Origin of the sequence: Comamonas sp. UBA7840, assembly GCF_002501455.1 — a bacterium.
GTDB classification, from domain to species: Bacteria; Pseudomonadota; Gammaproteobacteria; order Burkholderiales; family Burkholderiaceae_C; genus Comamonas; species Comamonas jiangduensis.
Window position 1 is genome coordinate 1 of record NZ_DLTI01000008.1, and the last position, 55,781, is coordinate 55,781.

Annotated in this window: 52 protein-coding genes, 3 tRNA genes and 1 riboswitch (1 of these 56 running past the window's edge); of the genes, 39 read left to right on the top strand and 16 right to left on the bottom strand. The window is 57.7% G+C overall.

All coding sequences use genetic code 11. From position 1 onward, the window contains the following. The first annotated feature begins 48 nt into the window (after positions 1 to 48). The 4 genes from B3R00_RS01545 to B3R00_RS01560 all read left to right on the top strand — a co-directional run bounded on the left by B3R00_RS01545 (position 49) and on the right by B3R00_RS01560 (position 1,200). Positions 49 to 122: transfer RNA gene (locus B3R00_RS01545), tRNA-Cys, on the top strand. A 4-nt stretch (positions 123 to 126) separates the two neighbouring features. Further along, positions 127 to 202, top strand: a tRNA-Gly gene (locus tag B3R00_RS01550). Between the two features lie 118 nt (positions 203 to 320). Then, positions 321 to 409, top strand: a tRNA-Leu gene (locus tag B3R00_RS01555). Positions 410 to 573: 164 nt separating this feature from the next. After that, the gene (locus B3R00_RS01560) at positions 574 to 1,200 is read left to right on the top strand and encodes a DUF6806 family protein (protein WP_286997040.1); all 627 of its coding nucleotides are present in this window, start codon (positions 574 to 576) and stop codon (positions 1,198 to 1,200) included. A 221-nt stretch (positions 1,201 to 1,421) separates the two neighbouring features. Here the strand turns inward: B3R00_RS01560 and B3R00_RS01565 are convergent, their stop codons facing one another. From B3R00_RS01565 to B3R00_RS01595, 7 genes are all read right to left on the bottom strand, one after another. Then, entirely contained in the window at positions 1,422 to 3,668 is a 2,247-nt protein-coding gene (locus B3R00_RS01565) for a sensor domain-containing protein (protein ID WP_286997041.1), read from the bottom strand. A gap of 198 nt (positions 3,669 to 3,866) precedes the next feature. After that, positions 3,867 to 4,568 carry a DUF3334 family protein gene (locus B3R00_RS01570; protein ID WP_286997042.1) on the bottom strand — a complete coding sequence of 234 codons (702 nt, stop codon included), beginning with the start codon at positions 4,566 to 4,568 and terminating at the stop codon, positions 3,867 to 3,869. Between the two features lie 193 nt (positions 4,569 to 4,761). Continuing rightward, positions 4,762 to 5,844, bottom strand: a complete 1,083-nt coding sequence (gene proX, locus B3R00_RS01575) for a glycine betaine/L-proline ABC transporter substrate-binding protein ProX (RefSeq protein ID WP_286997043.1) — start codon at positions 5,842 to 5,844, stop codon at positions 4,762 to 4,764. Between the two features lie 90 nt (positions 5,845 to 5,934). After that, the gene (gene proX, locus B3R00_RS01580; RefSeq protein ID WP_286997044.1) at positions 5,935 to 6,948 is read right to left on the bottom strand and encodes a glycine betaine/L-proline ABC transporter substrate-binding protein ProX; all 1,014 of its coding nucleotides are present in this window, start codon (positions 6,946 to 6,948) and stop codon (positions 5,935 to 5,937) included. Between the two features lie 73 nt (positions 6,949 to 7,021). Then, the gene (gene proW, locus B3R00_RS01585; protein WP_286997045.1) at positions 7,022 to 8,125 is read right to left on the bottom strand and encodes a glycine betaine/L-proline ABC transporter permease ProW; all 1,104 of its coding nucleotides are present in this window, start codon (positions 8,123 to 8,125) and stop codon (positions 7,022 to 7,024) included. Continuing rightward, positions 8,122 to 9,456, bottom strand: a complete 1,335-nt coding sequence (gene proV, locus B3R00_RS01590) for a glycine betaine/L-proline ABC transporter ATP-binding protein ProV (protein WP_286997047.1) — start codon at positions 9,454 to 9,456, stop codon at positions 8,122 to 8,124. Before proV ends, proW begins: the two co-directional genes overlap by 4 nt. A 530-nt stretch (positions 9,457 to 9,986) precedes the next feature. After that, entirely contained in the window at positions 9,987 to 10,556 is a 570-nt protein-coding gene (locus B3R00_RS01595; protein ID WP_257469230.1) for a TIGR00645 family protein, read from the bottom strand. A 257-nt stretch (positions 10,557 to 10,813) separates the two neighbouring features. Between B3R00_RS01595 and acs the strand changes: the two genes are divergently transcribed. Beyond that, complete coding sequence (acs, locus tag B3R00_RS01600) at positions 10,814 to 12,814, top strand: acetate--CoA ligase (RefSeq protein WP_284213209.1); 2,001 nt, start codon at positions 10,814 to 10,816, stop codon at positions 12,812 to 12,814. 262 nt (positions 12,815 to 13,076) lie between these two features. Beyond that, the gene (locus tag B3R00_RS01605; RefSeq protein WP_286997048.1) at positions 13,077 to 13,592 is read left to right on the top strand and encodes a LapA family protein; all 516 of its coding nucleotides are present in this window, start codon (positions 13,077 to 13,079) and stop codon (positions 13,590 to 13,592) included. Positions 13,593 to 13,889: 297 nt separating this feature from the next. Here the strand turns inward: B3R00_RS01605 and B3R00_RS01610 are convergent, their stop codons facing one another. Then, on the bottom strand, positions 13,890 to 14,195 hold the full coding sequence (locus tag B3R00_RS01610) for a c-type cytochrome (protein ID WP_286997049.1): 306 nt from the start codon (positions 14,193 to 14,195) through the stop codon (positions 13,890 to 13,892). A 107-nt stretch (positions 14,196 to 14,302) separates the two neighbouring features. Here B3R00_RS01610 and B3R00_RS01615 point away from each other — a divergent pair, with 107 nt between their 5' ends. The 4 genes from B3R00_RS01615 (at position 14,303) to B3R00_RS01630 (ending at position 19,441) form a co-directional block, all read left to right on the top strand. Beyond that, entirely contained in the window at positions 14,303 to 14,557 is a 255-nt protein-coding gene (locus B3R00_RS01615) for a TIGR04438 family Trp-rich protein (protein WP_286997051.1), read from the top strand. 150 nt (positions 14,558 to 14,707) lie between these two features. Then, positions 14,708 to 16,567, top strand: coding sequence for a dihydroxy-acid dehydratase (ilvD, locus tag B3R00_RS01620; RefSeq protein WP_286997052.1), 1,860 nt, complete (start codon positions 14,708 to 14,710; stop codon positions 16,565 to 16,567). 295 nt (positions 16,568 to 16,862) lie between these two features. Continuing rightward, positions 16,863 to 17,819: a Bug family tripartite tricarboxylate transporter substrate binding protein gene (locus B3R00_RS01625; RefSeq protein ID WP_286997053.1), complete on the top strand. Its 957-nt coding sequence runs from the start codon at positions 16,863 to 16,865 to the stop codon at positions 17,817 to 17,819. Positions 17,820 to 18,010: 191 nt separating this feature from the next. Further along, entirely contained in the window at positions 18,011 to 19,441 is a 1,431-nt protein-coding gene (locus B3R00_RS01630; RefSeq protein WP_286997054.1) for a malonyl-CoA decarboxylase, read from the top strand. Positions 19,442 to 19,521: 80 nt separating this feature from the next. Here B3R00_RS01630 and bfr read toward each other — a convergent pair whose 3' ends face one another. Further along, a complete protein-coding gene (gene bfr, locus B3R00_RS01635) occupies positions 19,522 to 19,998 on the bottom strand; it encodes a bacterioferritin (RefSeq protein ID WP_286997055.1) in 477 nt (158 codons plus the stop codon). A 202-nt stretch (positions 19,999 to 20,200) separates the two neighbouring features. On the opposite strand from bfr, the gene lgt reads away from it, so the two are divergent. The 3 genes from lgt to B3R00_RS01650 all read left to right on the top strand — a co-directional run bounded on the left by lgt (position 20,201) and on the right by B3R00_RS01650 (position 22,847). After that, positions 20,201 to 21,013, top strand: a complete 813-nt coding sequence (lgt, locus tag B3R00_RS01640) for a prolipoprotein diacylglyceryl transferase (RefSeq protein WP_286997056.1) — start codon at positions 20,201 to 20,203, stop codon at positions 21,011 to 21,013. Positions 21,014 to 21,088: 75 nt separating this feature from the next. After that, a complete protein-coding gene (locus B3R00_RS01645; protein ID WP_286997057.1) occupies positions 21,089 to 22,069 on the top strand; it encodes a Bug family tripartite tricarboxylate transporter substrate binding protein in 981 nt (326 codons plus the stop codon). Between the two features lie 31 nt (positions 22,070 to 22,100). Continuing rightward, positions 22,101 to 22,847 carry an enoyl-CoA hydratase/isomerase family protein gene (locus B3R00_RS01650; RefSeq protein WP_286997058.1) on the top strand — a complete coding sequence of 249 codons (747 nt, stop codon included), beginning with the start codon at positions 22,101 to 22,103 and terminating at the stop codon, positions 22,845 to 22,847. 504 nt (positions 22,848 to 23,351) lie between these two features. Here the strand turns inward: B3R00_RS01650 and B3R00_RS01655 are convergent. Beyond that, positions 23,352 to 23,795 carry a universal stress protein gene (locus B3R00_RS01655; protein ID WP_174863402.1) on the bottom strand — a complete coding sequence of 148 codons (444 nt, stop codon included), beginning with the start codon at positions 23,793 to 23,795 and terminating at the stop codon, positions 23,352 to 23,354. Between the two features lie 70 nt (positions 23,796 to 23,865). Between B3R00_RS01655 and B3R00_RS01660 the strand changes: the two genes are divergently transcribed. The 9 genes from B3R00_RS01660 (at position 23,866) to B3R00_RS01700 (ending at position 32,009) form a co-directional block, all read left to right on the top strand. Beyond that, positions 23,866 to 26,334, top strand: coding sequence for a heavy metal translocating P-type ATPase (locus B3R00_RS01660; RefSeq protein WP_286997059.1), 2,469 nt, complete (start codon positions 23,866 to 23,868; stop codon positions 26,332 to 26,334). 10 nt (positions 26,335 to 26,344) lie between these two features. Beyond that, positions 26,345 to 26,482: a cbb3-type cytochrome oxidase assembly protein CcoS gene (ccoS, locus tag B3R00_RS01665; protein WP_174863403.1), complete on the top strand. Its 138-nt coding sequence runs from the start codon at positions 26,345 to 26,347 to the stop codon at positions 26,480 to 26,482. 64 nt (positions 26,483 to 26,546) lie between these two features. Then, positions 26,547 to 27,986: a cytochrome-c oxidase, cbb3-type subunit I gene (gene ccoN / locus B3R00_RS01670; RefSeq protein WP_219164295.1), complete on the top strand. Its 1,440-nt coding sequence runs from the start codon at positions 26,547 to 26,549 to the stop codon at positions 27,984 to 27,986. A gap of 18 nt (positions 27,987 to 28,004) precedes the next feature. Further along, a complete protein-coding gene (gene ccoO, locus B3R00_RS01675; protein ID WP_286997061.1) occupies positions 28,005 to 28,628 on the top strand; it encodes a cytochrome-c oxidase, cbb3-type subunit II in 624 nt (207 codons plus the stop codon). 13 nt (positions 28,629 to 28,641) lie between these two features. Further along, complete coding sequence (locus B3R00_RS01680) at positions 28,642 to 28,779, top strand: cbb3-type cytochrome oxidase subunit 3 (RefSeq protein ID WP_174863406.1); 138 nt, start codon at positions 28,642 to 28,644, stop codon at positions 28,777 to 28,779. 26 nt (positions 28,780 to 28,805) lie between these two features. Next, positions 28,806 to 29,723: a cytochrome-c oxidase, cbb3-type subunit III gene (gene ccoP, locus B3R00_RS01685; RefSeq protein WP_286997062.1), complete on the top strand. Its 918-nt coding sequence runs from the start codon at positions 28,806 to 28,808 to the stop codon at positions 29,721 to 29,723. Positions 29,724 to 29,794: 71 nt separating this feature from the next. Continuing rightward, entirely contained in the window at positions 29,795 to 31,225 is a 1,431-nt protein-coding gene (ccoG, locus tag B3R00_RS01690) for a cytochrome c oxidase accessory protein CcoG (protein ID WP_286997063.1), read from the top strand. A gap of 68 nt (positions 31,226 to 31,293) precedes the next feature. Continuing rightward, complete coding sequence (locus B3R00_RS01695; RefSeq protein WP_286997064.1) at positions 31,294 to 31,581, top strand: FixH family protein; 288 nt, start codon at positions 31,294 to 31,296, stop codon at positions 31,579 to 31,581. 179 nt (positions 31,582 to 31,760) lie between these two features. Further along, positions 31,761 to 32,009, top strand: a complete 249-nt coding sequence (locus tag B3R00_RS01700; RefSeq protein ID WP_286997065.1) for a hypothetical protein — start codon at positions 31,761 to 31,763, stop codon at positions 32,007 to 32,009. A gap of 102 nt (positions 32,010 to 32,111) precedes the next feature. On the opposite strand, the gene fnr is transcribed toward B3R00_RS01700, so the two are convergent. Beyond that, the gene (gene fnr, locus B3R00_RS01705; protein WP_219164300.1) at positions 32,112 to 32,837 is read right to left on the bottom strand and encodes a fumarate/nitrate reduction transcriptional regulator Fnr; all 726 of its coding nucleotides are present in this window, start codon (positions 32,835 to 32,837) and stop codon (positions 32,112 to 32,114) included. A 203-nt stretch (positions 32,838 to 33,040) separates the two neighbouring features. Between fnr and hemN the strand changes: the two genes are divergently transcribed. Both hemN and B3R00_RS01715 read left to right on the top strand, forming a co-directional pair. Then, positions 33,041 to 34,420 carry an oxygen-independent coproporphyrinogen III oxidase gene (gene hemN / locus B3R00_RS01710; protein WP_286997066.1) on the top strand — a complete coding sequence of 460 codons (1,380 nt, stop codon included), beginning with the start codon at positions 33,041 to 33,043 and terminating at the stop codon, positions 34,418 to 34,420. Between the two features lie 5 nt (positions 34,421 to 34,425). Further along, the gene (locus B3R00_RS01715) at positions 34,426 to 35,139 is read left to right on the top strand and encodes a sulfite exporter TauE/SafE family protein (protein ID WP_286997067.1); all 714 of its coding nucleotides are present in this window, start codon (positions 34,426 to 34,428) and stop codon (positions 35,137 to 35,139) included. Between the two features lie 213 nt (positions 35,140 to 35,352). Here B3R00_RS01715 and B3R00_RS01720 read toward each other — a convergent pair whose 3' ends face one another. Then, on the bottom strand, positions 35,353 to 35,874 hold the full coding sequence (locus B3R00_RS01720) for a cell division protein ZapA (protein WP_286997068.1): 522 nt from the start codon (positions 35,872 to 35,874) through the stop codon (positions 35,353 to 35,355). Beyond that, a complete protein-coding gene (locus B3R00_RS01725; RefSeq protein WP_286997070.1) occupies positions 35,871 to 36,083 on the bottom strand; it encodes a DUF904 domain-containing protein in 213 nt (70 codons plus the stop codon). Before B3R00_RS01725 ends, B3R00_RS01720 begins: the two co-directional genes overlap by 4 nt. 172 nt (positions 36,084 to 36,255) lie before the next feature. Next, positions 36,256 to 36,498: riboswitch (cobalamin riboswitch) on the top strand. Between the two features lie 68 nt (positions 36,499 to 36,566). Here B3R00_RS01725 and B3R00_RS01730 point away from each other — a divergent pair. The 13 genes from B3R00_RS01730 (at position 36,567) to cobT (ending at position 50,315) form a co-directional block, all read left to right on the top strand. Continuing rightward, on the top strand, positions 36,567 to 38,414 hold the full coding sequence (locus B3R00_RS01730) for a TonB-dependent receptor domain-containing protein (RefSeq protein ID WP_286997071.1): 1,848 nt from the start codon (positions 36,567 to 36,569) through the stop codon (positions 38,412 to 38,414). A gap of 111 nt (positions 38,415 to 38,525) precedes the next feature. Beyond that, on the top strand, positions 38,526 to 39,914 hold the full coding sequence (locus tag B3R00_RS01735) for a cobyrinate a,c-diamide synthase (protein WP_286997072.1): 1,389 nt from the start codon (positions 38,526 to 38,528) through the stop codon (positions 39,912 to 39,914). Positions 39,915 to 39,926: 12 nt separating this feature from the next. Beyond that, the gene (locus B3R00_RS01740; RefSeq protein ID WP_376747624.1) at positions 39,927 to 40,538 is read left to right on the top strand and encodes a bifunctional adenosylcobinamide kinase/adenosylcobinamide-phosphate guanylyltransferase; all 612 of its coding nucleotides are present in this window, start codon (positions 39,927 to 39,929) and stop codon (positions 40,536 to 40,538) included. Next, positions 40,535 to 41,458 carry an ABC transporter substrate-binding protein gene (locus B3R00_RS01745; protein WP_286997073.1) on the top strand — a complete coding sequence of 308 codons (924 nt, stop codon included), beginning with the start codon at positions 40,535 to 40,537 and terminating at the stop codon, positions 41,456 to 41,458. Before B3R00_RS01740 ends, B3R00_RS01745 begins: the two co-directional genes overlap by 4 nt. Further along, positions 41,448 to 42,476, top strand: a complete 1,029-nt coding sequence (locus B3R00_RS01750) for a FecCD family ABC transporter permease (protein ID WP_286997075.1) — start codon at positions 41,448 to 41,450, stop codon at positions 42,474 to 42,476. The genes B3R00_RS01745 and B3R00_RS01750 overlap by 11 nt, the downstream gene beginning before the upstream one ends. Positions 42,477 to 42,478: 2 nt before the next feature. Then, a complete protein-coding gene (locus B3R00_RS01755) occupies positions 42,479 to 43,303 on the top strand; it encodes an ABC transporter ATP-binding protein (RefSeq protein ID WP_286997076.1) in 825 nt (274 codons plus the stop codon). 50 nt (positions 43,304 to 43,353) lie between these two features. Beyond that, positions 43,354 to 43,923 (top strand): cob(I)yrinic acid a,c-diamide adenosyltransferase, encoded by a 570-nt coding sequence (gene cobO, locus B3R00_RS01760; protein WP_219164307.1) that lies wholly within the window; start codon positions 43,354 to 43,356, stop codon positions 43,921 to 43,923. Positions 43,924 to 43,933: 10 nt separating this feature from the next. Next, positions 43,934 to 44,674, top strand: a complete 741-nt coding sequence (bluB, locus tag B3R00_RS01765) for a 5,6-dimethylbenzimidazole synthase (RefSeq protein WP_286997077.1) — start codon at positions 43,934 to 43,936, stop codon at positions 44,672 to 44,674. Continuing rightward, the gene (gene cbiB / locus B3R00_RS01770) at positions 44,671 to 45,756 is read left to right on the top strand and encodes an adenosylcobinamide-phosphate synthase CbiB (protein WP_286997078.1); all 1,086 of its coding nucleotides are present in this window, start codon (positions 44,671 to 44,673) and stop codon (positions 45,754 to 45,756) included. The genes bluB and cbiB overlap by 4 nt, the downstream gene beginning before the upstream one ends. Next, positions 45,746 to 46,777: an aminotransferase class I/II-fold pyridoxal phosphate-dependent enzyme gene (locus tag B3R00_RS01775; protein ID WP_286997079.1), complete on the top strand. Its 1,032-nt coding sequence runs from the start codon at positions 45,746 to 45,748 to the stop codon at positions 46,775 to 46,777. The genes cbiB and B3R00_RS01775 overlap by 11 nt, the downstream gene beginning before the upstream one ends. 186 nt (positions 46,778 to 46,963) lie before the next feature. Beyond that, positions 46,964 to 48,415: a cobyric acid synthase gene (locus B3R00_RS01780; RefSeq protein WP_286997080.1), complete on the top strand. Its 1,452-nt coding sequence runs from the start codon at positions 46,964 to 46,966 to the stop codon at positions 48,413 to 48,415. 117 nt (positions 48,416 to 48,532) lie between these two features. Continuing rightward, complete coding sequence (locus tag B3R00_RS01785) at positions 48,533 to 49,090, top strand: hypothetical protein (protein ID WP_286997081.1); 558 nt, start codon at positions 48,533 to 48,535, stop codon at positions 49,088 to 49,090. Positions 49,091 to 49,235: 145 nt separating this feature from the next. Further along, positions 49,236 to 50,315, top strand: coding sequence for a nicotinate-nucleotide--dimethylbenzimidazole phosphoribosyltransferase (gene cobT / locus B3R00_RS01790; protein ID WP_286997145.1), 1,080 nt, complete (start codon positions 49,236 to 49,238; stop codon positions 50,313 to 50,315). 210 nt (positions 50,316 to 50,525) lie between these two features. Here the strand turns inward: cobT and B3R00_RS01795 are convergent, their stop codons facing one another. From B3R00_RS01795 to B3R00_RS01805, 3 genes are all read right to left on the bottom strand, one after another. Then, positions 50,526 to 51,833 (bottom strand): NAD(P)/FAD-dependent oxidoreductase, encoded by a 1,308-nt coding sequence (locus B3R00_RS01795; RefSeq protein WP_286997082.1) that lies wholly within the window; start codon positions 51,831 to 51,833, stop codon positions 50,526 to 50,528. Positions 51,834 to 52,087: 254 nt separating this feature from the next. Then, entirely contained in the window at positions 52,088 to 53,557 is a 1,470-nt protein-coding gene (locus B3R00_RS01800) for a sensor histidine kinase (RefSeq protein ID WP_286997083.1), read from the bottom strand. Beyond that, complete coding sequence (locus tag B3R00_RS01805) at positions 53,554 to 54,255, bottom strand: response regulator transcription factor (RefSeq protein ID WP_286997084.1); 702 nt, start codon at positions 54,253 to 54,255, stop codon at positions 53,554 to 53,556. The genes B3R00_RS01800 and B3R00_RS01805 overlap by 4 nt, the downstream gene beginning before the upstream one ends. Before the next feature lie 174 nt (positions 54,256 to 54,429). On the opposite strand from B3R00_RS01805, the gene B3R00_RS01810 reads away from it, so the two are divergent. Together B3R00_RS01810 and B3R00_RS01815 are read left to right on the top strand one after the other, a co-directional pair. Next, positions 54,430 to 55,395 carry a Bug family tripartite tricarboxylate transporter substrate binding protein gene (locus tag B3R00_RS01810; RefSeq protein ID WP_286997085.1) on the top strand — a complete coding sequence of 322 codons (966 nt, stop codon included), beginning with the start codon at positions 54,430 to 54,432 and terminating at the stop codon, positions 55,393 to 55,395. 107 nt (positions 55,396 to 55,502) lie between these two features. After that, positions 55,503 to 55,781: the 5' portion of a tripartite tricarboxylate transporter TctB family protein gene (locus tag B3R00_RS01815; protein WP_286997086.1), read on the top strand. 276 nt of this gene lie beyond the right edge of the window; only the first 279 of its 555 coding nucleotides appear in the window; its start codon is at positions 55,503 to 55,505; its stop codon lies beyond the right edge, outside the window.

The window sequence follows — 55,781 nt, forward strand, 5'->3', positions numbered from 1 at the left end:
GAACCCGATTTCCCGCTCCAGTTTAGGTGCTGCAAAGCTCCTTGGGTTGGCGCGATAGCAAAGCGGTTATGCAACGGATTGCAAATCCGTCTAGTCCGGTTCGACTCCGGATCGCGCCTCCAAAATGCGGGAATAGCTCAGTTGGTAGAGCGATACCTTGCCAAGGTATAGGTCGTCGGTTCGAACCCGATTTCCCGCTCCAAACATAAAGGGAAGCTTATGCTTCCCTTTTTCATGAGGTGGCTAAGTTAGTGCATAGAATTTCTCTATATAAATTAGGTTATGCTCACTAGCATGGCAGCCTGATGATCAGGGTTGTAGCCTCGGTGGTGAAATTGGTAGACACATCAGACTTAAAATCTGCCGCCTATAAACAGGCGTGCCGGTTCGATTCCGGCCCGAGGCACCAAAATTTTCAATAAGCTTCTTCAGAGAAGCTTTTTTTATTTCGGAAGACACTTGGTTCGTTGGATGTTCTGGCAGACCTAAGTCGGCAATTCAAGATGCGTGTCAGAATGGGCACGAATATGCTTGTATGAAGCTCTTTGCTGCGATCTTTAACCAAACAAAACAATGTCTAGTTACAACGCTCCTTTTGAAATTCACGTTCACGGCCAAGTGCTGTTGCGCGCTGATGTGACCTTTGAGCAGTTGCAAGACGCTCTGCAACCTTTATGGGCTTACGCCGGAGCACGCTCTTTAGCGGCCGGTGCTGCCAGTGCGTATGAAGAGGAGCCTGGTATCCAGTTCAACGCCAAAGAACGCACGCTGCAAATCTGTTGGACGGTGTCTGGCGATCAGGATTTTCGCCAAGCATTAGATGACGTGTGCATGGGGCTCAATGAGCTCGCTGAAGAAGGTGCAGCCATTGAAGTCACTTTCTATGATGCGGAGTTCGACGAAGAGGAGGGCGACCGTTCTCAGGAAGCACGAGATGATTTCGTGATGTTGTTTGTGGGTCCTAATCCTGCTGCCATCATGAAGGTTCAGCGCGATATGCTGGTGCAAGATGTGATCCAGATGATGGAGCGTCACTTTGAGGCTTCTGAATTGGTAGGGGTGGTTTCTGAGGTTGACAAGTTGTTTATGCAGCGCTTTGACAGTCTTCTAAGCTCTCTGGAGATTGGTAAGTTGCCCCCCAGTGGTGGAGGCAGTGGCTCCAGAGGCGGAAGCGGTCATCGGCCGCGCCACTTGCATTGACTGACAGGATATTTATTTTTTGCCCGGCTTGTTAGCCGGGCTTTTTATTGGGGGTATGGGTTGTGGCGGTGATTGTGTGGCACTGTCTTAAGGCTTATCTGTAAACCATTACTCTCAGAAGTAGAGCTATGCGACCATTGCCAACCACTGTTTGGGATGCGTGTTTATTTGATGCGCCTAGATGCTGGCGGTGCAAGGCTTTGCAGTGCCCATCAGTCTTTTTATTTTGTCGATGCACTGGGTAGCCATGGCTTGTAGGAGGCCAGCAGTGCACTAATTTGTTCTGCGCTGACTGGTTTGCTGAACCAATAGCCTTGCGCTTCATCGCAGCCTTGGTCGCGCAAAAAATCAAGTTGTGCTTGGGTCTCAACGCCTTCTGCGGTAGTTTGTATGCCTAATGCTTGGGCCATACGAATAATGGCATTGACAATCGCACGGTCGTTGCTGTCATGATCCAAGTCGCGAATGAAAGACTGATCGATCTTGAGTTTGTAAATTTGAAAGCGCTTGAGCTGGCTGAGTGAGGAATAGCCTGTTCCAAAATCATCAATCGATAGCCAGATGCCGCTTTCTCTCAGCGCATCCATAGTCAGCGTAGCAGCCTTGGGGTCGTTGATTGCGACCCCTTCCGTAAGCTCTAGCTCCAAGGCATTGGGGGAAATTTCAGATTCCAAAAGAATGCGGCCAATTAGCTCAGGAAGCTGAGGCTGGTGAAATTGAATGGCCGAAAGGTTGACAGCCACTTTAAGCTTTTGGAAGCCTTCTTGGTGCCAGGCTTGTAGCTGGGCAATCGCTTTGCGTAACACCCATTCCCCAATTTGCAAAATCTGGCCGCTGTCTTCGGCAACGGGTATAAATTCTGCGGGAGAGATCTGTCCTAGCTCAGGTTGGTTCCAGCGCAGCAGCGCTTCAACGCTGCGAATCTCTCCAGTGTGCAAACAAATTTGCGGTTGATAGTGCAGAGTGAATTCATTGCGCTCTAAAGCGCGGCGCATGGCATTTTCAAGCTGCAGTGCACGTACTGATTTGGCATGCATCTGCGGCGTAAAAAATCGATAGGTATTGCGGCCATCAAGTTTGGCGTGGTACATGGCCACGTCTGCAGACTGGGTAAGGCTTTCAATGTTTTCACCATCTTGGGGAAATAAAGCGATGCCCATAGATGGCGCCATGCTCAGTTCATGGTGGCCAATTTGGTAAGGTCGCAGGGATGCTTCTTGCAATTTGCCTGCAACGCGCGCTGCACCTTGTGCATTCGCGCCGGGTAAAAGCAGAACGAATTCATCTCCTCCAAGGCGCGCCACGGTGTCTTTTTCGCGCACCACAGCCCGCAAACGCTTGGCAATTTCTTGCAGCAATTCATCTCCAACCTGATGGCCCAGAGAGTCATTGACGTGCTTGAAACGGTCTAAGTCTAAAAAAATGACAGCCAGCGGCGTTTGATTGGTGCGGGCTTGAACAATCGCCTCTTTGCTGCGTTCGGCCAAAAAAGTACGGTTAGGCAAGCCTGTCAGCGGGTCGTAATGGGCCATCCAATGGATGCGCTCTTGTACACGCTTTCGATCCTCCACTTCTTGGTGCAGGGTCTGAATCGTTTCACTAAGCTGGTTGGTGCGTTCAGAAACTTGGCGTTCCAGTTCAGCTTGTGCCTTGGTGAGCATGGACTGAATATGCTTTCGCTCCGTAATATCCATCAATATCCACACTTCTCCCTGAGTGCGATCCAAAGGATCAACCCAGCGACTGCGTGCTTCACACTCAATGTTGTGGCCCTGACGGTGCCGCAGCGTAATTTCTCCCTCGTAGTTGCCTGTGCTTCCCATGCTGATTTGTGCCAGCACACTCAAAGGTGACGTGCCGTAGGCGATGGATGCCGGAATGTTGGTGAGCGCCAAAAGACTTTCTGGCTCAAAGCCCAGCATGTTTCCAAGGTGGGGATTACAGCGAGTCAGCGTGCCTTGTTTGAAATAGGCGATACCTACGGCAGCTGTTTCAAACAGCAGTTGCTTTTCACGCAAAGCGTTGGACAGCAACGCTTTACGGCGCCGCTGCTCGTCGATGTCGTCGATGATCCAGATAGCGCCATCCAGGGGGGTGTCGGGATTGATCAAATGCCCGCTTAGGCTGGCCCAGAAAAGATGGCCGCTGCGACGGCGCATACGGCGCTCTGTTTTGAAGGTTTTGCCTTGCGCCATGCTGGGGTAGGCGGCGCGGCCTAAAGCTTTAAATTCTTCGCGCGAAGGGTGCAAGCTTGCACTGCGAATGCCAGCAATTTGTTCGTGGCTGGAAAAACCAAAGATCTTTGCAAAGTGAGGGTTGCAACGCACTACTGCACGGTTTCTGATGAAGGCAATTCCAACGCCAGCACTGTTTAACAATGCTTGTTGTTCGCGTAGCAGACGTTCAAGATCGACGTGAGCAGCTGCAAGCGAGAGCTCTTGCTCTGCGGTTCCAGGGGGCAGTGACATGGCAGTGCAATGCAGAGAATGTGAAGCGCGTCGAAGATCCCCTATGGGCCTCGATAGCGAGTGTGTGAATTATTGACCGCTCAATGGGTGCGATATTGCGTGGGTGCAAACACTGCTTAAACAGCCGCAATGTGTGGCGTGCGTGCCATCCAGCAATGCCAAGGCCTTTAGCAAAAGGCCCTCCCATACAGCGATGGATTACATGCCCAGAGATTTCAGCAGTGCTTCTGTCTCACTGTCGGCCGTTGTTTGCTGCGAGACAGCTGCGGTATTGGGGGATGCATGATTGGGGCCCGCTTGGGCGATGATGGCATCAGGGTCCACCACCTCATTGGCATCAAAGTCGTGCAGCTTAATGAACTCAGTGCTGTCTACCGCCAACTCCAAGTAAAAAATGTTGTTGCTGGCGGTGTAGAAGGTGACGCGGCGCGCTTCAGGATTGTCCAAGTTGGCGTCGACGCTCAGTTGCACCTGTTTGTTGAGCACCAGCATTTTGGGCTGGTTCTGTGTGATGTGGGTTTGCAATTCGCGGCGGATTTTGCCGGTGAAGTCGCCCACCACCTGGTTCATCAACTCGCCCATCACATTGCTGACTTCATCAGACGTATGGGAGCTGGCCAGATCGCTTTCCGACATGCCCATGTTGAGCAGGTAGCTGCGATAAAGCTCCATGGCCGAAGCGGCTGAAAAATTGATGATGACCAAGCCAGAAAAACCGCCATCAAACAAAACGAAGCAACCGATATCAGGCTTGAGATATGTTTTCTTGATACGTTGAACCATGCCTGAGTACTGCACGTTGCAGGTGCTGGCCACGTTAAGTACGCGGGTGACAGAGTTGCAGAGGCTGACCAGCAGGTCGTCGGTGCCTTGGACTGTGTGGGGGGCTTTGTCACTCATGGAGGGCAGTCGTAAAAAGAAACAGAATGTCTCCGATTATGGGTGCTTTCGGTGTGCAGGCACAGATCATCTGCAGCCTGGGTGCTGCTGTTGCCCGTGGCGTGACCTGGGACAGGGTGGCCGCCCTGCAAATGCAAAAACAGGAGGGCTATGCCTCCTGCAAATCCCATCGTCAGATGAAAGCGCGTTGCGTTTAGCGAGTGGCAGCAGCGCGCGCTTGAGTGAGCCACGCATCGAATGTGGTTTGGTGGGCTTTGATCCACCCGTTCACATGGCGCTCAATATCGGCGGGCTTGTTCTGGCCATCGTGGAGCAGCCGATTTTGCTGGCTGATGTCGTTCAGCGGAATCTGCATCACCTCAAACAGCTTGGCTGCGGCGGGGTGTTGCGCCGCCCACGCTTTGTTGGCCACGATGTACTGGTTGTTTAGCGGGAAGCCGTAATTCTTGCCGTTAGGAAGCTGGGTATCGGTATTGGCTTGCACACCCGGCATTGATGAGGACGGTACCTGCAGCCACACGACTTCGTGCCCTGGGCGCAGCACATTGCTGAGCCAGTAAGGGGTCCAAGCGTAGTACAGCACGGGTTTACCGGCTGTAAAGCGCACCAAGGTGTCGGCAATCAGCGCGGGGTAATTGCCTTGGGTGTAATTCACGGTGTTTTGCAAACCGAATGCGCGGATTTGGTGGGCCACCACGGCCTCGCCACCCCACCCAGCATTGGGGCCAATCAGGTCAGCTTTACCATCTCCGCTGGCATCAAACAATTGCGCCAGTTGGGGGTCCTTCAACTGATCCAGATGTGTGATGCCGTGGGCCTCGGCGGTTTTCTTGTCGATCATGTAACCCTGCACCGCTCCTGCCGCGTAGACCCCTTGGCGCGAGAGTTTGGCATCACCGCCTGCGCGCAGATAGAACTCGGCATGGTGCGGGTTCCAGTGGTTGGCCATGAAGGTCGCTTCACCATTGGCTACAGCGATATGTATCAAGGGATAGTCCAGCTCCTCCCAAGGCTTGACCGTGTAGCCCAACTGTTCCAAGGCTTTCATGACCAGCAGGGTTTGAAAGCTCTCTTCGGCCAACGCGCTTTTCAGGGGCTGCACGGTCACGCCTTGCCCTGGTAGCGCGTTGCTTGGCAAATTCTGACTTGTCGCCCATGCAGCAGGGGGCAGCAGGCTGAGTGTGGCCGCTGCAGTGGCACCCAGCAACCACTGGCGTTTTTGGTGGTTGCGTGCGGTGAGTGGGCGAGGGGTCATGGTTTGCAAAGTCTTGGTCATCCTTGGGGGTTCTCCTTGTAGATCAGTGGGCCAAAGCCCTATAAAAAACGGCGCCCGCCGGAGCGGACGCCGTGGTGCATCGCTGCGAAATCAGAATTTCTTGGCAGCAGCCAGGGCTTGCTGGATCCAGCTGTCAAAAGTCTTTTGGTGGGCTTTGATCCAGCCGTTCACATGGCGCTCAATGTCTGCAGATTTGCCTTGGCCTTGGCTCATCATGTAGTTCTGTGCATTAATGTCCGAAACGGGCAGTTGCATGATGGCAAACAGCTTGGCAGCGGCAGGGTTTTGGTCAGTCCATGCTTTGTTGGCCAGGATGTGCTGCTTGTTCACCACAAAGCCATAGTTTTTGCCGTTGGGCAGCTTGGTGTCGACACCCTTTTGTGCACCGGGCGAGGATGAAAAAGGAACCTCCAGCCACACCACATCCTTGCCTGGCTTGAGTTCATTACTCACCCAGTAAGGCGTCCATGTGTAGTACAGCACGGGCTTGCCCGATTTGTAGCGGGTGATGGTGTCTGCAATCAGGGCCGAGTAGGTGCCTTGCTGGTGGGTGACGGTGTCGCGCAGCTTGTAGGCATCCAGGTGGTGTTCAATCATGGCTTCGCAGCCCCAGCCGGGGTTGCAGCCCGTCATATCGGCCTTGCCGTCACCGTCGGTATCAAATAGTTTGGCGATCTTGGGGTCTTGCAACTGTGCAATATTGGTGATGTTGTGCGCTTCGGCAGTCTTCTTGTCGATCAGGTAGCCCTGTGCAGCGTTGTCCGAGTACACGCCTTGGCGGTAGAGCTTGGCATCACCACCTGCGTTCTTGTAGTAGTCCGCGTGAAGGGGATTCCAGTGCGATGCGATGAAGGTGGCGTCGCCGTTGCCAATGGCCAGGTGGGCCGTGGGGTACTCGACTTCTTTGATGGGCTGTACGTCATAGCCCAGCTGTTCCAAGGCCTTCATGACCAGCAGGGTCTGGAAGGTCTCTTCAGCGATCGAGCTTTTGAGTGGATAAACCTTGACGCCTTTGCCGGGCAGTTCATTGGCGCTGACGCTGAAACACGCCAGCGCGAGGGTGCTTGTGGCCACAGCGGCCAGGGTGCGGGTGATTGCGGTCATCGTCGTCCTCCTGGTTAAAAAATAGTCAAATCGGCCTCTAGCGCTTATTGGATAAGCGCTAGAAGCTATTAAATTAAGATTGCTTGCGTGGTTTGAGCAGCAAACCCAGAGGGCCGCGGTGCCACCAGCGTTCACCACCGCGCTGGGCTTGACCCATGGCCTGGGTGATGCGGTCCAGCACAATCGCTAGCAGCACAATGCCCAGGCCACCTACGGTGGCCAGACCCATGTCCAGGCGGCCAATACCGCGCAGCACCATCTGGCCCAGACCGCCCACGGCGATCATGGAGGCGATCACCACCATGGACAGCGACAACATCAGCGCCTGGTTGATGCCCGCCATGATGTTGGGCATGGCCAGGGGCAGTTGCACCTTCCACAGCAGTTGCCAGGGCGAGGCGCCATAGGCGCGGCTGGCCTCAACCAAATCAGGGCGCACTTGGCGGATGCCCAGGTTGGTCAGGCGCACCAGCGGTGGCAATGCAAAGATGATGGTGACAATGACCCCGGGCACATTCCCGATGCCAAACAGCATCACCACAGGCACCAGGTAAACAAAGGCCGGGGTGGTTTGCATGGCGTCCAAGATGGGACGAGTCCAGCGCTGGGCACGGTCACTGGAGGCAATCAAAATCCCCAGGGGCAGGCCAATCACAATGCAGAACACTAGCGAAGTCAGCACCAGCGACAAAGTCACCATGGCTTCTGGCCAAATGCCCAGGGCTGCCACGGCGATCAGCGATAACGCGGTACCAATTGCCAGGCCACGGCCTGCAAACTGCCAGGCAAGCAGTGCCACCAAGGTGGTCAACACAGGCCATGACAGTGCCAGCATGGCCTGTTCTACGCCCGACAAGGTGGCATCAATCGGCGTGCGTACCGCCTGAAAGAAGGGGCGGAAGTTCTCGACCACCCAGCCCAGACCTTGGTTGATCCAGGCTTCCAGTGGCAGGCCATCCGTTTGAATTTGTGCCCACCAGCTCAGCGGTGCATCTGGCGTGGCATCGACGGGAGCGCTGAGCCAGTCACCACCCCCGGCGGCGTCGGGGCTGGTTCCGGAGGCTCCCCAAGGATCGCTGGCAGCTTCTGCTGGGGCGCTAGAGGCACTCCAAGGATCCGCGCTTGCTGCCGCGGTACTGCTGCTCCAAGGATCGGTCATCGTTGTCGTTTCACTCATTGTTGTTCTCCTTGTGGTTGGCGGGTGGCGCTGTCCGAGTGCTCTTGCAGCATGGACGGCGAGTCGGCTTCACCAGTAGGGAACAGGGGGTTGAGTGTCACAGGGGGCTGCACCTGCTGTGGTGGTGGCACAGGAGGGGTGTCACGGTCCAAGAAGCGCAGCATGGTGGTGCGGCTGATGATGCCCAAAAACTTGCGGTCTTCGCCCAGTACGGGCAGCGGGCACGGCGCAGTCGCCATGGGGCCAAACAAGTCGGCCACGGGGGTGCTGGCATCAATCGGTGTCACGTTGTCGATGAAAGCATGTTTGAGGCCCAGCATGCCTTCGTGCCCGTGCAGCGCATCACGCAGCGACTGGGCCGACACCACGCCCAGCAGACGTTGGCGGGCATTGAGCACGTAAGCATGGTCACGGTCCGAGTCTTCAATCAAGCGCAGCGCAGCGCGGCAGCCACGGTCGTTGTGCTCAGAGATGATGGTCAGCGCCTGGCGAGCAATGTCGCAGGCCTTGAACACTGCGGCCGCATCCACACCCTTGATAAAGCTGCGTACGTAGTCGTTGGCAGGACTGCGCAAGATTTCATCGGGTGTGCCTACCTGGATCACCTGGCCATCTTTCATAATGGCAATGCGGTCACCAATGCGCATGGCTTCGTCCAGATCGTGCGAGATGAAGACGATGGTGCGGCGTTTGGTTTCTTGCAGGCGCAGCAACTCCGACTGCATCTCGGTGCGAATGATGGGATCCAGCGCCGAAAAAGCCTCATCCATCAGCAAGATCGCCGGGTCTGAAGCCAGCGCACGGGCCAAGCCTACGCGCTGTTGCATGCCGCCGGACAACTCATCAGGGTAGCTGCCTCCCCATGAACCAAGGCCGACTTGCTCCAGCGCCTCTTGCGCGGCTTGCTGGCGGGCGGCTTTGTCCACGCCCGCCATCTCTAACCCGAATGCAGTGTTGTCCAGCACCGTCATGTGCGGCATCAGCGCAAACGACTGAAACACCATGGAGATATCTTTGCGGCGCAAGGCGCGCAAGTCTTTGTCGCTCAAGGCATTGATGTCCTGCCCGTCGACCACGATGCGGCCGCTGGTTGGCTCAATCAAGCGATTGAGCATGCGCACGAGGGTGGATTTGCCTGAGCCCGACAGGCCCATGACGACGAAGATTTCGCCCGCTTCAATGGTGAAGTTGGCATCGAACACGCCAATCGATTGGCCGGTGCGTTCGAGAATTTGTTGCTTGGAAAGCCCTTGGCGCACCAGGTCCAAGGCCTGCTTTGGCTGATCGCCAAAGACCTTGAAGACGTTTTCGATGCGAATTTGTTTGGCCACTGGTTGTCCTCCCTTGATTTGTTCTTGGGGGTTACACACAGTGCAGCCTCGTCACAAGCTTGGCTTGGACGGCCTACACGCGAAGCCGAATGTTGTGGTCACCGATGCACCGGCGTTGCATAGAGCAAGCCGCAATGAAGGGTTGAAGACCGGGCCCGAATGGCAGCGTAGTGGTGCGCAAGGGCCGCAAGCGAGGGCAGAGGCAACGCACACGCCAGAAGGTGTGCGAGACATGATCCAAAGTGTCCGTGCATCAGTGCCAGAAATCCGGCGCTGTGGTGGCAACTGTCTGCAAGTGCAGTGCTGACACCGGGTTAATCCATGTTGAAAAAACATGGATTACCTGCATGGCAGGTTGTTAATAAGTCGTTTATTCTAACTATTGGGTATATGGCTGTCAATAGTAAATCTGCACTTTTTGGGCTTTCCTGCTGCATTGGCTGGCATCGTGCCGTCAGTCATCGGTAAAACAGCGTAAAAAATAAAAAAACCCGGCATTGGCCGGGCTTTCTGGGTTGAAGAGGGATTCTTCAGTGCGCGTCGGAGTGCTGGCTGTGAATCAGCTTGTCGGTATAGGCAATCGCCAAAGCGCTCAGCAAGAACACCACGTGGATGATGGTTTGCCACATCAAGACTTTGATGTCGTAGTTGGCGGCGTTGATGAAGGTTTTGAGCAGGTGGATAGAGCTGATACCAATGATCGATAGGCCCAGCTTCACTTTGAGCACCGAGGCATTGACGTGATCCAGCCATTCTGGCTGGTCCGGGTGGGTGTCAAGGCCCAGTCGGCTCACAAAGGTTTCATACCCCCCCACGATCACCATGATCAGCAAATTGGAGATCATGACCACGTCAATCAATGCCAGCACGACCAGCATGATCACCGTTTCATTCAAGCTGGTGAGCGGTGCATCGGGCTTGTAGCCAATATTGTTCACGAGCAGTTGCAGGGCTTCTTGGCTGCCAAACGCAGCTTCAATCAAGTGCCACAGCTCTAACAAGAAATGCCAGACGTAAACGCCCTGGGCGGCAATCAGGCCAAGGTACAGAGGCAGTTGCAGCCAGCGGCTGGCAAAAATGAGACTGGGAAGGGGGCGCATAGGAGAGGGTGTGTGGGCTGGGGCTGTCGACTCGTGGATAGGGTCAGGGTGAGCCATAAATGCAATGCGAAGACGTTGAAATAAAGCTGCGCAGAAACGAAGCAGGGCGCGCATTGTAGAGGCAGTGACTCATGGTTAACCCTTGATAAGTCTTTCATTTTCCTCAGGTTTAAACCATAGGGAGTCAGTGGTATGTAAGTGCCGGCGCCGACATTTGCTCGCAAACTACTACCCCTAAAGAGCAAGGAGACAAAGCCATGAATGCACCTACTTCAGCCATTGAATCTGTGTTGGTGGAAAACAGAGTGTTTCCCCCCTCAGAGGCGATTCAAAAAGCAGCCCGTGTCTCGGGCATGGCCGGTTATGAAGCCCTGTGCGCAGAGGCAGAAAAAGACTATGAGGGCTACTGGGCCCGCTTGGCGCGTGAAAACGTGGTCTGGAGCAAGCCTTTCACCCAGGTGCTGGATGAAAGCAATGCACCGTTTTACCGCTGGTTTGCCGACGGAGAGCTCAACGCCAGTGCCAACTGCCTGGACAAGCACATGGGCACGGCGACAGAGCACAAGACGGCCATCATTTTTGAAGCTGATGATGGGCAAGTCACCAAGGTCAGCTACCGTGAGTTGCTGGAGCGTGTGGCGCAGTTTGCCAATGGCTTAAAAGCGCAAGGGGTGAAAAAAGGTGACCGCGTACTCATCTACATGCCCATGACGATCGAAGGCGTGGTGGCCATGCAGGCATGCGCCCGTATCGGTGCTACGCACTCTGTGGTGTTTGGTGGTTTTTCCGCCAAGGCGGTGCAAGAGCGGATTGTGGACGTGGGAGCCACTGCAGTGATTACGGCCAACTTCCAGATGCGCGGTGGCAAAGAGCTGCCACTGAAAGCGATTGTGGACGATGCCCTGCAAATGGGCGGCTGCGAGGGCGTGAAGCATGTCTTTGTGTATGAGCGCACCGCTTCTGCGTACAGCAAGGTGGCAGGCCGTGACATGAGCTTTGCAGAACTGCTGGCCGGGCAGAGCACCGAGTGCCCGCCCGTAGCGGTGGAAGCGGAGCATCCGTTGTTCATCCTCTACACCAGTGGCTCAACTGGTAAGCCCAAGGGCGTGCAGCATTCGACTGGCGGCTACATGCTGTGGGCCAAACAGACGGTGGAGTGGACGTTTGACATGCAGCCCTCCGATGTGTTTTGGTGCACCGCAGACATTGGCTGGATCACGGGTCACACCTACGTGGCTTATGGCCCATTGGCCGCAGGTGCCACGCAAATCGTCTTTGAAGGCGTGCCTACTTTCCCGCATGCAGGGCGTTTCTGGGAAATGATTGAGCGCCACGGCTGCACCGTTTTCTACACAGCGCCGACAGCGATTCGTTCCTTGATCAAGGCCTCGGAAACCGACGAGAAGGTGCACCCCAAGAACTGGAATTTGTCCAGCTTGCGTATCTTGGGCAGTGTGGGTGAGCCGATCAACCCCGAGGCGTGGATGTGGTACTACCGCAATGTGGGCGCAGAGCGTTGCCCGATTGTGGATACCTTCTGGCAGACCGAAAACGGTGGTCACATGATCACTCCGCTGCCCGGTGCCACGCCCTTGGTGCCCGGCTCGTGCACCCTGCCTTTGCCAGGCATCATGGCCGCTATCGTGGACGAAACCGGCAACGATATGCCCAATGGCGCGGGCGGCATGCTGGTGGTCAAGCGCCCATGGCCCAGCATGATTCGCAATATCTGGGGTGACCCTGAGCGTTTCAAAAAGAGCTATTTCCCGGAAGAGCTGGGCGGCAAGACCTATCTGGCGGGCGATGGTGCCGTGCGCAGCGAAGATCGTGGCTACTTCCGCATCACGGGCCGTATTGACGATGTGCTCAATGTCTCTGGTCACCGTATGGGCACCATGGAAATTGAGTCCGCTTTGGTGAGCAAGACCGATCTGGTTGCTGAGGCTGCCGTGGTGGGCCGCCCTGACGATCTGACGGGTGAGGCGATTTGTGCGTTTGTTGTGCTCAAGCGCCCACTGCCCAGTGACCCTGAAGAAGCCAAGGCGCTGGCCAATGAGTTGCGCAACTGGGTGGCCAAGGAAATTGGCCCGATTGCCAAGCCCAAGGACATTCGCTTTGGTGAGAACCTGCCCAAAACGCGCAGCGGCAAGATCATGCGCCGCTTGCTGCGCTCGATTGCCAAGGGCGAGGCCATCACCCAAGACACCTCCACGCTGGAAAACCCCGCCATCTTGGAGCAATTGGGCAAGACCCATTAATCCAGGCGAAATGGCGCGGTGACGGCGCTTGCTCAGTCTTCGCCTCAACCTTCAGCAGATGGTTGGGGGTACTGTGCCAAGTGCCGTGGAATTCCAAACGCTGCATCGCGTTGCATGAAGTTCAAGCCACCTTCGGGTGGCTTTTTCTTGCGCTGTAGGAAACCAAGCCAGCCATGAAAGCGTTACACACTGGCTTGGCTGGGGGCGGTATTGAGGTACAAACCAGCGCATACAGAGCAAATACAGAGCAAAGGAAATAGGCATGAAATCACGCATCGCACTGCTGGTACTCATCATCGTTTTGATTGGAACGTTGGGCTTTTTTAACTTCCCTTACCTGGCGCAGACAGTTCCCATGTCGTTGGGGATCACAACGATAGATGCCCCCTTGGGGCTGATCTTGCTGGCACTGACGGCTTTGATGGCCGTGGTGTTTGTTGCGTATGTGATTGCCATGCAAGGAGCATGGCTGCTGGAGGCGCGCGCACATGCCAAGGAGATGGCTGCGCAGCGTGAGCTGGCAGACAAGGCAGAGGCATCGCGTTTTACAGAGCTGCGCATTGCCATCGAAAACCTGCACAGAGAGGAAGAGCGCAAGCTGCTTGAGCGCCTGTATGTACTGGAGTCACACCTGCAGGCCCGCGCGCAGGAGAGTGATAACTCCACTGCCGCTTATGTGGGGCAGCTGGAGCAGCAGCTGCGGGCCAGGTCGCATGCAGCGTCAGCTGTGCCTAGCACTGATCCGCTGGACGTCACGCCGCGCAACACGCAGTTTTAAAGAGAGTTCCCTGATGCTGGCCCTGCGAGGGTGTAGCAGGGCCTTATCGCGCGCACAGGCCGTCTTGTGCACAGGGCGCGGTGCGCAGCATGACTGGCTACGCGTAGGGCGAAAAAGATAGCTGCTGGCGCTTGTATTTGCAGGTTGTTAGACACAAAAGTATCTTTATCCTCGATTGGATAAGCTCGGGTAGCTATCAAAAAATACGGGATGAGACGGCACCATCAGAGCAACACCTTCCACAGCCCAACAAAAAGCCACCTGAAGGTGGCTAATTTGCTTTAGGGAAGGCGGTGCTTACTTCAAGCTCAGTACCCAGGCAGCCAGTTTTTGGGCTTCGGCTTCACTCACCTGGTTGTTCGCGGGCATGGGCACGGGGCCCCACACGCCGCTGCCGCCTTTGACGATTTTGCTGGCCAATTTGGCCTTGGCGTCGCTTTGGTTGGCGTAGCGGTTGGCCACGTCTTTGAATGAGGGCCCCACCAATTTCTTTTCTACAGCGTGGCAAGCCATGCAGTTTTTAGATGTTGCCAACGCCTGGTCGGCCAGCGCGGGGGCGGCCACGCTCAGTGTCAAAGCAAGGGTGATCAAAGAACGCTTCATCGTTACACTTTCCTCTATCAGGGGATGGTTTGGACCATTGTAGAGCGGCGTGTCGTAAAACGGGCGGTTGGCACCAGCGAAGCTATGGTGCAGAAAGGTGACAAATTATGTGGTTGTTAAGTGCGGTAACGGTGCTGGCTTTGCTGCGGGTGCTGGCGCATCTGGATGTGGTGGATGTGGGCGGTATTTCCGCGCTGTCATGGTGGTGGGTTGTGGGCGGATTCGCACTGTCAGCGGCATGGTTTAGCTATGCCGATCGCTCGGGGCTGAGCACGCGCAAAGCCATGGAGCGGCTTGATCAGCGCAAGCAAGAGCGTATCCAGAAGCAACGCGAGTTGCTGGGCTCGCGGCGCAAGCGCTGAAGCCTGCGTTCGCCAATAGCGAGGTCTGCAGGCCGCAGCTTGCGGGGTGTTACGTATCGGGTGCGCGCAGAGGGTGGGTCATAATCAAACGATGGGCCGCAAGTGCCCACTTGTGAGACATTGACCGCAACCGAAAAAATCAGCTCCACCATGCCTGCATACCGTTCCAAGACCTCTACCGGCGGCCGTAACATGGCCGGTGCCCGCGCCCTGTGGCGTGCCACTGGCATGAAAGATGGCGACTTTGACAAGCCCATCATCGCCATTGCCAACTCTTTCACTCAGTTCGTGCCCGGCCACGTGCACCTTAAGGACATGGGCCAGTTGGTGGCCCGTGAGATTGAGGCTGCAGGCGGTGTGGCCAAAGAGTTCAACACCATTGCGGTGGACGACGGCATTGCCATGGGTCACGACGGCATGCTGTATTCGCTGCCCAGCCGCGATTTGATTGCGGACTCGGTCGAGTACATGGTCAACGCCCACTGCGCCGATGCGCTGGTGTGCATCTCCAACTGCGACAAGATCACCCCTGGCATGCTGATGGCTGCCATGCGCTTGAACATTCCGGTGATTTTTGTCTCCGGTGGCCCCATGGAAGCGGGCAAGACCAAGTTGGCCAACCCCGACACCAAGGTCATCGAGTTCAAGAAGCTGGATTTGGTGGATGCGATGGTGATTGCGGCCGACCAGCGCTTTACCGACGAAGAAGTGGCCCAGGTCGAGCGCTCGGCCTGCCCCACTTGCGGCTCGTGCTCGGGCATGTTCACTGCCAACTCCATGAACTGCCTGACCGAGGCGCTGGGCCTGTCCCTGCCCGGCAATGGCACCGTGGTGGCCACGCACGCCGACCGTGAGCAGCTGTTCAAGCAAGCAGGCCACCGCATTGTCGAGCTGGCCAAGCAGTACTACGAGCAAGACGACGAGTCCGTGCTGCCACGTTCGGTGGGCTTCAAGGCCTTTGAGAACTGCATCACCCTGGACATTGCCATGGGTGGCTCCACCAATACCATCTTGCACCTGCTGGCCATCGCCCAGGAAGCGGGTATTGACTTCACCATGGCTGACATCGACCGCCTCTCGCGCGTCGTGCCCCAGTTGTGCAAGGTGGCGCCCAACACGCAGAAGTACCACATTGAAGACGTGCACCGTGCAGGCGGCATTATGGCCATCCTGGGTGAGCTGGCGCGCGCTGGCAAGCTGCACACGGATGTGCCCACCGTGCACGCCAAGACCATGGCCGAGGCCCTGGCCAAGTGGGATGTGATGGTGACGCAGGACGAAGCCGTCAAGCACTTTTACCTGGCTGGCCCCGCAGGCATTCCGACACAAACCGCGTTCAGCCAGAACACCCGCTGGCCCAGCCTGGATCTGGACCGCGCCGAAGGCTGCATTCGCTCGTATGAGCATGCGTTCAGCAAGGAAGGCGGCTTGGCCGTGTTGTTTGGCAACATTGCGCAAAACGGTTGCGTGGTTAAGTCGGCGGGCGTGGACGAGTCCATCTTGGTGTTTGAAGGCACAGCCCACGTGACCGAGTCGCAGGACGAAGCGGTGGCCAACATTTTGGACGACAAGGTCAAGGCCGGTGATGTGGTCATCGTGCGCTACGAAGGCCCCAAGGGCGGTCCCGGCATGCAAGAAATGCTCTACCCCACCAGCTACATCAAGTCCAAGGGCTTGGGCAAGGCCTGTGCGCTGTTGACGGACGGGCGCTTTTCGGGCGGCACCTCGGGCCTGTCGATTGGCCACTGCTCGCCCGAAGCGGCCGCAGGTGGTGCGATTGGCCTGGTGCAAAACGGTGACCGCATCCGCATCGACATTCCCAACCGCAGCATCAATGTGCTGGTCAGCGACGAAGAGCTGGCCCGCCGCCGTGCTGAGCAAGACGCCAAGGGCTGGAAGCCCGCCAAGCCGCGCCCGCGCAAGGTGTCTGCAGCCCTGAAGGCGTACGCCAAGTTGGTGACATCGGCCGACACGGGCGCAGTGCGCGATCTGTCCAAGCTGGAAGACTGAGCGGGCTGTCGTGCCCGTGCAAAAAAAGCCGCCGCCTCGGGCGGCTTTTTTTCATGACGCAGCGCACCGAAGCGCGGGTGTGGGAGGCTTTGGTGAATTTATCCCTCAGTTGATATCAAAAAAGAAGCTGCTAGCGCAGTAAATACAAGCATTTCATCAATAAATGTATTGAAAAATATTGCTGGATAAGCGCAAGCAGCTCATGTTTATGAATTTAACGTTCTCTGCTAAGAAAGTGGCGTCAGTCATGTTGTTGCCAAGTTGGGTGCGCCGCACGTGGTGCATCGCAGTGTGTATGGGCTTGACCAGTGTGGCCCTGCCCAGCTGGGCGCAAACGCAGCCGTATCCCCAGCAGCGCCCGATCAAGCTGGTGGTGCCCTTTGCAGCGGGCGGCTCTACCGACATCGTGGCGCGCTTGGTGGCTGAAGGCATGCAGGCGCAGTTGCAGCAAACCATCTACATCGAAAACAAGGCGGGCGCCGGTGGCATGCTGGGCGCAGAGCTGGTGGCCCATGCTGCAGCAGATGGCTACACGGTGGGGCTGGGCTCTATCAGCTCGCTGGCCGTGAACCCCGTGGTGCTTAAAGCCGCACGGGTGCAACCGCTGCAGGACTTCAAAATGGTGGTGCCCTTGGCGTCGATTGCCTCGGTGTTTGCTGTGCCGCCGTCTGCGGGTGTGCGTGATTTCGCCCAGTTTTTGCAAGTGGCTCGCAAGCAAGGTGATGCATGGGCGGTGGGCTCTTCCGGTGTGGGCTCTGTCGGTCATGTGATTTTGGAAGCACTCAATGCGGACTTGGGTTTGCGTATGCGCCACATTCCGTTCAAGGGCATGGGCCCTGTGGTGCAAAGTGCGCTGGCAGGGCAAACACAAGTGCTCAGCGATCAATATCCGTCTTCAGCCCCCCACATCAAGGCCGGGTACTTAATTCCTTTCGCCGTGGCTGCCAACCAGCGTTTGCAAGCGTTGCCGCAAGTTCCTACGCTCAAGGAGCTGGGTTATCCGCAGCTCAACGCACTGGCTATCACCTGGTTTGGTCTGATGGTGCCTGCGGCCACGCCAGATGCGGTGGTGCAGCGCCTGAATCAAGCGGCGAATGCCGCGTTGGCACAACCCGAACTGCAAGCGCGCTTGAAGGCATTGGGGGTCGATGTTTTGGGGGGCACATCCGCAGACTTGGCGCGCATGGTGGAGGAAACCAGCGCACAGGTACGTACCTTGGTGCAGCAGCGCGGTATTACTGATGGCATGTGATGCGGTGATTCACCGCTGTGCAACGCTCCAAGTGAGCGCAGTGTTTGTGGCTTGGCTGCGCAGCGTGGTCTTGCACTTGTAGGTGCAGGTCGCCGTGGTGACGACTGGTGTACAGGGCATGCTGATAATGAAGCTGCACTCTGCCGTTGGGTGGGGCGCTTTGTTTATTCACCCTAGCTAGATCTTGTTCCATGAAAGCTGCTCCTGATTGGTTAGCCCGTAGCGTTGATAAATTGCGCGGCACCGCTGCACAACCTGTGGCCGGTGTAGCCCAACGGCCTATGGCGCAGCGTTTGAAAGCCACATTGCGCCGCGGGCCAGAGGCTTTGTCTCCGCATATCTTGCGGCGCTTGATGGACGACTTGCAGGCCGCAGCGAGTGAGCAGCTCAGCGAGGTGGAGGCGGCCAAGCATGCGCAGTCTGTTATGGATTGGTATGCCAGCGCAACGGATGCGCAAAAAGCCGATCTGTGGCTGTTGATGTGCGAAGAGTTTGGCCCCGATGCTCAGCGCATCCAGGCCGTGCGCCTGCAATTAGAGCAAGCGCGCAACCCGGGTGAGATGACGCAGGCAGAAATCGATTTGCGCAAAGTGCTGGTGTCCGCACGCACCCGGCTGCTGCAGCGCTTTTCTGTGCCCGAAGGCGGCATGCGTTTTCTGATCGACATGCGTGCAGAACTGCTGAAGCTGCCTAAAAGCGACAAACGTTTTGTGGCGCTGGATGCAGAGCTGGAGCACTTGTTTGCCAACTGGTTTGATGTGGCTTTTTTGGAGCTGCGCAAGCTCACTTGGGATTCGCCAGCATCACTGCTGGAGAAGTTGATTCAATATGAAGCGGTGCATGACATCCGCAGCTGGGCAGATTTGAAAAACCGCGTGGACAGTGATCGTCGCTGCTATGGTTTCTTTCACCCCAAAATGCCCAATGAACCACTGATTTTTGTGGAGGTGGCGCTGGTTGAGCAAATGTCTGCGGCGATTGCTCCTTTGCTCGACGAGCATGGCGCACGCGCTGACTTGAGCAAAGCCAGCACTGCAATTTTCTACTCCATCAGCAACACCCAGAACGGATTGCGCGGTGTGAGCTTTGGCAACTCGCTGATCAAGCGTGTGGTGGATGATTTGCTCTCGGAGTTCCCCAAACTGCGCAGTTTTGCCACCTTGTCTCCCATTCCTGGCTTGCGGCAGTGGCTGCTCAAGCACGGAGATACGGTGACCGCACAGTGGACACCCAAGCAACACACGGCTGTTGCCCAAGCGCTCGGCGTGACTGCACCAGTGCAAATCGCGCAACTCGTCCAGGCAGGCGGTGATGTGCAGCAGTGGGCAGAGACGCATGTGCTGCGTAAAGCCTTGATGGCGTGTGCGGCACATTATTTGGCCAAGGGGATGGACCAAGGTCGCCCTCTAGACCCTGTGGCGCGCTTTCACCTCGGCAACGGTGCCCGGGTGGAGCGCATCAACTGGGCGGCAGACTTGTCCAGCAAAGGCTTGAAGCAATCGCTGGGTTTGATGGTGAATTACTTGTATGACCTCAAGCGCCTGGATAAACATCGTGACTCTTTGGCGCAAGGCAAAGTGCCTGTTTCAGCAGAAGTGGATGCATGGCGCAAAGGGTGGTGAAGCAGTGTGCTAGCACGTAAAAAAAGCGCCTTCGAAGGGCGCTTTTTTTGGTTTGTGCTTGTCTCAGGGAGGGTTGTGTATCAAGCCGCTGTGCCCATCTGGGCCTGCAGATAATTGGCCAAGCCCACCATCTGAATCAGTCCCAGCTGTTTCTCCAGCCAGTAGGCATGGTCTTCTTCCGTGTCTTTGAGTTGGGCCAGCAGCAAATCGCGTGACTGGAAGTCATGGTGCTTTTCGCACAGCACCATGGCAGCGCGCAGGTTGTCGCGCACCTGGTATTCCACAGCCAAGTCTTTGCGCAACATTTCCTCCACGGTGTTGCCAGCTTCAAAGGCGTGAGGGCGCATATCGGGCTTACCACCCAAGAACAAGATGCGGCGCAAGATCACATCCGCGTGCAGCGTTTCTTCTTCCATTTCGTGGTTGATGCGCTCATACAGACGCATGAAGCCCTGATCTTCATACTGGCGCGAGTGGATGAAGTACTGATCGCGGGCAGAAAGCTCGCCGCGCAGCAATTCGTTGAGGCAGGCGATGACTTCGGGATGACCTTGCATAGTTATTTTTCTCAGGAAAGTGATGGGTGCTTGCAGTATGGCTTTAAGTAAAAGCTTCGCCAAATCACTGGTTCATAAATCCCTAGCACGCTGCATTGCATGCATGCGAAACACAGAATCATTCGCGATTGGCTGAAATTAGGAGTGGGTGTGCCGCATTGGTGCCATCAGATGGTCATTGGCCTGCGGCACAATGCACACCATGCTGATGTACCCACAGATTGATCCGGTGGCCCTGCAATTGGGTCCTCTCGCCATTCACTGGTATGGCTTGACCTATTTGGCAGCGTTTGGGCTGTTTTTGTGGCTGGGCACACGCAGGCTCAAACACCCTCCGTTTAACCGCCTGCAAGGCGAGGCGGCATGGACACGCCGCAATGTGGAGGACTTGCTGTTCCAAGGCGTTGTGGGGGTTATTGTGGGTGGGCGCTTGGGGTACTGCCTGTTTTACAAGCCTGCGTATTACCTCAGCCATCCGCTGGAGGTATTTGCAGTGTGGGAAGGCGGTATGAGCTTTCATGGCGGGCTGCTGGGTGTTATTGCTGCCATGGTGTGGTTTGCTGTGACACGCAAGCGCTCTTGGCTGCAAGTCGTGGACTTTGTGGCGCCGTGCGTGCCAACGGGCCTGGCCGCAGGCCGTATTGGTAATTTCATCAACGGGGAGCTGTGGGGCCGCTTTGCCGATCCTGCTTTGCCGTGGGCCATGGTTTTTCCTCAGAGTGGCTCGTTGTTGCCGCGGCATCCCTCGCAGATTTATCAGTTTTTGATGGAAGGCTTGTTGCTGTTTATATTGCTATGGCTATATGCACAAAAAGAGCGCAAGCCTGGGCAGGTGGCTGCCGTGTTTTTGATGGGCTATGGCACGTTCCGCTTTATTGCAGAGTACTTCCGTGAACCCGATGCTTACCTGGGCATTCTTTCGATGGGTATGAGCATGGGGCAGTGGCTTTGCGTACCAATGATCGTAGGTGGCGCCGCTATGTGGATGTGGGCGCGCCAGCGCAACGTGGCTTAAGGCTTGCAAACCATAAGAAAAAGAAAGTAGGTGGGCGTGTTAGAGCGGCGTGCATATTTGCAATGGTTAGCAGCAATGGCGGTTGCAGCCCCCGCGTGGGCACAAACTGCAAAGACACGTCGTCACAGCGTGGACTGGCCCAGTCAGGCTGTCAATCTGATCGTTCCCTTTCCTGCCGGTGGCTCTAGTGCGATTTTGGCCAAGCAAGTTGCACTCTCGTTTGAACGCACCACAGCGCAATCTTTGCGCCTGCAATACCTAGGCGGCGGCGGAGGGGTGCAGGGGGCGAGCTTTGCCGCCAAGGCGCAGGCGAATGGACAAAACATTTTTATTGGTGGCAGCCACCTTGCAGTAGCCAGAACGCTCAGCGTGGATGAAGATTTTGATCTGATTGAAGACTTGCGCCCCTTGGCGCTGGTGGCTCTGGTGCCGCAGGTGGTGGTGATCAATCCGGAACGTATTCGAGTGCGGACGGCCATGGAGTGGCTGGCAGACTTGGCGCGCAAGCCGATGCGTTATCGCATGGCTACAGCGGGAGTTGGATCCTCCAGCCATGTTTCTGCAGAAATCCTGAGGTATCAAGAATCGCTGCGCTTTGATTTTGTGCACTTTCGTGGTGCAGGCCCTGCTTTGCAAGATTTGCTGGCGGGGTCGGTAGACATGATGGTAGATGGGTTGATATCTTGTCTGCCGCATGTGCGCTCAGGTCGATTAAAGGCCTTGTTGGTGACGGGACGCCAGCGCGTAGCGCTTTTGCCTGATGTGCCATGTGCGCTGGAGATGGGCGTGCATGCGCTGGATAGCGTGACTTGGTATGGTTTGTTTGCACCAAGTCAGTTGACGGATGCACAGGCGCAGGCAATGCAGGCAGTGTTCATGCAGATGGGGCGCGATGCCACGTTGCAAAATAATTTGGCAGCCATGGGCATTCACTGGGGCGATCTCTATGGTGAGGAATTTGCAGCCATGGTTCGACAAGAAACTTTGCAGTGGGCGCAGCGGCTCAAAAGCATAGGGTTTAAACAGCAATGGCTAAAAAATACTGAAGAGAGCTAAGGTGAACGATCAAATCGCTGTGCACCATGGTGTGGATGAGCAAGGGCAACCTACCGGGATTGTCGAAGTCGCAATCACGAACTCCGGCAAGCTGAACGCAATGACGCGCAAGATGTGGCGGGAGTTGCGTTCTGTTTTTGAGGCCATCCACAACAACTCTGCTGCTCGTTGCGTTGTGATTTGTGGGCAGGGTGAGTCTTTTTGCGCGGGCGGTGATATTTCGGAATATCCGGCGTTTCGTTTTGACCCCATTACTTTGGCTTCTTTCCATGAAGATGATGTATGGGGGGGGTTGCATGCCATCTTGGCCTGTGACGTGCCGGTCATAGCGAGTATTCAAGGGGCGTGCATGGGGGCGGGGGTGGAAATTGCCAGCTGCTGTGACGTGCGTTTGGTGGCTGAAACCGCGAAGTTTGGTGCGCCGATTGCCAAACTTGGCTTCCCCATGGCCCCAAAAGAGTTGCAGTTGGTAGCATCGGCACTTGGTGGCCATACCGCCAGGCGCATGCTGTTGGAGGCGGCCGTTTTTTCTGCCCATCAAATGACTGCGATTGGCTGGTGTGCTCAGCCATTGAGTGGACAGCAGTTGCCCCTTGAGGTCGCGCGCACGGCTTCGCGTATTGCCAGCTTGGCTCCGCAAGCTGCGCGCTTGAACAAGCAGACCATGCGTAGGTTGGCCAGTGGTCGTCCGGTGCCGACTCCCTATGCATATGCCAATTCGGCAGAGCACCGCGAGGGGATTGGCGCATTCTTGGAAAAACGACCCCCAATTTTTTGATGGATGGACGCGGGTCTACGGCTGCACAATACGCCAATGTCTGATGTGATGCCTCGTATTCAAGTCTCTGCGCAGTGGCGGTCTTTCGTACAGCCTATTTCTCGGCTTTTCCAAAGCGTTCCAGTGAGCAGCGGTAGTGTTGTGTTGCTCATTCTGCAGAGTGAGGAGGCGCGGGAGGCAATTTGTGCAGCAGCTCGCGCAGTCGATTGTGAATGTGTCGAAATTTCCGCGAATGCTGCGCAAGCAGATGTCCAGCAAGCCATCGTGCAACATTTGCCCGTGGTCGTGGTTTGTGTGCCTGAAATTTTTGGCTGGGTATCAAAAACTGCCTTCGTAGCAGGCAGTGCTGCTGTTTACACCTGCGGGGAACATTCAGAAGGAACGCTACTGGCTCGCGCAGCGCACTTCGCTGCATGAAACAAAGTTGCTTGATTGCTCGGCTGGCCTAAGGCGCTATAAATAAAAAAGGATCTTTATAGGATCCTTTTTTTGGGTTTTGCCGAATTAACGTAGCACGAGTACAGGCACTTGAGAGTGTGTGAGCACATGTTGTGTCTCGCTGCCCAGCAGCAGGCGCTTGATACCCTTGCGGCCGTGCGAAGCCATGATGATCAGGTCTGCATTTTGCTTATCGGCTGCTGCAATGATGGACTCTGCAATCAAGTCAGACTTGGCGATGCTTGTCTTGACTTTTACGCCAACGGCTTTGCCATCGGCTTTGATTTTGTCCAGCACGGCTTGGGCTTGTTCGGTCCACTGTGCTTCGATGCGCTTAATTTCCGAAAGCTCAACGGTTGCGCCGCCTTCTAGGTAGCTGCGGGGGTAGCGAGGAATGACCTTCAGGGCGATCAGCGAAGCGCCAGTGAGTTTGGCCAAGTCCATCGCATGGCTGACTGCCTTGTCGGACAGAGGTGAGCCATCAGTTGCAACCAGAATCTTTTCGTACATATTGATCTCCAAGTTTTTATTAAGGGAGTGTGATGCCTAGAGCTTAGGCGAGTGGTGTAAAGGGTTCTTGATGCACATCAAGATACTTGGGGTGTTTGTGGATACGCTTGCGGCCATGTCTGCAAACTCCCAACAGCCGTCTCTGAGTTTAGAGAGGGTTGATTCATCTTGCCTAAATTCTGCTTCTACTGCTGTAGGCGAGTTGCACCTGCTTGATGATCCCGGTGAATGGCCAAGTTTTGGTAAACCGTATGGCGAGCAGGGTGCTCAAGCGGTTCTGGCTGAAGATGTCCAAGTCTGGGAATCACAAGTTGCGCTGGATGGCATGTACTGCGCAACGTGTGCGTTAACAATTGAAGATGCTTTACGTGCAGTGCCAGGTGTGCAGCAGGTAGAGGTCAGTGCAGCAGCTAAGCGCGCCAAAGTTGTCTGGTCACCTGACAAAGTGTTGCCATCGGAATGGATCAAGGCGATTGAAAAAGCAGGCTATCAAGCGGTGCCTGCTAACGATGCTTTGGCGCGGGAATTACGCCAAGCGCAGCATAGAAAGGCGCTATGGCGCTGGCTGTTGGCAACGTTTTGCATGATGCAAGTCATGATGTATGCATGGCCTTCTTATAGCGCCAATCCTGATGATTTACTCATGGAGTACGAGCGGCTTTTGCGCTGGGCCTCTTGGGTGATTTGTATTCCCATGCTGATTTTTGCTTGTGGCCCATTCTTTAGTGGCGCATGGCGTGACCTTAAGCAGTTTCGAGTCAGCATGGATATGCCTGTGGCTCTGGGCATGATCATTACCTTTATCGTCAGCTCGATAGGTACGTTCGCGCCAACCGGGATATTTGGTAAAGAAGTTTTTTACGATTCTTTGACCATGTTCGTCTGCTTTTTGTTAACGGGGCGATGGCTGGAAATTCGTTTGCGTGATCGTACGGCAGGGGCTTTGGATGCTGTATTAAACCGTTTGCCTGATAGCGTTGAGCAGCGTCAGCCTGATGGTGGTTTTATACGAGTGCCGTTGCGGAAAATAAGTGTGAGTGATGTTTTGCGCGTCTTACCTGGAGAGGCGTTTCCTGCGGATGGGCTGATTCTTGCTGGGCGTACGCAAGCAGATGAGGCGTTGCTAACAGGGGAGTCTCGTCCGGTCTCGCGTGGCGAGGGCGAGCGAGTGATCGCAGGCAGCTATAACTTGACGGCACCTGTGGAGTTGCAGGTTGAGCACGTAGGTGGGCAGACAAAGTTTGCACAGATCGTGGATCTGATGGAGAGTGCGTCCACGCAAAAGCCGCGCTTGGCTCAATTGGCGGATAAAGTTGCCGCACCTTTCTTGATTGTGGTGCTGGTGTTAGCTGCTGCCTCAGCCATGTATTGGTGGTCAGAAAGTCCAGGACGGGCATTGATGGTAGCTGCCTCGGTGCTGATTGTGACGTGCCCATGTGCGCTTTCTTTGGCAACTCCTGTGGCGATGCTCACATCGGCTGGTACTCTTGCGCGCCAAGGGGTATTGGTGCGCAATTTGCAGGGCTTGGAGGCGCTGGCATCCATTGATACCTTGGTGTTTGATAAGACGGGCACGCTCACCAAGGACGGGATGGAAGTCTCCGGAATGGCGGTGCTCAATCAGTCTGAAGCGAAGGATTGGCAAGGATTGGCGGCTGCGATTGCTCTGCAATCTCGTCATCCTGTATCTAAAGCAGTTGCTGGCTTTGGTGTTGCACTTGCTGCTGAGTGGCAGGTTTTGTCGCTAGAGGAAATCAGTGGGCAAGGACTGCGTGCCCAGGTTCAAAAAGCGAACGATGCTGGGGTTTCCATGTGGGTGCGCCTTGGATCGCAAAAATTTGCTGGAACGGGGCAGTTGTGCAGTGAAAAGCAAGCCGTTTATTTGGCGCAAGAAATATCGGCTCAAGAGGTGCGCTCGCTCGCATTGTTTGAGCTCAACGAAAGTGTGCGCAAAGAGGCCAAGCAGGTGGTAACTGCTTTGCAGCAAAGCGGAGTTGATGTTCAGTTGCTGTCTGGCGACGGGCGTCAAGCGGTATCACGTATTGCTGCACAGCTCGGTATTGAGCGCTATGACGCTGAGTGCTCGCCAGAGACTAAGCTCAAGATCATCCTCACTGCACAGCAGGCGGGCCATCGTGTCGGCATGGTGGGGGATGGTCTCAACGATGGGCCGGTTTTGGCGGGAGCTGATGCGTCGTTTGCTTTTGGTAAGGCGGTACCTTTGGCTCAGGCGAAGTCTGACTTTGTGGTGTTGAGTGACAACTTAGAGTTGGTGTTGCAAAGCATATTGCTGGCCCGCAAAACTTTGCGCATTGTGCGTCAAAACTTGTTTTGGTCAGCGTTCTATAACGCTGCCTCTATTCCGTTGGCCATGATGGGGCTCATGCCGGCGTGGCTGGCAGGGCTTGGGATGGCTTTGAGCTCTTTATTGGTGGTTCTGAATGCGGCGCGATTGGCAAAACCTTCGACATTCGCCGCTGTGCAGTTGAGTGCAAGCACGTCTTTACAGACTCCTGGTGTGGTGGCACTGACTAAATAAAGGGCATTTCGTGGAAATTCTTTATCTACTTATTCCTTTGTCCGTGATTTTGGTGTTGTTCATTGCAGGTGGTCTGTGGTGGGCAATTTATCGCGGCCAATTTGAGAGCGTCGAGCAAGAGGCAGAGCGCATTCTTCGAGACGATTGATGTTTGTCAACAACGAAAAAACCATAACAGTGAACACTTTCGACTGCATATTAAGAGGTGCCCGATGGATTCTCTAAAAACTAGTGCTGCACACTACAGTGATACCGTAGTTAGGCAGTTTTCAATCATGGCCGTCGTGTGGGGGGTAGTAGGCATGTTGGTCGGCGTTTTTATCGCCGCCCAATTGGCTTGGCCCGAACTCAACTTCGGTATTTCTTGGCTCAGCTTTGGTCGCTTGCGCCCATTGCATACAAACGCGGTAATTTTTGCGTTCGGCGGAAGCGCCTTGTTCGCAACCAGCTACTACGTGGTTCAGCGTACCTGTCAAACCACGTTGTTCTTGCCTAAGTTGGCTGCATTTACCTTTTGGGGTTGGCAGTTGGTTATTGTGGCTGCAGCTGTTAGCTTGCCTTTGGGTTTTACCTCCGGCAAAGAATACGCTGAACTGGAATGGCCTATCGACATCTTGATCACTTTGGTGTGGGTGTCCTACGCGATTGTGTTCTTTGGCACGGTTGGTACACGTAAGGTTAAGCACATTTATGTGGCTAACTGGTTCTTTGGTGCCTTCATCATCGCGGTAGCTTTGCTGCACGTAGTGAACAGCGCTGCTATTCCTGCAGGCTTTATGAAGAGCTACTCCGCTTATGCCGGCGTGCAAGACGCGATGGTGCAGTGGTGGTATGGGCACAATGCGGTGGGCTTCTTCTTGACCGCAGGTTTCCTGGGCATGATGTACTACTTCGTGCCTAAGCAAGCTGGCCGTCCTGTGTACTCGTACCGTCTGTCGATCGTGCACTTCTGGGCGCTGATCTTTACTTACATGTGGGCAGGTCCTCACCACTTACACTACACCGCGCTGCCTGACTGGACACAGTCCGTTGGTATGGTGTTCTCACTGATTTTGTTGGCACCTTCTTGGGGCGGCATGATCAACGGTGTGATGACGCTGTCTGGCGCATGGCACAAGCTGCGCGAAGACCCCATCCTGCGCTTCCTGATCGTGTCGCTGTCGTTCTACGGTATGTCCACTTTCGAAGGTCCGATGATGGCGATCAAGACAGTGAACGCACTGTCGCATTACACCGACTGGACCGTGGGTCACGTGCACTCTGGTGCTTTGGGCTGGGTGGGCTTGATCACCATGGGCTCTTTGTATTACCTGATCCCGCGTTTGTTTGGCAAAACCGAAATGCACTCCAAGTCTGCGATTGAGCTGCACTTCTGGATGGCCACGATCGGTATCGTGCTCTACATCGCCGCGATGTGGATCTCCGGTGTGATGCAAGGCCTGATGTGGCGTGCTGTGAATGCTGACGGTACTTTGACCTATACCTTTGTGGAAAGCGTGAAGGCTTCTTACCCCTTCTATGTGATCCGTGTGATCGGTGGTCTGTTGTACTTGCTTGGTATGTTGATCATGGCTTGGAACGTTATGAAGACAGTGGCTTCGGGTCGTTCTGTGAAGGTGGCAGTGCCTGCCGTTAACCCTGCTCACGCCTAAGTACGAGGAGCCTGAAAAATGTCCGCAAACAACAACAAAGGGTTCACCCACGAGAAGGTCGAAACCAGCAATTTCTTGATGATCGTTTTGATCTTGCTGGTAGTGGCTGTGGGTGGTCTGGTGGAAATTGTTCCGCTGTTCTTCCAAAAATCTACGACAGAAGCTGTGCAAGGCGTAGAGCCTTACCAGCCTTTGCAGTTGATGGGTCGTGATGTTTATATCCGCGAGGGCTGCTACAACTGCCACTCGCAGATGATCCGTCCTTTCCGAGCAGAAACCATGCGCTACGGCCACTACTCGGTGGCGGGTGAGTTCGTGTACGACCATCCCTTCCAGTGGGGTTCCAAGCGTACAGGTCCTGACCTGCACCGCGTGGGTGGCAAGTACAGCGACGAATGGCATCGTATCCACTTGAACAACCCTCGTGACTTGGTGCCTGAATCGAACATGCCTGAGTACCCTTGGCTCAACAAAAACACGGTTGACCATACGGTGGTTGCACAGCGTATGACTGCGCTGCGCACTGTTGGTGTGCCTTACACCGATGAGCAAATCGCCGGTGCTGCAGAGCAAGTCAAGGGTAAGACTGAGATGGAAGCAGTGATTGCTTACCTGCAAGGTCTGGGTACAGCGCTTAAGTAAAAAGGATAGGGCTATGGACATCACCACAATGCGCATTGTTGCAACATTGGTATCGATGGCGCTGTTCATCGGCATCTGGTGGTGGGCGTATGCCCGCCGCAATCAGGAGCGTTTTGACGAAGCGGCACAGCTGCCGTTTCAACAAGACTGATTCCCCATCCAGAACGAGAACATCCCATGAGCGATTTCGTAAATAACTTCTGGTCGGTCTACGTCGCTGGCATTACTGTGGTGGGCATCATTGCTTGCTTGGTACTGCTTATCATCACTGCCCGTAAAAAGGTCGTGGCTGACGGCGATAACACCACTGGCCACGTGTGGGACGAAGACCTGCGCGAATTGAACAACCCGATGCCACGTTGGTGGGTCTGGATGTTTGTGATCACTGTTGTCTTTGGCTTGCTGTATTTGCTGGCATACCCAGGTTTGGGCTCTTATGCTGGCAAGATGCAGTGGAGCCAGGTGGGCGCATATCAGGCAGAGGTTGAAAAAGCAAATGCAGAGTTGGAACCTCTGTATGCGCGCTTTACAGCCATGAGCTCGGAAGATATGTCCAAGGACGGCCAAGCCATGGCTGTTGGTGAGCGTTTGTTCATGAACAATTGCGCCCAGTGCCACGGCTCGGATGCTCGCGGTAGCAAAGGCTTCCCTAACTTGACCGACGGCGACTGGCTGCATGGTGGCGCGCCTGCCAACATCAAGCAAACCATTACTGAAGGCCGTGTGGCGATGATGCCGCCTCAGGCTGAAGTGGTCGGCACTCCTGATGATGTTCGTAACTTGGCACACTACGTGATGAGCTTGTCGGGCAGCCCTCATGACTCTTTGAAGGCTGCTTTGGGCAAGTCCAAGTTCACCGCTTGTGCGGCATGCCACGGTACGGATGCCAAGGGCAATACCATGCTGGGTGCGCCTAACTTGACCGATGATATCTGGCTGCATGGCTGGGGTGAACAAGCGATTGTGGACATCATCACCCACGGCAAGCTGAACGAAATGCCTGCACAGAACAAGAAATTGACTCCTGCGCAGATTGACGTTTTGACTGCTTATGTTTGGGGCTTGTCTAATAGCAAGCCTGGAGCAACCAACTGATCGTTGTGGCGATCGTGAAGGCGGCACTGTGTGCCGCCTTTTTCTTTGGTGCGATTTAGGGAGTTTGACTCATGAGTTCCGAGCAAAAAAAACCGCAAAAAATCATTCCTATCAAAGCGGATAGCCAGGAAAAAACCGTATCGTTTTTTGAAGCGCATAAAAAGATTTATCCGCGCTCCATCAGCGGACGTTTTATGAGCTGGCGCTGGGCCATGGTGTGGCTGACGCAGCTGATTTTTTATGGTTTGCCGTGGCTGGATTGGGGGCAGCGCCAAATGGTCTTGTTTGACCTGGGGGCGCGACGCTTTTATTTGTTCGGTTACGTGCTGTATCCGCAAGATTTCATTTATCTGACGGGTTTGCTGATTGTCAGTGCGCTGTCGCTGTTTTTGTTTACCGCAGTGGCTGGGCGTTTGTGGTGCGGCTTTACATGTCCACAAACGGTATATACCGAAATTTTTATGTGGATCGAGCACAAGGTCGAGGGTGACCGCAGTGCACGTATTCGCTTGGACCAAGGGGGCTGGACGCTGGAAAAAATCTGGCGCAAAACCCTTAAACAATTTTTGTGGATTGCCTTGGCGCTGTGGACCGGCTTCACCTTCGTAGGCTACTTTGTGCCTATCCGTGAGTTGGGTGGAGAGCTGCTGGCGCTCCAAGGCAGCTGGCAGATTTTCTGGGTGTTGTTTTACGGTTTTGCGACGTATGGCAATGCAGGCTACATGCGTGAGCAGGTGTGCAAGTACATGTGCCCTTATGCGCGCTTCCAAAGCGCGATGTTTGACAAAGATACATTGGTCGTCAGCTATGACGCCAAGCGTGGTGAAAACCGTGGTCCTCGCAAAAAAGACGTGGATTACAAAGCCCAAGGCTTGGGCGACTGTATCGACTGCAAGTTGTGTGTACAGGTCTGCCCGGTTGGCATCGATATTCGCGATGGTTTGCAGTACGAGTGCATCGGTTGTGGCTTGTGTGTGGATGCATGTAACAACGTGATGTACAACATGCACTATCCGCGTGGGTTGATACGCTTGACGACGCAAAATGCGGTGAGCAAAGGCTGGACCGGTGCGCAAATTTGGCGTCGTATTGCGCGCCCCCGCGTGCTGATTTACACCATGATTTTGGTGGGTTTGACGTCGGCCATGGTCTTTAGCATGGCGGTGCGAGAGCCCCTCAAGGTTGATGTGATTCGGGACCGTGCATCGTTGGCGCGGATTGTGGCCGGTGGCAAGCTGGAGAATGTCTATCGTTTGCAGGTAATGAATGCTACGGAGCAAGCCCAAACTTATAGCGTTGCTGTGAAGGGGCTGGAGGGCATTGCGATGGCAGAAAGCACCACCGTGGACGTGGACTCCGCCCAAACGCGTGGTGTTGCTGTGCGCGTACAAATTCCGTATGGAACTGCTGAACCTGGTTCACATCCTATTGAGTTTGAAATCACGGCACAAAGTGGCAAAGGCCATGTGCTTGAAAAATCAGTTTTCTTAGTGCCTCGCTAAGAACGCAGCATTGTTGGTGTGCAAGACTGAGTGCTTGCACACTGCGTTTGATGGAAAGAGAGTGGGTTATGACTCAGGTAGCAAAAAAGCTGGAAGTGCCATCAGGTCCTTGGTGGAAATATGGCCACGTATGGCTGGTGTTCGCAGGGCCTGCCGTGGTGGTCGTGGCAGGTATCGTGACAGCCATGATTGCCATGAATGGTGCGGATCCCGTAGTGGACAACGATTACTACCAAAAGGGCCTGAATATCAACCAGGAACTGCGCCACATCGAAAAAAGCTTGGCGCCAGCGGGTGCTGCGCGTAACCATGTGACAACCCCCGATGCTGATTTGCCCAATCTGGCACCTAAATAACGGTTTATTAAAAAAAGTAGCTGCTTGCGCTTTAAATATGCTGACTTCAAGTGCTTTTAATGCACAAGTCATTGTAAATATTGCGCTGGCAGCTATTATTTTTATTTAGCGTTTGTCCCACGCAGCCTGGTTGGGAATGGTGCTCACAATGTCCACATGATTCACGCAAAGGAGTGCACATGTGGACACGACGTTTAATGTGGATTGTTTGGCCCGCTTTTTTGGCAGCTGGCGTGATGGAAATGCTGGTGTTTGCCGCATTCGACCCGCACGATATGTTGTGGTTGGGGCAAGGGATTGAGCTATCCCGCACGGCGATTTATACCTTGGCCTTTTTTGCTTTTTGGGTGGTTTTTGTGGCTGCTGGATATTTGACGGTTTTGCTGTCTATTTCTGCTTCCGAAGTGAACGCCCAGCCCAGCATGTAACGAAGGCAGTGTTGTGGCAGTCGCTGTATAAAAAAGCAACCACCCATAAAAAAACCTCCCAAGCCTACGCTGGGAGGTTTTTTTATGGGAAAGCCAGAGCGCTTACTTGTTGCACTCGTGCTGGCTGTTGACCAAGCGCTGCAGTGCAGCAGTGTCCAAAATGCGCACGTGGCGCTGTTTTACCTCAACCATGCCTTCTTCCACAAATTTGGAGAAGGTGCGGCTGACGGTTTCAAGCTTCAGACCCAGGTAGCTGCCAATTTCTTCGCGTGTCATGCGTAGCACCAGTTCCGACGAGGAGAAACCGCGTGCATGCAGGCGTTGAACCAAGTTCAGAATAAAAGCAGCCAAGCGCTCTTCGGCACGCATGCTGCCCAGCAGTAGCATGACGCTGTGCTCGCGCACAATCTCGCGGCTCATCACCTTGTGCACATGGCTTTGCAAGGCAGTCACTTCACGCGAAATTTCTTCCAATCCGTCAAAAGGCATGACGCAGACTTCGGCATCTTCCAGTGCTACGGCATCACAGGTGTGGTGGTCATTGACGATGCCGTCCAGGCCAATGATTTCACCAGCCATCTGGAAGCCAGTCACTTGGTCGCGACCATCCTCTGTGGCCACGCAGGTTTTGAAAAAGCCCGTGCGAATGGCGTACAGCGATGTGAATGCTTCTCCGTTGCGAAACAGTGTTGCTCCGCGTTTGACTTTGCGGCGGGTAGCCACAATGTCATCGATGCGCTGCAACTGTTGCTCATTCAGGCCCATGGGCATGCAGAGTTCACGCAAATTGCAGTTGGAGCAGGTAACTTTGATGGTTGGAGGAGTCATGTACTCGAAAGCCCAAGAGTCTTGTGTAAGAAGATGACTTGTGCAGTTAAAAAATCAGATAAGAGACTATGGGATAGCTCGAAGGAGTAAGGAATGATGTCGCTCAAATTGTGACATTCCTTGTACATCAACCTCTTGATTCACGTCAAGGATAAACGTGGCCGATTGTTGCAAAGTATGGTCATCAAGGAAAAGATTCATTCATGACCGTCGTCACCCCCGAACTCTTGCGTCGTTATGACGTGCCAGGCCCGCGCTACACCTCTTATCCCACTGCGGATAGGTTTGTGGAGGCGTTTGGTGATAGTGACTATATCTTGGCGTTGAAGCAGCGCAAAGTTGCAGCTGCTGTAAACCAGCCGATGTCGCTCTATGTGCACATTCCATTTTGTGACTCCCTGTGTTACTACTGCGCGTGCAACAAGATCATCACCAAGCACCATGAACGTGCTGTGACATACATGCGCTATTTGGAGCGCGAAATTGATTTGCATCTGCAGCACTGTGGTCGTGGGCAGGTTGTGAGCCAGTTCCACGTGGGAGGCGGCACGCCTACTTTCTTGACGGACGATGAGCTGCGCAACCTGTGGCGCATGCTGCGTGAGCGGTTTGTGTTTGAAGCGGCGGGTGAATACTCGATCGAAGTTGACCCACGCACCGTGACGCGTGAACGCCTGGCAGTGCTCAAAGAAATCGGCTTCAACCGCTTGAGCTTTGGGGTGCAAGACTTTGATCCGGAAGTTCAAAAAGCGGTGCACCGTGAGCAGCCTGCGGAGCAGGTGTTTGATTTGGTGGCTGCTTCGCGCGAGCTGGGCTTTCAGTCGGTGAATGTGGATTTGATTTACGGCTTGCCCAAGCAAAATCCCGAATCGTTTGCTCGAACGCTCAAACAGGTGACGGAGTTGCGGCCAGATCGTATTGCGCTGTATGCCTATGCGCACTTGCCAGAGCGCTTCAAGCCACAGCGCCGTATCTTGCAAGCAGACTTGCCATCAGCCTCCGACAAGGTGGGCATGTTGTCTGCTGCCATTGAAAGCTTTATTGAAGCTGGCTACGTTTATGTGGGCATGGATCACTTTGCGTTGCCGGAAGATGCGTTGGCGATTGCAAAACGCCAAGGTCGCTTGCACCGCAATTTCCAAGGCTATAGCACGCAGCCAGACTGCGATTTGATTGCCTTGGGCGTTTCCGCGATTGGTCGCGTGGGTGCAACCTACAGCCAAAATGCCAAGACGTTGGAAGAGTATTACGACCTTCTGGATCAGGGGCGGCTGCCTGTTGTCCGTGGGCTCGCGTTGACCCGTGACGATACGATTCGCCGTGCCGTCATCATGACTATCATGTGCCAGGGCGAGCTGTTTTTTGAATCTATCAACAGTGCTTGGCTGATTGATTTCAAACAGTACTTTGCTGCTGAAATCGAAGCTTTGGCAGCACAGCAAGACGAAGGTTTGGTAGAAATTACAGACGACTGCCTCACGGTGACTGCCAAAGGCTGGTTCTTTGTGCGCGGCGTAGCCTTGGTCTTTGACCGTTATTTGCAAGCAGACCGCAACAGAGCCAGGTTCTCGCGGATCATCTGATCCCTATGACTTTTTCTTTGCTTTGGACCGCTTTCTTTATGGGGCTCGTGGGAGGGCCCCATTGTCTTGCCATGTGTGCAGCCCCTTGTCATGCCGTCATTCAAGGCCATGGCACGGCGGTGCAAATGCACGGCAAGTTGTCGTGGCACACCTCGGCATGGAACTGGAGTGCGCTTCAATTCCATATGGGCCGTCTGGCTGGCTACGGTGTTTTAGGAGCCATTTCTGCTTTTGCCATGGAGCAGGTAGCATGGTTTTCTGATCAAACTTCTGCCTTGCACCCGGTGTGGGTGGTGATGCACTTGGCGATTTTGGCCTGGGGGCTGTTGATGCTATTCCAAGGCCAGCAGCCAGCTTGGCTGGAGCGAGCTGGCCGGGCTATGTGGCAGAAGGTGCAGCCAGTACTTTCGATGCGCGGTGGAGCGCTTTTTGCAGGCATGTCCTGGGCGTTCATGCCTTGTGGGCTGCTGTATTCCGCTATCTTGGTGGCCGCCTTAAGCGGTGCTGTCTGGGCGGGTGCGGTCAGCATGGTTGCATTTGCCGTCGGTGGGGCATTATGGCTGGCAGGTGCACCTTTTGCTTGGCGCTGGCTCAGTGGCAGAGTGGGGCGCTGGCGTGCAGACTGGGGTACACGCGCAGCAGGCCTGATGTTGGTAGCTGTGTCACTATGGGCACTGTGGATGGACTTGATCTACAAGCCATCAGTGTGGTGCCGTTAATTTTTTGGGAATGTGGCAGATGCGCCGAGAAGGTGTCTGCAAAACCGCCGAGCCCTCAACCTGAACCGGGGGTTCAGGTGGGCGAGAGCAACCTAGCGTTGGGTTCGTCTGACGCGAGACGATCACGCTTGCTAGGCAATGTATCAAGCCCGTGCTCAATGAGCATTGGTTCAAGGCAATATAAAGCCCGGCGGATTGCAGACGGTTCTGATTTTACTGGTTTTCAGGGACTGCGAAAGGCAAGTCCACTTCACTCGCGTTGTCTAAATTGGTGACCAAGCTCTCGGCGACTTCTTTTGCCTCGGGTGGGGCAGCAAGGTCTTGCAAGGCAGCTTCTGTGCTGGTTGGTGTGGTGGGTTTTTCGTGCAGAGCTAGCGCTTCATCCAGGCGCAGGGTGAGCTGGCGGGCGGCTGCATGCTCCTGAGCCAGTTGGGCTTCAAGGTTTTGCAGGCGCTCTGCTTGAGCATCCGCTTGGGCTGTATCCGTGGTGCCTTGCAGTTGCGTTAACTGCTGCTGCAAGGCTTGGAGTTGTTGGCGAAGCTCCAAATTTTCAAAAGCCAAATTCACAGCCAGCAAAACACCCACACGCTCTCTAGAGCGCAGCTTGGTGGTGTCGAGCATCTGCTGAAATTGCTGATCCACGCGCTCAACAGCTTCTAACAGCTGTGCTTCTCGCCCATCTGGGCAGGAGAGCACGTAGTGTTGGTGCAGGATTTGCGTGTCTAGCTGGCTCAAGACGCCTCCCGGTTGGCTGGTAATCGTTCGATCAAGTCATCCACGCGCGCACGCGCTGCTTTGAGGCGAGATTGCAAGGAGTCACGCTCTTTGCGCACAGCTTCAATTTCTTCGGTGAGCAGGCGGTTGGTCTGCACCAAAGCCTCGTACTTGGTTAGCAGCAGCTCTACGCGCTCAGCAACGGGGTCAAGAATGGATGTCGTCGTCATGGATGCTCGCAATTGTAGGGCGCCCCCCTCAGAGAGAATTGCAAATTTATGGCAGATCACGGGTTATGGCCACAAAAGCTTGTTTCAAGCTGTCAATGACTCAGCTTAGAAGTCAGTAGAGTATTCGCGGCTTGAGGGGCACTACTGTTTGAGATGTGTTTTGGGTGATTAGAATCAGCGCCTATATGTTGGTGCCCGCAACTTGGTTCACAGGTTGCAGTTCAACGAGAAGCAGGGTGGAGATGCTGGCCTTCAGCACTTCCTAGCCTGCGCTGCCCCCGCAACGGTGAGTTCTTGGCGTTAGCACGTAACGCACACACCATCTCATAAGCCACTGAGTGCCTTGAACAAGCATTTGGGAAGGCGATGGTGTTGAGGAGCCAGCCCGGATACCGGCCAACATCGGTGTGCCCACGCATGTGGGTACGGTGTTACCCATGGTCGGCGGGGAGGTCGGCTCGGGTGTTTTCTCGAAAATTTCCAATGATTTTGTTTGTAGCGCAGCGCCTGCACGGTGCTGCCTTGTCCTTGCGTCCTGTGGCATTGGCAGCTGCAGCTTTTGGTGTGCCTGGTTCGCCGGCGGTGGCTGCTTCTATGGACGAGGTGGTGGTTTCAGCCACTCGTGCGGAGCAGCGATTGTCTGATGTGTTGGCCGATGTGACTGTGGTCGATCGCACTGCGATTGAGCGCAGCGGATCGAACAGTGTGGCTGAACTGCTCTCACGCCAGCCTGGCGTCCAAATCACTACCACTGGGGGCCCCTTTACGACCACCAACGTCTTTGTGCGGGGTGCCAATACGCAGTACACGGCGGTGTATCTGGATGGGGTACGTCTAGACAGCCAAACCACCAGTGGCGGGGTGACTTGGCAGAACATACCGCTGGCGCTGATTGATCGTGTCGAAATATTGCGGGGCCCGGCGGCTGCCGTTTACGGCTCTGACTCGATGGCGGGCGTGATTTTGTTATTCACCAAGCAAGGAGAAGCGGGCGTTCAGCCGTTTGTCGGCGTTGGCTATGGCACCCATGGCACTTACCGCACTGAGGCAGGTGTGAGTGGTGCCACTGGGGTGTGGGATTACAGCGTGTCCGCACTGCGCGAAGGGAGCGAAGGCTTTAACTCCAAAACCGTTGCCAAAGCAGATCCTGATAAGGATGGCTACAGCCGCACGGCCCTGAATGCCAAGCTGGGCTTGCAAATCAATGCGGCACATCGTCTTCAGGCGCAATGGATGAAGACCGACAGCCGCAGCGATTACGACAACGGCACGAAAAAAGATAACGCGCAGTACAAGCGCGATATGCAAAGCGTGGGCGCTAGTTGGATCGCGCAGTGGTCGCCGGCATACAGCAGCACCGTGACGGTGAACACCTCGAGTGACGACTATCGGTTGCTGCCCTCCAATGAGAAGACCCAAACCCGCTTGAATACCTATTTGTGGCAAAACGACTTCCAGCTCAGCAGGCACCAGAAGCTCACTGCATCGGTAGAGCGGCGTGAAGACCAGTTCACCAATCCCAAGGTTCAAAGTGGTGAGCAGTCTCGGCATCAGGATGCGCTCGCGCTGGGTTATGGCTTTCGCATGGGCAGCCACAGTTGGCAACTTAATGCGCGCCATGACAAGGACAGTGAATTTGGTGGCAAAACCACTGGCAGTGCGGCGTATGGCTGGGACTTCGCCCCACAGTGGCGTATCAGTGCGTCCATGGGAACCGCATTCCGTGTGCCTACGTTGTACCAGCGCTTCTCGATTTACGGCGACGCAACGCTCAAGCCTGAAGAAAGTAACAACAAAGAACTCATGCTGCGCTGGGGGCAGGGTGACAACTTCGCGTCTGCCACAGCGTACCGCAACAAGCTCACCAACATGGTGGCCTACAGCGGTGGCGGCCTATGCGGCCAATCTTCGTGTTACCAGAATGTCGATCAAGCCATGCTGGAAGGGATCACCTTGGCCGGTGCTTACCGGTTCGGTGCCGTCAAATGGCATGGATCGGTGGACTTTCAGAATCCGCGCAACGAGAAAACCGGCAATTTGTTGACGCGGCGCTCACAGCGTTTTGTGACAGTGGGTGCCGATACCGTGGTGCATGCGTGGGATGTTGGTGCCGAAGTGCAAATGGCCAGCCGCCGTCATGACAAGGAAGGTGATGCCAAGATTTTGGCGGGTTATACCTTGTTGAACCTGTCAGCGTCCAAGTCCATCACTAAGGACTTTACCTTGACAGCGCGGCTGGACAATGCGCTCGATCGTCACTACACCTTGGCCAATGACTACGCCACGGCGGGCCGCACTTTCTATGTCGGCTTGAAGTGGATGCCCCAATAAGCGCCATCAGGTACACCCAAGGCATACAGCCTTTGGTGTACGGCACCATGGAGATTGCATGACGCAGTCTCCCCAACGCAGCTAATTTTTCTAATTTCCTCTTCGCTGGTTATGACACGCTCTTCTGACACACACGCTTGTGTAGCACTCTTGGTGGCTGCACCCGCTTCTGGGCAAGGTAAAACCACCGTCACTGCGGCGCTGGCGCGATGGCATACGCGCCAAGGCCGGCGTGTGCGTGTGTTCAAGTGCGGGCCTGATTATCTGGACCCTTACTGGCACCAACTGGCCAGTGGTGCCACGGTGCACAACCTGGATGGCTGGATGGTCGGCATGCCCGAGGTGCGTGCACGCCTGCATGCGGCGGCAGCGCAGGCCGATGTGATCTTGATCGAAGGTGTGATGGGGCTGTTTGATGGCAGCCCCACAGCCGCCGACCTGGCAGCCCAGCTGGGCATTCCGGTGTTGTTGGTCATGGATGCTTCGGCCATGGCTGGCAGCTTTGGTGCGGTGGTGTTGGGCATGCAGCAGTACCAGCCGAATGTGCCGTGGGCGGGCGTGCTGGCCAACCGGGTGGGCAGCAGCATGCATGCACAGATGTTGCAAGCCAGTTTGCGCGATCCTGCGGTGTGGCTGGGAGCATTGCAACGGATGGGCGAGGGCAAAGACGCGCAACTGCTGCCAGAGCGCCACTTGGGCCTGGTGGCGGCGCACGAGTTGCCCGATGCCATGGCGCGCCTGAATGCGGCAGCCGATGCGCTGGCGGATACCCGATTGGGCCAAATGCCGTGGGAGGACTGGCAACGCTGGTCGGTGGACTTTGCGTTGGATGCCGGTGCGCCCACGCCGCAGATTGAGCCTTGGTTGCAAGGTCGCACGGTCGCGGTAGCCAGTGATGCCGCATTCAGTTTTATCTACCCGGCCAACCTGGATTGCTTGCAGGCCATGGGAGCGAAGCTGGTGTTTTTCTCTCCGTTGGCCGCAGAGCGCTTGCCCGCATGTGATGCCGTATGGCTGCCCGGCGGCTATCCTGAACTGCACGCCCACAAGCTGGCCGCCAACACAGGCTTGCAGGCCGACCTGCAGGCCCATGTGCAAGCTGGCAAGGCCGTGTGGGCGGAGTGTGGTGGCATGCTGGCCTTGGGGCACAGCATTCACACGGCGCAAGGCGAGGCTTTGCCCATGTGGGGCATTTTGCCGGGCACTGCGTCTATGCAGCCGCGTTTGGCAGGGCTGGGCATGCAGCAATGTGTGCTGCACGGCGGCCAGCTGCGCGGCCATACCTTTCACTACTCGCGTTTTGACAGCGCTGCCGCCGAGGTGGCGCGCACCAGCCGTGCAGGGCAAAGCGTACAGGCGGGCAAGGGCGAAGCCCTGTACCAGCACGGCAGCATCTGCGCCAGTTATTTCCACGCCTGGTTTCCATCACACCCCCGCGCTATTGCCGCCTTGCTGGGTGCAGAGGCTGTGCAATGGGCCGATGTGGCTGCAACGGCATAATTTGCGGCGCTTATGAACCTAATGAACCCCCATGCCATGCAGCCCTGGCAAGAATTGATTTTGGGTGGCCAAAAAAGTGGCAAAACCCGCCTTGCCGAGCAGGCCGCCCGCGATTGGATGGATGCGGGCGCAGGCCGCCAAGCGGTGTATCTCGCCACGGGCCAGGCATGGGATGCGGAGATGCAAGCGCGCATTGCGCGCCACCAGGCCGACCGTGCGCTGCGCGTGCCAGGCATGCAGACCGTGGAGGCGCCGCTGCACCTGGGCCAAGCCTTGCAGGTGCACAGCAATGCGCAGACCTTGGTCGTGGTCGATTGCCTGACTTTGTGGCTGACCAACTGGATGATGCCGATGCAAGGCGTCGAGCAGGTGGCTTCAGAAGATCAGCCAAATCAGGCTCTAGCCCTTGACTGGCAAGCGCAACGTGCTTTGTTTTTAGAAGTTTTGCCGCAGTGCCCGGGTCCGGTGGTGGTGGTGGGTAATGAAATCGGCCTGGGTGTCATTCCGCTGGGGCGAGAGGTGCGCGCTTTTGTGGACGCACTGGGCACTTTGAACCAAGACGTGGCACGTGTGTGCAGCCGCGCTACTTTGATGGCGGCAGGCTTGCCGTTGCAACTGAAATGAATGCTTTGTTACGCCGTAGCCTGCGCGCAGTGATCTGCGTGGGAGCACTTGCACTGGGGGGGGGCCACGCAGCGGGTGCCCCGGCAGGTGTGCCTGCCAATGCCCTGAAAGACGAAAGAGGGCGTGTGATTGCCAGAGCGCAACAGCCCCAGCGCATCGTGAGCCTGCTGCCTTCGCTGACCGAAACGGTCTGCGTCATGGGCGCATGCGACAAATTGGTGGGGGTGGACCGCTATTCCAACTGGCCTGAAAGCCTGCTGACGACCTTGCCGGTGCTCGGTGGCGGGCTGGACCCGAATGTGGAAGCCATCGTCGCGCTCAAACCCGATGTGGTGCTGCTGTCCAACGCTGCGCGCGTGGTGGATCGGCTGGAAGCCCTGGGCTTGCGCACCGTAGCGCTGGAGCCGCGCACGCAAGCGGATGTGTACCGGGTGCTGCACAGCATCGGCTTGCTGCTGGGTTTGCCGCCCGAACAGGGGGCAGAGCGCGAATGGCGCCGCATGCAAGCGGGCATCAATGCCGCTGCGCAATCGCTGCCTGCGGGGGTGCACGGTGCCAAGGTGTACTTTGAAGTCAGCCGTGGGCCATTTGTGGCGGGGCCTTCATCGTTCATTGGCGAGTTGCTCACGCGCATGCAGATGGGCAATGTGGTGCCCAATGAGATGGGGCCATTTCCCCGGTTGAACCCTGAATTTATTTTGCGTGCCCGCCCTGATGTGATTTTGATGGGGAACCACAGCATGCAGGTGGCGCACACCTATCCGGGCTGGTACACGCTGGATGCTGTCAAGCACCAGCGGGTGTGTGCTTTTGATGCGCGCGAGTCGGGCGTGATTGTGCGCCCGGGCCCGCGCATGGATGAGGCGGCTCGCATCATTGCCCGTTGTCTGGCAGAGAAAGCGCCACGCCGTGCGGGTTGAAGCCAATTTGTCCCAAGCGCGGGTGCGCAGCCGTTGGTTGGCGGTGCTGCTGCTGGCAGCGAGCGGTGGTTTGCTGCTGCTGGGCGCTAGCGTGGGCAGTACCGGGTGGGAGAGCGTGCTGCGCATGCACAGCGATCCGGTGGCGCAGCAAATTGTCTGGGACATCCGCTTGCCCCGCACCTTGGGCGCGTGGCTGGCCGGCGCCTTGCTGGGGCTGGCCGGTGCCGTGGCGCAGGGGCTGTTTCGCAACCCGTTGGCGGATCCGTACTTGCTGGGCAGCGCCTCGGGGGCTGCGCTGGGTGGGGCCGCGGCCATGGTGTTCAGCGGTACAGCCGCCATGGGCATGGAATGGCTGCAGCGGCTGGGCATGACAGGCATGGCCTTTGCCGGTGCGGCTGCGGCCGTGTTGCTGACGCTGATGCTGGCCCAGGGCGTGCAAAACAGCTTGCGCCTGCTGCTGGCGGGCGTGGTGGTCGGCGTGGTGCTGGGTGCTGTGCGCGACATGCTGGAGCTGCGCTACCCCGACATCTTGCAGCCCATGAAGGCCTTTGGACTGGGCAGCACAGCCTTGATCGGCTGGGCTTCGTGTGCGTTGATGCTGGGCGCCTGGGCGCTGTGCGCGCTGTGCGCGTGGGGGTTGTCGCGCGTGCTCGATGGGCTGACGCTGGGTGAATCCACCGCCGCCAGCCTGGGGCTGCCCTTGGCGCCCATGCGCGCAGGTTTGATTGCCGTGATGGCACTGGCCACCGGCACTGCCGTGGCGCAAACGGGCTTGATTGCCTTTGTGGGGCTGGCTGCGCCGCATTTGGTGCGCAGCATGGTCAGCGTAGGCCATGCGCGCAGCATACTGCTGAGCAGCTTGATGGGCGGCGTGGTGCTGCTGGCGGCCGACATTTTGGCGCGCTGGGTGATGGCCCCCGAAGAGCTGCCCGTGGGCGTGCTGACGGCCTTGCTGGGCGGCAGCTATTTGCTGTGGCTGATGCACCGTGGCCACGCCGCACGGCAGATAAGGGGTTGACCATGGGCATGCAACAACACCCCCAAGCTCTGCCGGCGCATGCGGCCGTGGCCCTGCAAGCACACGATGTGCGCGTGCATGCGGGCAAGCAGTGTTTGCTGCACGGCGTGGGCGTACAACTGCCCGCCAGGCAGTGGACAGCGATTGTTGGCCCCAATGGCGCCGGCAAATCGACCTTGCTGCGCGCGCTGGCGGGTTTGCAGCCGCGCAAAAGTTGGAGCGGGCAGGTGCACCTGCTGGGCCAGCCGCTGGCCGACTGGCCGGTGAAAGCCCGCGCCCGTGCCTTGTCGTGGCTGGGGCAGAACGAAGCGGTTTCGCAAGAGCTGTGCAGCTACGACGTGGTCATGCTGGGGCGCATGCCGCACCAGGCGTGGCTGGCTCCACCCAGTGCGCATGACCATGCGGTGGTGGAGCAATGCTTGCGCACCACGCAGGCGTGGGACTGGCGCCACCGCCCTTTGGGTGAGCTGTCGGGCGGAGAGCGCCAGCGTGTGCTGCTGGCGCGTGCCTTGGCGGTGCAGGCGCAGGTGCTGCTGATGGATGAGCCGCTGGCCAACCTTGACCCACCGCACCAAAGTGCCTGGATGGAGACCGTGCAGGGCCTGGTGGCTGCAGGCCATACCGTGGTCAGTGTGTTGCACGAGTTGGGCATTGCCCTGCAGTCCGACCACATGGTGGTGATGCAAGCCGGGCAGGTGCTGCACCAGGGCGCCACGCATGCTGGCGACACCCACGCTGCGCTGGAGGCGGTGTTTGAGCACCGCATCCGTATTCGCCAGATTGAGGGCATGTGGATGGCCTTGCCCACCGCTGCCAAGTCTGCTTAATTTTGAACAAAAAACGACCGCTAGCCCTTGTTGGGTAAGCGTTAACAGCTATGCAAATTGAAACACCACCTTCTGAAAAACCTTATGAAAAGCCTGAGGGCGAGCGCCGCGGGCTGGTCATTGTCAACACCGGCGATGGCAAGGGCAAAAGTACGGCCGCCTTTGGTCTGGCGTTTCGCGCCACAGGGCGTGGCAAAGCGGTCAAGGTGTTTCAGTTCATGAAAGTGCCGACCGCGCGTTTTGGCGAACACCGCCTGGCCGAGCAAGTGGGTCTGCCCGTGGAAGGGCTGGGCGACGGCTTTAGCTGGAAGAGCAAAGACCTGGACCACTCCGCCCAGCTGGCGCGCGATGGCTGGGAAAAGGCCAAGGCGGCCATCCTGTCGGGCGAGTACTTTCTGGTGGTGCTCGATGAGGTGACCTATCCGCTGATTTATGGCTGGCTGCCGCTGCAAGACGTGCTGGACACCTTGAAGGCGCGCCCCAAGGAAGTGCATGTGTGCCTGACGGGCCGCCGCTGCCCGCAGGAAATCATTGATGTGGCTGATACGGTGACAGAGATGCAGATGATCAAGCACGCCTTCAAAGCAGGCATTCCTGCACAACGCGGCATTGAAGACTGAGAATGCAGGCATGAGCCAAGCCCACGACCCCAGCCACCCCGCGCCCCACGATCTGCAGCACTACCAGACGGTGGCGGCCACGCCGTTTTCCGACGAGGAACGCGCAGCGGTGTACCGCGCCATTCACGAGCGGCGCGATATGCGCCACTTTGCGCCCGGCACGGTGGGGGATGACGTCTTGCTGCGCCTGCTGCGTGCGGCGCACCACGCGCCCAGCGTGGGGTTCATGCAGCCGTGGCGTTTTATTCGCATACGCTCGCGCGGCATGCGCGAAGGCATTCATGCGCTGGTCGAGCAAGAGCGTGTGCTGACGGCGCAGGCGCTGGGCGTGCGCGAAGACGATTTCATGCAGCTCAAGGTGCAAGGCGTGCTGGATGCGGCCGAGGTGCTGATTGTGGCGCTGCCGCCGGGGCGCGAAGCGCATGTGTTTGGCCGCCGCACCATGCCGGAGATGGACGTGGCCTCGGCCGCCTGCGCCATCCAGAACCTGTGGCTGGCCGCACGTGCCGAAGGGCTGGGCATGGGCTGGGTGTCCATTTATGACCCCGTGGCGCTGGCGCAGTTGCTGCAAATGCCGCAAGGCAGTTACCCCTTGGCCGTGCTGTGCCTGGGGCCGGTGCAGGCCTACTACGCCGAGCCCATGCTGCAGCAAGAAAAATGGGCCACCCGGGCGCCGCTGCAAGAGATGCTGTTTGACGAGCGCTGGGGCCAGCCTGCGGCGGCGAACCCTGAAGCCGCGCCACGCCCATGACCGGTATCGATTTGACGGCCGTGCTGGCCGTGTCACTGAGCCCGCTGGCGTGGCTGTATCAATGGTGGGGCGCAGAGGGCGCTGCGCACCTGTTTTGGGCGCAGCAAATCATGGCCGCCGCCCTGGCTGTGCTGGTGGCCTTGATGCTTGATCGCCTGTGGGGCGAACCGCCCGTGTGGCTGCACCCCGTGGTGCTGATGGGCAAGTTGCTGGGCCGCATCGGCCAATGCATAGCGCCCAGCGTTGAGAAAACCAGGGATTACAAGGCATTTGTCTACGGAATGCTTGCCTGGTGTGCGCTGGCAGCTCTCTTTTTTGTAATTTATGCCCTGTGCCAATGGCTGCTGCCGCCCACGCAATGGTGGTGGCAGGGCTTGGTGGTGGGGGTGTTGCTCAAGCCGCTGCTGTCGTGGCGCATGCTCCAAGACGAGGTGCTGGCGGTAGAAGTTGCCTTGCAGCAGTCGCTGCCCGCAGGGCGTGAGCGCTTGAGCTGGCTGGTCAGCCGCGACACCACTCAACTCGATGCCGCCACCGTGCGTGAAAGCGCAATTGAAACCCTGGCCGAGAATTTGAGCGATTCCGTCATCGCCCCGCTGTTCTGGTTTGCCGTGCTGGGGCTGCCCGGTGCGGCGCTGTACCGCCTGGCCAACACGGCCGATGCCATGTGGGGCTACCCCAGCTGGCGCGGGCAGAGCACGCAACGTCGCCACTGGCAGTGGGCTGGCAAATGGGCCGCGCGCGCAGATGATGTGCTCAGCTGGCTGCCAGCGCGCATCACGGCAGCGTTGCTGGCGCTGGTGGCACGCGGCGTCTCCTGGCCTGCGCTGCGGCGCGATGCGGCGGTGACGCCTTCGCCCAACGGCGGCTGGCCCATGGGGGCCATGGCGCAGGCGCTGGGAGTGCACCTGTCGAAACCCGGCGTGTACCAGCTCAACCCGCAAGGGCGTGCCCCGCAGGCCGCTGATGTGCAGCGGGCGGTGGGTTTGGCATCCAAAGTGGTTCTGGTGCATGTATTGCTTGCGTTGCTAGCTATTGTTTTTATGGCGATTATTCTGTGGCTACGGGGTGGTGATGCTGTCTGAAAACACCCTGGTGGTGCATGGCGGCACCGACGCGCTGGGCGTGCCCGCGCATGACTTTTCCACCAACCGCAATGCCTGCGGGCCATGCCCTGCGGCCGTGCAGGAGCTGCAAGCGGCGCACAGTGCACAATACCCTGACCCGCACTACACCGACTTGTGCGCGCAACTGGCGGCTTTTCACGGCGTGGCACCCGAACGCATCGTGATTGGCGGCAGTAGCAGTGAACTGATACACCGCCTGACCCAGCATGCTGTGCGCCACGGTGCCACGGCCATCACGCTGCCGCAGCACCACTATGGCGACTATCTGCAGGCTGCCCAGGTATGGGGGCTGCAGACCCATCCACGTGGCAGTGCGCAGGGTGAAACAGCAGCGCCAGCGCGCTTGCACTGGGCCTGTGAGCCATCCAGCCCCTTGGGGGTGCCAGAAACCATGTGGGGCGACTGGCCGCACAGCGCTGCGCCACGCGGTGGTGAGCCTGCCTGGCATGTGCTGGACTGCGCCTACCGCCCGCTGTGGCTGGAAGGCACTGCGCCGCAGCGCGACAGCGATGCCCTGTGGCAGCTATGGACGCCCAACAAAGCGCTGGGTATGACAGGCGTGCGTGCGGCTTACGCGATTGCGCCGGTGCATGCCTCGGCCCAAGCACTGCAGGCGCTGCGCTGGCTGGCGCCCTCCTGGGTGGTAGGCGCACATGGCGTGGCCATGCTACAGGCGTGGGTGACACCGCAGGTGCAGCAGTGGCTGGCGCACAGCCTGCAGCAGTTGCGTGACTGGAAGGCCCAGCAGCTGGCGCTGTGCGCGCGGCTGGGCTGGCAGGTGGTGCCCGGCCATCAGGCCAACTACTTTGTGGCGCGGCTGCCGGAGGGCGACATGGCGGCCTGTTTGGCGGCTTGGCGTGCCCAGGGCATCAAACTGCGTGATTGCGCAAGCTTTGGGCTGCCCGGCCATGTGCGCTTGGGCGTGCTGCCGCCTGCCTCACAGGCCGCGCTGGAGCAGGCGTGGCGCAGCATGCCATGACCTTGCAGGCCACACACACTGTGCGCAAGATGCTCACATTTTTTCCATGATGGCTGCCATGCCTTCCAACTCCCTGAGGCAGCGCTGTGCGCCCATCTCGCGTAGCAGCGCGTTGGGCCGGCGTATGCTGATGGCCCCAACATTGCGGGTGGCACAGCGCAGCCCGCTCAACCTGACAACCAAGACATGACAGCACGTTGCATCATGGTGCTAGGCACCAGCAGTGGCGCAGGCAAAAGCTGGGTGGCCACGGCGCTGTGCGCCTACTACCGCAGCCAGGGCCTGAAAGTGGCGCCTTTCAAAGCGCAAAACATGAGCAACAACGCGCGCGTGGTTGCCACGCCCGATGGACAGTGGGGCGAGATCGGCACAGCCCAATACCTGCAAGCCCTGGCGGCAGGTGCGGTGCCTGATGTGCGCATGAACCCGCTGCTGCTCAAACCCGAAGCGGACACGCGCAGCCAGGTGGTGCTGATGGGCCAGGCGAATGCAGAACTCAGTGCCCTGCCGTGGCGTGGGCGCAGCTTGAAGGTGTGGCCGCAGATTGCACAGGCACTGGACGCGCTGCGTGCCGAAAACGATGTGGTGGTGATTGAGGGCGCGGGCTCCCCCGCCGAAATCAACCTGCACGACAGCGATGTGGTGAACATGCGCGTGGCCAAGCACTGCCAAGCGCACTGCCTGCTGGTCTCGGACATTGACCGGGGCGGGGCATTTGCCCACCTGTATGGCACCTGGGCGCTGCTGCCCGAAGATGAACAGGCCCTGATCCAGGGTTTTGTGCTCAACAAGTTTCGGGGCGATGCAGCGCTGCTGGCACCGGCGCCTGCAATGCTGGAGGCCAAAACCGGCGTGCCTACCGTGGCCTGCATTCCCATGCAGTTTGACCATGGCCTGCCCGAAGAAGATGGCGTGTTTGATGACCGGGGCAGTACCGGTGCAGGGCAGACGGTGCACACCACGATTGCCATCGTGGCCTATCCGCGCATCAGCAATCTGGATGAGTTTCAGCCCCTGTTGCAGGTGCCCGGCGTGCGCGTGGTGTGGGCACGTTCGCCAGCACAGATTGCCGGGGCGGACTGGGTGATTTTGCCGGGCTCCAAAGCCACGGCGTCTGACTTGCAATGGATGCGCCACCAGGGGCTGGATGCTGCCGTAGCCGCCCATGCGAATGTGGGTAAGCGCGTGCTGGGTATTTGTGGGGGGCTGCAAATGCTGGGCGAAGCCTTGATTGACCTGCACGGCGTGGATGGCAATGAAGCCGGGCTGGGCCTGCTGCCCCTGGTCACACTGTTTGAGCGTGAAAAGACCGTGCGCCGCGTGTCTGCGCACCTGCCGGCATTGCGCGGTGCATGGGCGGCGCTGCAAGGGGTGGATCTGCAGGTGTATGAAATCCACCATGGCCAGACCCAGTTGCGTGCCGACATGGAAGCCGGCCAAACCCAGTGCGCCGATGAACCCGTGCCCGGCATGGTGTGGCAAAGCGCCCAAGGGAATGTGTGGGGCACGTACTGGCATGGCCTGTTTGAGAACGCTTCCGTGGTGCAGGCGCTGTGGGGCGCACAAACCCCGTCGCTGGACGATGTGTTTGCCCGCATGGCGCAGGGCGTAGAGCGCTGGTTTACCGTCAAAATGTAAGTGATTGCTAGGGCTGTAGGCCTGAGACTGCAAGCCTTATTGGGCTGAACCGATACCTGCCCGCAGGCAGGGCGCGCATGATCGGGCATCACTCAGTTATCTCAGGAGAACACTTTGATGAAACTGCCTTTGACTGCTTCCTTGCGCGTGACCTTGTGTGCCGTGGCCCTGTCTGGCGGTGCATTTGCGCATGCACAAACCCAGCCCGCACCCATGCCCGAGCCAGCGCCTGCCATGAAGTCCTACCCTGCCGGGGAAATGCCCAAGCACCACCCCAAAGTCATGCCCAAGCACAAGGGGCATCACCCCGCAGGTCACGGCAAATATGCCACCCCGCAGCACCACGAAGCAGCGGCAGTGGCGGGCGAACGCAGCCGCGGTGCAGGCCCGTACAACCCAGGAGCAGGCCAGCCCAACGAGTTTGAGCGCAATGCGCTGCGCCGCTGTGAGATTTTCAAAACCGATCTGGATCGCCAAGCCTGCGTCGAGCGCGTGCGCCAGCCGCAAATCTCCGGCAGTGTGCAAGGCGGTGGTGTACTGCGCGAGTACACACAAACCTACCAAGTGCCTGCGCCTGCATCACCAGCAACCCCTGCCGCACCTGCGGTCATGCCCCAGATGCACCACAACATGATGCGCCCGCCCATGCAACCCGTGGAGCCTGTGGGCAAGTAAACACGCCCTGCAGCGCGCTTTGAAACCCGGCCCAGGCCGGGTTTTTTACTGCGGAGTTGAGAAAGTTCACCAACCCAAGGCAAGCGCAGGGCGCATACTTGCTGCCAAGCGCTGTAGCGCCCTTGTTGATTGTGAGAAGGTGGATATGTTGCCTGTGATTCCTGAAGTTGTTGCTATCGAAGACGCTGCATTGGCTGCCCATGTGCAGGCCTTGCTGGACGACAAAACCAAACCCGTGGGCTCGCTGGGCATGCTGGAGCAACTGGCGCACCGCATTGCCTGCATCTTGGGCACGGATGCCCCTGTGCTGCAGCAGCCGCAAATGGTGGTGTTTGCTGCCGACCACGGGCTGGCGGCGCGCGGCGTCTCAGCCTACCCCGTGGATGTGACGTGGCAGATGGTGGAGAACTTCATGGCCGGTGGCGCTGCAGTGAGCGTGCTGGCACGCCAGCATGGCATTGCGCTGAATGTGGTGGACTGCGGCGTGGCGCGTGATTTTGCGGTGCGTGAGCAAGACCCTGAAGACAAGCTACCCAAGGCCGGACAGCCCCGTTTGTGGCGCCGCAAAGTGGCCTATGGCACGCAAGACTGCAGCCAAGGCCCGGCCATGACGCAGCAAGAGTGCGCGCTGGCGATTCGCAACGGTGTAGAGCTGGTCAAAAAACTGCCGGGCAATGCGCTGCTCCTAGGGGAGATGGGCATTGGCAATACCTCGACCGCATCCTTGCTGCTGACCAAACTGTGTGGTGTGCCGATTGAGCAGGTCACCGGCATGGGCACGGGCCTGAGTGCCGAAGGCGTGCAACGCAAAATTGCCGTGCTGCAGCAAGTGCTGGCACTGCATGCCCAGGTGAGCGACCCCTTGGAGGTGCTGGCTGCCATGGGCGGCTTGGAAGTGGCCACCATGGTGGGTGCGGTGCTGCAGGCTGCGGCTGAGCGCCGCGTGGTGGTGGTGGATGGTTTTATCACCACCGCAGCCGTGCTGGTGGCCAGCCGCTTGCAGCCAGCGGTACTGCAGCGCTGTGTGTACGCCCACAGCTCCGGCGAGCCGGGGCACGCTTTGATGCTGCAAGCGTTGCATGCCAAGGCCTTGCTGGATTGGCAACTGCGTCTGGGGGAAGGCTCTGGCGCCGCCACGGCATGGCCGCTGCTGCCAGCAGCTTGCGCCATCTTGCGCGAGATGGCCAGTTTTGGCGCGGCGGGCGTGGCGACCAAGAGCGTTTAAAAGGCCAGAGGCCCATACGCCTACGCCCAGTTGTAGAGAGCGTCGAGGGCGCAAAGTCGAAGCCTGCAAAGGCTGAAAACTTCAGGGCTGACCGCGCTGAACTATTAAAAAAGAGAGCTGCTAGAGCAGGTATTTGCTGGTTTTTACGGTGTTTTTATTCGTAAATCCAGTCAAAGCATGCGCTGATAGCTCTCTTTTTTTATGGTTGCATCAATCCAGTCGGATGCTGGGGCGCAGGCGGGAGTTGATCAAGTCCACCAGCCACAACAGGCCGCCGCGCCAAAAGCCGTACAGCCGTGCTTGGTGGGAGCGGTACAGCCAGATGTGGCTGAGCATGGCCATGCGCCCTTTGATCAGGCCGCCGTTGAACAGCCCAAATTTACCCAGCGAGCCGTAGGCGTCGTAGTTGGCCAGCGACACCAGCGCGCCAAAGTCGCGGTAGGCAAAGCCTTTGCCCGCATCGGCGTGGGTGCTGTCCAGCACTTTGGGCAGCAGCTCAATCACATAGCGCGCTTGCTGGTGGGCCACTTGGGCGGTGGGCGGCAGTGGCGTACTTTCGCCGGGCAGGGTGTAGCTGGCGCAGTCGCCCACGGCGTAGATGTTGGGGTCTGCGGTTTGCAAGTCATCGTTGACGATGAGTTGGTGGCTCCGTGTGGTGGGCAGGCCCAGTGTCGATAGAAATGCCGGTGCTTTCACCCCGGCTGCCCACACACTCAGCCCTGCAGGTATCAGTTCTTCGCCATCCAGCACCAAACCATCGGCTTGTGCCGCCTGCACCTTGCGGTTGAGCAGCACCGTCACGCCCAGCGCGGCCAAACGCTTTTGGGTAGCGGCAGAAATTTCTTCGGGGAAGCTGGCCAGAATGCGCGGGCCGCTTTCAATCAGCACGATCTGAAACTTGGCAGCCTTGCCCAGGGCGCCGTAGGCCTCGGCACTTTCGGACAGCTGCACCAGCTCGGCCGCCAGCTCCACGCCCGTTGCGCCGCCGCCCACAATGGCCACTTGCAGCGTTTTGCCATCGGTCATGCTGCGCAGCATGCGCAGGCGAATTTCCTGGTTGAAGTCATCGGCCTTGCGGCGCGAATCAATCATGTAGCAGTGCTCCAGCACGCCGGGCGTGCCAAAGTCGTTGGCACCGCTGCCAATGGCGATGATGAGCTTGTCGTAACCAATGCGGCGCGCGGGCACCAGCTCGCGCCCGTCGTCGGTGATGATGGGGTTCAGAATAATTTCCTGGCGCTCTCTGTCCAGCCCCGACATGGCGCCGGGCTGGAAGGCAAAGTGGGCATCGGTGGCCTGTGCCAGATAGGTGGTTTGCTGCTGGGCCAGATCGCGTGTGCCTGCGGCAATCGTGTGCAGCATGGGTTTCCAGACATGGGCGGAATCGGCGTCGATCAAGGTCACCGAGGCGCTGTGTGGCAGGCGCTGTTTGCCCAAAGCGGTGGCTATTTCCAACCCCGCGACCCCGCCGCCGACGATCACCACCCGTGCGGCGTTTTTTTGCTGCGCTAAACCCATTGCTGTTTCCTGCCTGTGCTATTGAATGTTATGGAGGCTGTGTGCATGCATGCAGCATGCCTTGAGAGGCAGGCATTCTGCTTAATTTTTTGATAGCGCTTTGCGTAGGATGGGCTTGGTTTTTCTTGGAATTTATGTCTTACAGCAGAGTGCTTCTCAATGCATAGCGCCAACGCCAGCTGTACGGCGCAGTGATGGCGCGGCCCCCGTCAGGCGTGCGCAGAAACCCCGTTGTAACCATTTTTTTAAAATGGCTATCTAGCAGCAGTGCCGGGGGACTGCGCAGGGGCCGAGTGGACTGCCGCAACCGGCAGGCAAGCCGCCGCTTGCAGGCCAATGATGTGTGGCCCTTGGTAGCGGTTGTGCAGCTCCAGGCTGCCGTGCAAGGCCTGCACAATCTCCAGGCAAATGGCCAGCCCCAAGCCAGAGCCTGTGCTGGCGCTGCCTGCTGAAAAAGGCTGGTACAGGCGTTGCAACAGCTCCTCGGAAAGGCCGGGGCCTTGGTCGATGATGTGCAGGCAGGCGTGCTGTCTGTCGGCCTGCAGGGTCAGTGTGACCAGCAAGGCACTGCCGATGGGGGCGTGGCGGATGGCGTTGTGCAGCAGGTTGCGCACCAACTCACGCAGCATCCATTCGTGGGCGCACAGCGGGATGGCGGTGTCGGCTTGTAGCTCAAAGTCCAGCAATTTGTCGGCAATCAAAGGTGCCAGGTCCAGCGCCACCTCGCGCACGATGGCGTCCCAGGCGGTCAGCTGGCCGGTTTGTGGTTGCTGGCGCAACTGCTCCACCTTGGCCAGCGACAGCATCTGGTTGGCAAGCAGCGTGGCACGGTCTACCGTGGCTTCAATTTCTTGCAAGGCCGTGGCCGCGGGCATATCGCCCTGGCGGGCTGACTGCACCTGAACTTTGAGCACCGCCAGCGGCGTGCGCAACTGGTGCGAGGCATCGCGCACAAAGCGTTTTTGGTGGCTGAGCAGATCGCGCAGCCGCTCAATGGCGCGGTTCATGCCGTCGATCCACGGTTGCAGCTCACGCGGCACGGCGTTGCGCTGCAGGGGCTGGAAGTCATGGTGCGGCCGCTGGCCGATGGCGTGGCCCACCTCGCGCACGGCGCGCGTGACGCGCTGCACGACGATCATGATGGTCAGCACCAACAGGCCCAATAGCACGGCGTTTTGCCACAGGGTCTCGGTCAGCAGGTTCAAGGCCAGGTTGTGGCGCAGCTGCAGGGTTTCGGCCACCTGGATGACGGCCATGCTGCGCCCCGTGGCGCTGGCCACGGGCTGCAGCAGCACGGCAATGCGCACCGGCTGTTCGCGGTAGGTGCTGCCGTAGAAGTCCACCAGCGCCGCGTAGGGCGGCTGGGTCGGGATGGTGCCGCGCCAAAAGGGCAGGTCATCAAAGCCGGAGATCAGCTGTCCATCCAGGCTGGACACGCGATAGTACAGGCGCGTGTGGGTGTCGGCCTCGAAGGCCTCCAGCGCCGAATACGGCACCAGGGCGTGGATGCGGGCGTGCTCGTCATATCCGTCCACGTCCAGCTGCTCGCCGATCGTCTTGGCCGAGGCCAGCAGCGTGCGGTCGTAGGCCGTGTGCAGTGCCTGCAGCGAGGCGCGGTAGGACCACAGCATGTTCAGCGCGATGCAGGCAATCACTGGCAGCAAAATGCCCAGCAGCAACTGGCTGCGCAAAGACCAGATGGGCTTGCGGGAAGGTGTGCTCATGCCGCTGCACCCGCTGGCGTGGGTTTGAGCAGATAGCCCAGTCCGCGCAGCGTGACCAGATCCATGCCCGTGCCAGAGAGTTTTTTGCGCAGGCGGTAGACCACCACTTCAATGGCTTCGTACTTCACATCCACCTCACCGGGAAACACCAGGTCGTACAGGCGCTCCTTGGCAATCGCTTGCCCGGGCCGTGCCATCAGTGCTTGCATGAGGGCGCGCTCCCGCGGTGTGAAGTCCATGGGCAGTCCCAGGTGGTAGATGGCGCCGCTGGCAGCGTCCAGTCGCAGCGTGCCAAAGCTGGTGTGATGGGCTGGCTGGTGGGCCTGGTTGCCGCCGCCATGGGCACGCCGCTCCAGCGCACGCAGGCGCGCTTCCAGTTCGTCCAGGTCAAAAGGCTTGGCCAGGTAATCATCTGCACCAGCATTCAGGCCCAGCACCCGGTCGCCCACGGTGCTGCGTGCAGTCAGGATGAGTACGGGCGTGGTGGCGTGCAGCGCACGCAGTGCGGCAAGCACCTCCAGGCCGTCACGCCCGGGCAAGCTCAGGTCCAGCACCATGACATCGGGCTGCAGGGCTTGCCACTGGGCAATCGCCTGCAGGCCATCAGCACACAGGCTGACATGGATGCCACGGCGCGCTAAAGCGCGCTGCAAGCTGGTTTGCATGGCGGGATCGTCTTCGACCAAAAGAATGTGCATGGCGGTGACGTTAGCACTGCGCCGTAGGCTTGTGAGTGAGGAAGGGTGCGGGTTTTCACGGTGATGGCGGGACAGCTGTTTGACAGGCAAAACCTTCATCATCGCGATGGGCTCGCAGGGCCGGAGTCTCTGCAGCATCCATCCGAGATGAAACCATCGACAGGAGACAAAATAATGCGACGCGATACCTTTTTGAAGAGCATGGCGGCTTTGGCTGCCGCTGGCCTGGCACCCACGGCCAGCTGGGCCCAGCAAGCGGCGGCCATGAAGATGATGCTGCCCGCCAACCCCGGTGGCGGCTGGGACACCACGGGCCGAGCCCTGGGCAAGGCGCTGCAGGATGCGGGCGTGGCTTCGTCCGTCACCTATGACAACAAGGGCGGCGCAGCTGGTGCCATCGGCCTGGCGCAGTTTGTCAACGGCAGCAAGAACGACCCGAACGCGCTGATGGTGATGGGGGCGGTCATGCTGGGCGGCATCATCACCGGCAAGCCCCCGGTGACCCTCAAGCAGGTAACGCCGCTGGCGCGCATCACCAGCGAATACAACGTGTTTGTGCTGCCCACCAATTCGCCGTTCAAGAACATGGGCGAGGTAATCGCACAGCTGAAAAAAGACCCTGGTAGCGTGAAGTGGGGCGGTGGCTCGCGTGGATCGACCGAGCACATTGCGGCCGCCATGATTGCCAAGGCCGTGGGTGTGGACCCCGCCAAGATCAACTACGTGGCTTTCCGTGGGGGCGGCGAGGCGATCTCGGCCATCTTGGGCGGCAACGTCACCATTGGCGGCAGCGGCTACAGCGAGTTTGCCGAGTACATTGCCAGCGGCAAGATGAAGCCCGTGGGCGTCACCTCCGGCGAACGCTTGGCGTCGCTGAATGTGCCCACGCTCAAGGAGCAGGGCATTGACGTGGAAATTGGCAACTGGCGCGGTGTGTACGGCGCGCCCGGCATCAGCAAGCAGCAGCGCGACGAGCTGATTGCCAAGCTGGAAAAGGCCACCAAGAGCGCTGTCTGGCAAGAAGCGCTGAAGAAGAACGACTGGACACCCGCATGGCTGGCCGGTGATGCCTTCGCCAGCTTTGTCGACAAGGAATTTGAAAGCCTGCAAGACACCATGGCCCGCGCAGGCATGGTGTAACGCGCGGTTCAGCAGCATGGTGCAACCACCGTGATGCTGAATTTAATAGCTGAAAGCGCTTGCTGCACAAGCGCTAGAGCCTTTTTTCTCTCATAAAGGAGCTCTGCATGTCTGAGAGCTTGAACCCTGTGCCCGCCGAGCAGGCTTGGCACAGTTCAATTCCGCCTGCGCGCTGGCAAGCCGCTGTGGGCCTTGGGGTGGTGTTGGTTGCTGTGGGCATGGGCGTTGGTGCCAGCCAGATTACCGGCGACGCCGGTTATGGCGGCGTGGGCCCCAGTTTTCTGCCTTGGTTGTGTGCCGTGGTGCTGGCCCTGTGCGGCGCCTGGCTGGTCTGGGAAGCCACTACTGGCGGCTACCGTAAGGCGGGTGAGCCCGGCGGCAGTGCC

What these genes read in the sequence shown, in the direction of transcription:
- B3R00_RS01560 (WP_286997040.1), top strand. Translation starts at nt 574, where the DNA reads ATGTCTAGTTACAACGCTCCTTTTGAAATTCACGTTCACGGCCAAGTG.
- B3R00_RS01565 (WP_286997041.1), bottom strand. Translation starts at nt 3,668, where the DNA reads ATGTCACTGCCCCCTGGAACCGCAGAGCAAGAGCTCTCGCTTGCAGCT.
- B3R00_RS01570 (WP_286997042.1), bottom strand. Translation starts at nt 4,568, where the DNA reads ATGAGTGACAAAGCCCCCCACACAGTCCAAGGCACCGACGACCTGCTG.
- proX (WP_286997043.1), bottom strand. Translation starts at nt 5,844, where the DNA reads ATGACCAAGACTTTGCAAACCATGACCCCTCGCCCACTCACCGCACGC.
- proX (WP_286997044.1), bottom strand. Translation starts at nt 6,948, where the DNA reads ATGACCGCAATCACCCGCACCCTGGCCGCTGTGGCCACAAGCACCCTC.
- proW (WP_286997045.1), bottom strand. Translation starts at nt 8,125, where the DNA reads ATGAGTGAAACGACAACGATGACCGATCCTTGGAGCAGCAGTACCGCG.
- B3R00_RS01595 (WP_257469230.1), bottom strand. Translation starts at nt 10,556, where the DNA reads ATGCGCCCCCTTCCCAGTCTCATTTTTGCCAGCCGCTGGCTGCAACTG.
- acs (WP_284213209.1), top strand. Translation starts at nt 10,814, where the DNA reads ATGAATGCACCTACTTCAGCCATTGAATCTGTGTTGGTGGAAAACAGA.
- B3R00_RS01605 (WP_286997048.1), top strand. Translation starts at nt 13,077, where the DNA reads ATGAAATCACGCATCGCACTGCTGGTACTCATCATCGTTTTGATTGGA.
- B3R00_RS01610 (WP_286997049.1), bottom strand. Translation starts at nt 14,195, where the DNA reads ATGAAGCGTTCTTTGATCACCCTTGCTTTGACACTGAGCGTGGCCGCC.
- B3R00_RS01615 (WP_286997051.1), top strand. Translation starts at nt 14,303, where the DNA reads ATGTGGTTGTTAAGTGCGGTAACGGTGCTGGCTTTGCTGCGGGTGCTG.
- ilvD (WP_286997052.1), top strand. Translation starts at nt 14,708, where the DNA reads ATGCCTGCATACCGTTCCAAGACCTCTACCGGCGGCCGTAACATGGCC.
- B3R00_RS01625 (WP_286997053.1), top strand. Translation starts at nt 16,863, where the DNA reads ATGGGCTTGACCAGTGTGGCCCTGCCCAGCTGGGCGCAAACGCAGCCG.
- B3R00_RS01630 (WP_286997054.1), top strand. Translation starts at nt 18,011, where the DNA reads ATGAAAGCTGCTCCTGATTGGTTAGCCCGTAGCGTTGATAAATTGCGC.
- bfr (WP_286997055.1), bottom strand. Translation starts at nt 19,998, where the DNA reads ATGCAAGGTCATCCCGAAGTCATCGCCTGCCTCAACGAATTGCTGCGC.
- lgt (WP_286997056.1), top strand. Translation starts at nt 20,201, where the DNA reads ATGCTGATGTACCCACAGATTGATCCGGTGGCCCTGCAATTGGGTCCT.
- B3R00_RS01645 (WP_286997057.1), top strand. Translation starts at nt 21,089, where the DNA reads ATGGCGGTTGCAGCCCCCGCGTGGGCACAAACTGCAAAGACACGTCGT.
- B3R00_RS01655 (WP_174863402.1), bottom strand. Translation starts at nt 23,795, where the DNA reads ATGTACGAAAAGATTCTGGTTGCAACTGATGGCTCACCTCTGTCCGAC.
- B3R00_RS01660 (WP_286997059.1), top strand. Translation starts at nt 23,866, where the DNA reads ATGCACATCAAGATACTTGGGGTGTTTGTGGATACGCTTGCGGCCATG.
- ccoN (WP_219164295.1), top strand. Translation starts at nt 26,547, where the DNA reads ATGGATTCTCTAAAAACTAGTGCTGCACACTACAGTGATACCGTAGTT.
- ccoO (WP_286997061.1), top strand. Translation starts at nt 28,005, where the DNA reads ATGTCCGCAAACAACAACAAAGGGTTCACCCACGAGAAGGTCGAAACC.
- B3R00_RS01680 (WP_174863406.1), top strand. Translation starts at nt 28,642, where the DNA reads ATGGACATCACCACAATGCGCATTGTTGCAACATTGGTATCGATGGCG.
- ccoP (WP_286997062.1), top strand. Translation starts at nt 28,806, where the DNA reads ATGAGCGATTTCGTAAATAACTTCTGGTCGGTCTACGTCGCTGGCATT.
- ccoG (WP_286997063.1), top strand. Translation starts at nt 29,795, where the DNA reads ATGAGTTCCGAGCAAAAAAAACCGCAAAAAATCATTCCTATCAAAGCG.
- B3R00_RS01695 (WP_286997064.1), top strand. Translation starts at nt 31,294, where the DNA reads ATGACTCAGGTAGCAAAAAAGCTGGAAGTGCCATCAGGTCCTTGGTGG.
- B3R00_RS01700 (WP_286997065.1), top strand. Translation starts at nt 31,761, where the DNA reads ATGTGGACACGACGTTTAATGTGGATTGTTTGGCCCGCTTTTTTGGCA.
- fnr (WP_219164300.1), bottom strand. Translation starts at nt 32,837, where the DNA reads ATGACTCCTCCAACCATCAAAGTTACCTGCTCCAACTGCAATTTGCGT.
- hemN (WP_286997066.1), top strand. Translation starts at nt 33,041, where the DNA reads ATGACCGTCGTCACCCCCGAACTCTTGCGTCGTTATGACGTGCCAGGC.
- B3R00_RS01715 (WP_286997067.1), top strand. Translation starts at nt 34,426, where the DNA reads ATGACTTTTTCTTTGCTTTGGACCGCTTTCTTTATGGGGCTCGTGGGA.
- B3R00_RS01725 (WP_286997070.1), bottom strand. Translation starts at nt 36,083, where the DNA reads ATGACGACGACATCCATTCTTGACCCCGTTGCTGAGCGCGTAGAGCTG.
- B3R00_RS01730 (WP_286997071.1), top strand. Translation starts at nt 36,567, where the DNA reads ATGATTTTGTTTGTAGCGCAGCGCCTGCACGGTGCTGCCTTGTCCTTG.
- B3R00_RS01735 (WP_286997072.1), top strand. Translation starts at nt 38,526, where the DNA reads ATGACACGCTCTTCTGACACACACGCTTGTGTAGCACTCTTGGTGGCT.
- B3R00_RS01740 (WP_376747624.1), top strand. Translation starts at nt 39,927, where the DNA reads ATGAACCTAATGAACCCCCATGCCATGCAGCCCTGGCAAGAATTGATT.
- B3R00_RS01745 (WP_286997073.1), top strand. Translation starts at nt 40,535, where the DNA reads ATGAATGCTTTGTTACGCCGTAGCCTGCGCGCAGTGATCTGCGTGGGA.
- B3R00_RS01755 (WP_286997076.1), top strand. Translation starts at nt 42,479, where the DNA reads ATGGGCATGCAACAACACCCCCAAGCTCTGCCGGCGCATGCGGCCGTG.
- cobO (WP_219164307.1), top strand. Translation starts at nt 43,354, where the DNA reads ATGCAAATTGAAACACCACCTTCTGAAAAACCTTATGAAAAGCCTGAG.
- bluB (WP_286997077.1), top strand. Translation starts at nt 43,934, where the DNA reads ATGAGCCAAGCCCACGACCCCAGCCACCCCGCGCCCCACGATCTGCAG.
- cbiB (WP_286997078.1), top strand. Translation starts at nt 44,671, where the DNA reads ATGACCGGTATCGATTTGACGGCCGTGCTGGCCGTGTCACTGAGCCCG.
- B3R00_RS01775 (WP_286997079.1), top strand. Translation starts at nt 45,746, where the DNA reads ATGCTGTCTGAAAACACCCTGGTGGTGCATGGCGGCACCGACGCGCTG.
- B3R00_RS01780 (WP_286997080.1), top strand. Translation starts at nt 46,964, where the DNA reads ATGACAGCACGTTGCATCATGGTGCTAGGCACCAGCAGTGGCGCAGGC.
- B3R00_RS01785 (WP_286997081.1), top strand. Translation starts at nt 48,533, where the DNA reads ATGAAACTGCCTTTGACTGCTTCCTTGCGCGTGACCTTGTGTGCCGTG.
- cobT (WP_286997145.1), top strand. Translation starts at nt 49,236, where the DNA reads ATGTTGCCTGTGATTCCTGAAGTTGTTGCTATCGAAGACGCTGCATTG.
- B3R00_RS01795 (WP_286997082.1), bottom strand. Translation starts at nt 51,833, where the DNA reads ATGGGTTTAGCGCAGCAAAAAAACGCCGCACGGGTGGTGATCGTCGGC.
- B3R00_RS01800 (WP_286997083.1), bottom strand. Translation starts at nt 53,557, where the DNA reads ATGAGCACACCTTCCCGCAAGCCCATCTGGTCTTTGCGCAGCCAGTTG.
- B3R00_RS01805 (WP_286997084.1), bottom strand. Translation starts at nt 54,255, where the DNA reads ATGCACATTCTTTTGGTCGAAGACGATCCCGCCATGCAAACCAGCTTG.
- B3R00_RS01810 (WP_286997085.1), top strand. Translation starts at nt 54,430, where the DNA reads ATGCGACGCGATACCTTTTTGAAGAGCATGGCGGCTTTGGCTGCCGCT.